Below are 56,049 nucleotides of genomic sequence, written 5' to 3'. Positions count from 1 at the left end.
ATCGCATCCAGAAACACCAGGGCAAATGCCGCCCCCAACGCCGGAAAGATAATCGGCAGCGTCACCCGGCAAAAGGCCGAGAACGAGGTCGCGCCCAGGGTGCGTGCCGCTTCTTCCAGTTGCGGAGCAGCCTTGTTCAGTGCGGTGCGGATGGGCGCCTGCGCCAGTGGCAAAAACAGCAGCGCATAAGCAATCAGCAATAGCGCGGACGTCTGGTACAGCGCCGGTACAAAGTGCAGGGCGAAATACACCAGCGCCAGGGCAATTACCAGTCCCGGCAGGGCGTGCAGCAGGTACGGCAAGCGTTCCGCCCAGATGGCCAGCGGGCCTTTGTAGCGCACCACCAGCAATCCGACCGGCACCGCCAGCACCAGGCACAGCGCTGCACCGCCCAGCGCCAGTGACAGCGAGGAGAACAGAGCTTCGCCAATCTCGGCCAGCGGGAAGGCTGCCGAGCTGCCCTTGACCAGCCAGTACACCAGCATGCCCAGCGGGATGCCGCTGCCAATCACGGCCAGCGCCAGGCAATACAACTGCCCTGCCACCGACCACTTGCCCAGTCGCACTTGTTCGGCGTGGCGCGCAGCACCCTGGCCAATACGAATATGCCGGCCTTTGCCGCGTACCTTGAGTTCCAGCCACAACAGGCTCAGGCACATCACCAGCAGCACCGCAGACAGCATTGCCGCATTGGCATTGCTGAACTCCAGCTCGAACTGTTGGTAAATGGCCGTGGTGAAGGTTTGCAGGCCGATGATCGACAGCGCCCCGAACTCCACCAGCATATGCAGGGCGATCAGCAGCGAACCGGCCAGCAGCGAAGGCCAGAGCAGTGGCAGGGTGATGTTGAAAAACACCCCCCAGCGGTTCTGCCCCAGCGTGCGGGCGGACTCTTCTAGGGCCGGGTCGAGGTTGCGCAGGGTGGCGGCAACCGGCAAAAAAATCAGCGGGTATTTGGACAGGCTCATCACCAGGATCGCCCCGCCCAGGCCTTCAAAGCTGGCGCTGAGCGAGACCCAGGTAAAGCTGCTGACAAACGCCGGCACGGCAAATGGCAGGCACAGGATCACCCCCCACAGGCGCCGTCCTGGCAGGTTGCTGCGTTCCAGCAGCCAGGCCAGGCTCAGCCCCACCAGCGCACAGGTCACGGTAACACCGACCATCAGCAACAGGGTGTTGCGCATCAGGCCAAAGACATAGGGCCGCCACAACAGGTGCAGCGCTTCAGACCACCCGGCCTGCCAGGCCTTGGTGCCGACATACAGCAGCGGCAGCAGGCTCAGGCCCACCAGTAGCAGAACGGGCAGCAGCAGCCAGATCGACGGCTTTTTGCGGGTGGGGGTAAAGCGTGCAGGTTGAGCGGCTGACAGCATCAGAGCAGGCCTACATCACGTTCAAGGTCCAGCGCTTCTTCGGCGTTGCCCAGGTCAGCCGGGGTCACTTTAGGCGGTTGCAGTTCTTCAAATGGCTTCAGGCCACGTTCCGACACCATGCCTTTGCGCATCGGGTATTCAGCCGTGGTGTTGGTAATCACGCGCTGGCCTTCTTCGCTGGCCATGTAGGCCAGCAACTGCTGGGCTTCCTTGGGGTGCTTGCTGGCCTTGATCACGCCGGCGCTGGATACGGTGATCAAACCGCCCGCATCGCCATCGGTGAAGTAATGCAGTTTGGAGTCCAGCTGACCTTTTTCACGCTGCAGGGCAAACCAGTAGTAGTTGTTGACCAGTACGGCGGCCACTTCACCGTTTTCTACCGCCTTGAGCGCCACCATGTTGTTGGTGTAGGTCTTGCCGAAGGCGCGCAGGCCGGTCAGCCACTCTTCAGCGGCATCACGCCCGTGCAGCTTGATGATGGCCACGGCCTGTTCCTGGAATGCACCGCTGGTGGGCACAAAACCGATCTTGCCTTGCCATTGCGGGTCGGCGAAATCCAGTACCGACTTGGGCAACTGGTCTTCGCTGATCTTTTTCGGGTTGAAGGCAACAACGCGGGTACGCGCCGTCACACCGATCCAGGTGCCATTGGCGGCCACGTACTCTTTGGGCAGCGCTTGCAGGGTGCTGTCGTCGGCCTTGGCCAGAAAGCCCTGTTCGCCCAGGCTGTTGAGGGGCGGCGACTCTTCGGCGTAGAACACGTCGGCAGGCGAACGCTCGCCTTCTTCCATGATCTGGCTGGCCAGCTGGTTGCTGCTGCCCTTGCGCACGTTGACGTGGATGCCGGTCTTGGCCTCAAAGGCCTTGGCGAGGTTGTCGCCGACTTCCTTGTGCTGGCCGTTGTACAGGGTCAGCGTTACCGGATCGGCAGCGTAGGCGGTGGGAGCAAGCAGGGTCAGGCCAAGAGTTGCGATGGACAAACTGCGCAGTAGAAATGTCGCAAGCTGGGTATTTCGGAGCATCATTCGCTGGTTTCCTCGCTTGGGTACTACAAAACTTGTAACAATAATAAACGATATCGTTTCTCAAGTGCGCTTGACCCAGCGTCCAATTGCGCAAGTGCGACGAACTGTGATGTTGGCGGCCTGTTCTGCTTTTGTGGGAGCGGGCTTACCCGCGATGGGTATGCTGCCGTTTTACCGGTACACCGTGTCGCCTGCATCGCGAGCAAGCCCGCTCCCACAAAGTCAGGCGCTGCCTACAGTGTGTCGAGAAAGCTGCGCAAGGCACGCAGTTCGTCCTTGTCCATGTTCAGCGCCTTGAGCCGGTCGCTGGTGCGCGGGAACAGCGGATCGTCGGCCTGCTGCGCGTTGGGGCGCGGGCGCGGCATGCCCATGTTGTAGAACGCCAGCGTGCCTTCCATGTTGACGAACAGGCCGTTGTGCATCCACGGCGCGGTTTTCATCACCAGGCGCAATGACGGCGTGCGAAATGCCCCCACGTCTTCTGGTTTGCGCGTTACTTCGTAGCGCCCGAGGTCTTCGTATTTACGCCCGTAGTAACTCAGGCCGACGTTATGAAACTGCTCGTCGCTCAGCGCCGGGCCGAAGTGGCAGTTCATGCAGCGCGCCTTGGTGCGAAACAGATGCAGGCCGTAGAGCTGCTCATCGCTCATGCGTTGCGGGCGCCCGCGCAGCAGTTGCTCGAAGGCGGTATTGCGCGTGGCGCTGACCAGCGTGCGCTGGAAGGTAGCGAGGGCCTGGGCGGTATGTTCGGTGGTGATCGGGCCGGGGCCGAACACCTGCCCGAACTGCTCGCGGTAGACCGCGTCGGCATTGAGCCGCTCAAGCAGTTGCGGGATATCGAAGGCCATTTCCACCGGGTCAATGATGGGGTGCATCGCCTGCTGTTCCAGAGTGCCGCCGCGGCCATCCCAGAACAGCGCCGGGCTGTAGCCGCTCATCACCAGGCTGGGGGCATTGCGCCTGCCGCTTTGGCGGTCATGGCCGAAGGAGACGCGGCGGCCATCGGCAAAGGCCATGTCGGATTCATGGCACGAGGCGCAGGCAATCTGCCCGGAGCGCGACAGTTTCGGGTCGTTGAACAGTTGTTTGCCCAGCGCCGCCTTGGCCTCGCTGAACGGGTTTTCCGGTGGTGCGGGGGCGTGGGCGGGCAGGGCGGCCATTTCCTGCCATTGCACATCGGCGTCCACCTGGGGGGCAGGCCATTGGGCGACGGGCTGGCGGTATTGTTGGGCGATGCACGTTTTGTAGTCGGCGGCCTGTTCGTCGCAGGCGGCTGCGTTCAGAGCCTGGCTGCCCAGGGTCAGGCCGAGGAGGAGGGCGGCGGGCTTCAAAACTTGTACCCCACTTCCAGCATGAACTGGCGGCCGACTTCATACGTCGGAAGGCCACTCGACTCCGTGGTGCCGACGGTTCTCTTGTCCAGCAGGTTGCTCACGTCGAGGTTGACGAACACGGCCTGGTCTTTGGCGGTGGGCATTTCCCAGGCAACGCGGGTATCCCAGGTCAGGGAGCCGGAAAAGGGTGTTTCTTCCCAGATGTAAGCGTCCTTGCCCTCGTGCTGGACTTTTTTGCCGGTGGTGGCAATACGGCGATAGCCATCGCGATAACGCAGAAAGTTACTCCAGGTCATGTGCAGTGGCTCAATTTCGGTGATGGTTGTCAGGCGCGCAGTCCAGGGGCGATTGTAGTTGGCCGCAGGCATGTCGGAATAGCGCATGAATTTGCCGTCATACTGGATCAGCGGATCATCCACATAAGTGGCGCCGATGTTGGCGGTGTAGCTCGACAGGCCGGTGTTATTGATTTTGCTCCAGTCCATGGCGAACTGGCCTGTGGTGCGCGTGCTGCCCAAAGTAAAGGCTTGCAGCGGGGTGATGGTCAGGGTGTAGATGTCGGCATCACTTTTGCCACCGTTGTAATAGGTGTAGTAGTTGGCTGCCAATGTGCTGGTGTCTGCAGAGGGTTCACCGATTTGCGAGCCCCAGGCGCGGCTCACTTGTTCGCGGCCCATGCGCTTGACGTATTTTACGGCGAATTCGGTGTCCCATTGCACATGGCTCAGGCCCAGAGTCAACTCGTCGTCATAGGGTACTTTGAGTTGATTGAACTGACTGTCGTTGGCTGCCCGTTTGTTCAGCACCCAATCAGAGGCTGAATTGGCCCGGGTGTATTCGGTACCCATGGCTGCGACACCGTCGCGCAGGCGGTAGGCGTACAAATTGCGACCGTAGTACTGGTTGGCGCCAGCAGTGAGGCGGGTCTTGCTGTCGCCGAACACATCCAGCTCAATCGCCAGGCGCGGTGCAATGGTAGTCTGATGCATGTAGTCATCGCCGTCGATCCGCACGCCGGGCCTTACAGTCAGACGCTTGTAGCGCATTTCATCCTGCAAGTACAAAGCCCAGGAGCGCGTGTCGAAGGCCACTTTGCCTTGGGTCACGGTCATTTTGTTGGCGTACTGTCCCTCCCAGCCATTGCTGGTTTGACCCATGGAGCACAAAGGGTCACTCGCCGCGCATGATTTGGCTTCGGCCACGCTGTAGCTGTAGTGCGGTTTAGAGCGCTCGTACTTGACGGCATTTTGCGACAGCTCCAGACCCGTTTGCAGGGAATGGTCCATGCCCAGCCAGTTAAAACTGTTCCAGTCGGCCTTGAGTTTGTAGGCCAGGGTTTTTTGTGCTTCGTCGATATCGCCAAAACCGCCTTCGGTGGCGGCTGTAGAGGTACTCCAGTCCTTGGTCGGAGACGTGCGCCATATCACCATGTAGTCGCTATCCGATGTGCGCGCAGTATTCATCTGACTCCAACTTAAATTTTGCTCAACTCTCGCCCAGGGCGCATTCCACACAAGGCGGGCGCTCAGGCTGTCGCCGCCGGACTCAACATCGCGGCCAGACAGGATCGAGTTCGGGCCAAAGGTGCGCGATGTCTCCGGGGCGTGCGTAATGCTGGTATCCAGACTCCAGTCATCGTTGATTTTCCAGGCAGCCTTGAGGAAGTAGTTGTCGATGCGTCGCGTTTGCTCCGTCTCGGAGTCATTGGCTGTGGTGGTCTGATTGGATGGCGCAAAGACTCGGGTCGGGATCGTCGAATCTTTGCGCGAGAAGCTGGCGAGCAGGCCGAAGTTGTCTGTCAGATGTCCTTCGAGGGTTGCTCGGGTAATGATTTTCTCAAACTCAGGCTGGTTGTCGTTGCCGAAGCCGGCTTCCACATCTTCAAGATTTGGATCGTCTTTGTTCAGGTGGTAATGGGTCCATTCAGAGCGTGACATCTGTACGGACAGCTTGCCGTGCAGCTCCTTACTGGGATCGCGAGTATTGGCCTCCACCACGCCGCCGTTAAAACCACCAAATTCCACGGGAACGTTACTGTCATAGACCTTGATGTCTTCCAGCAGGTCGGTGTCGAGTGCCAGGCCTTGGCTGCGGCCCGAGATTTCGGCGAAGTTGTCATTAGTGTTACCCGGGTCCAGGTCGTTGTTCATGCTCATGCCGTCAACGATAAACAGGTTCTGCCAAGGTCGTGCGCCGTTGATGCTGATATCGGCGGGGGCTATTTCACCCGGGTTTTTGCTGCTCAACTGGCTGTTGTCGAACTGCACATTGGGGTTGGTGCGCAGCAGGCTGGTGATGTCCCCGTTGCCCGAGGGCAGGTTTTCGATCATCTGGCGGTCGATCACCTGTTCGCCCTGAAATACCGGTTCCATGGCGGTGATGGGTGTGCTTTTGATTTGCAGCACATCGCTTTGGGCAGGCGGCAGGATCGAGGCACTGTCAGTGGAGGTCACTTCCCATTGCATGCCCGTGCCGCGCAACAGGTGGGCCAAGGCTTTTTCGGGGCTGGTGCGGGCATCGACCGGCGAGCTGTTCAGGCCGTTGAGCAAGGTGCTTTCCGCACTGACCTGCCAGCCCGACTGTTGGGAAAACGCAATCAGGGCGCTGGCCAAAGGCTGGGCCGGGATCTGGAAGTGCAGTTGTTGCTGCTGGATTTGCGCGCCAGCCACCTGGCTGGTGCCGATAGCCAGAGTGGGCAGGCCGAGCAGCAGGGCCAGGGACAACGATCGATAGCGAGCAACACTGACACAACGCAAACGCGAAGAAGGCATGAGGTGACCTACGAAATGAAACGTCATAGTCACTAATGCGAATCTTTATCAGTGACGTTCGTAGGTAAAGACTCCCGGGCCTTCAGGATTTCCAGAAATAAATGAAAATAGTTTCGCTGGCGCAAGCCCTGTGCTGTGGGAGCAGGCTTGCTCGCGATGCTGGCACCGCGGTTTCTCTGGCTGAGCGGGTTGATGCTATCGCGAGCAAGCCCGCTCCCACAGGGAGGCTCAGGGCTTGGTCGAGACGATCAGGGTGTAGGGCACGCCGTCCTGCAGGCGCCCGCCCAATGGGGCAATGGCAGTTTGCAGTGCGCGCTTGGGGTCGCGCAGGTTCAGGGCGGCGGTGATGCGGCGCTGGCCCAGCGCTTTGTCGGTCAACACGATCAGGCCGGGCTGGTAGCGGCGCAATTGCATGATCACATCATCGATAGACTGATCGATCGCCACCAGTTGCCAGCGCCGCCACGGCGCAATTTGTTCCAGAGGCAGTTGCACGATACGGGTCTGCCGGTCGTTTGCGGCGAAATGCAGTTGGTCGCCGTGGCCCAGCAGGTGCGTGGCCGAGGCCGATGCTTGCGGTGTTTGCACGGCAACCGTGCCGCTTTCGACACTGACATCGACACCGTTGTCATCCAGATTGACCGCAAACGCGGTACCGGTCACCCGAACACGTACGTCGCCGGCGTTCACATAGAAGGCGCGGTTGGTATCGTGTTTCACCGAGAAAAATGCCTGGCCGCGCAATAGCGTGACTTCCCGCTGTTCGGGGTTGAACTGCACATCGGCAAGGGTGTTGCTGTCCAGAAGCATCTGGCTGCCATCGCTCAGTGTGACAGTGCGGTGTTCGGCGGTGGGGCTGCGGTAGTCGGCTTGCATCGCTTGCCAGTCGGGGCCCCACATCAGCAGGGCGCTGGCGGCCACGGCGGCACCAACCAGTGCGCGCTTGCGCCGGCTCAGGCGCGCGGGAGGACGTAAGGCCGTCGGCACTGGCACTGGCACTGGCACTGGCACTGTAGCAACCGGCAGGCTCAAGGCTTCGCCGCTCAAGCTCCAGACTTTCAGGGCCTTGCGATAAGCCGCGTCATGCTCGGGGGCGCTGGCCCGCCAGTGGTTCAGGCGCGCGGCCAGCTCGGGGTCGTGGGGGTTCTCCTGGATCAGCAGCAGCCAGTCCAGTGCAGTTTCCCAGATCGGGTTCGGGGGCGGTTTTTCAGTCATCACTCAGTTGTTCCGCGCAGTAGGTCAGGGCGTCGCGGACCAATTGGTGGGCCAGGCTCACGGATATGCCAAGTTGCGTGCCGATTTGCTGGAACGTCAGGCCTTGCAGGCGATGCAACACAAATGCCTGGCGCGTGCGTTCCGGCAAGCGCGACAAAGCATGTTGCAATTTGCGCAGTTCGTCCACATGCAAGGCTTGCTGTTCGGGCGAAGGGGCGTTGGAAATGTGTTCGTCCAATGATTCGCTGTGGGTGGTGTGGCGGTTTTCCAGGGTGGCCCGGCGATTGAGGTCAAAGGCCAGGTTGCGCACGATGCGATAAAGGTAGCCCACCGGCTGCGTCAACGGGATGAGACTGTCCGCGCCCTGGCTGAAACGCAGCCAGGCGTCTTGCACCACATCTTCTGCCTTGGCCCGGCAACCCACGATGGGGGCGGCATAGTCGACCAAAGCGATGCGATGCGTCAGGTAAAGCTGGAGCCTGTCATTGGTGTCGGGCACGGGTATCCAGGAGGATGAGCCAGGGAGCTGAAGTTGACCGGATATTAATGCGGATGAGATGGATTATCAAATACGACCTTTGGGCCGCAGATAAAAGGTATCGGGGAGGGTGGGAAGGAATCCCGGAAACTAAAAAGCCCGCTTTCGCGGGCTTTTTGAGTGGTTATACAGGGTGAACCTGTAAACCTGAATTGGTGCCCAGAAGAAGACTCGAACTTCCACGACCTTGCGGTCACCAGCACCTGAAGCTGGCGTGTCTACCAATTTCACCATCTGGGCAGTATCAGCAACGTTGCCGCTGTTGATGTGGCGCATAATACGGATAGCTTTTCGATCTGTAAACCCCTGTTTTAATTTTATTAAATCAGAGGCTTATAAGATCCTGAAATGCAAAAACCCGCTTTCGCGGGTTTTTGTGTGAGGCTGAAGAGTGTACTACTCTGCAATCTCGAATTGGTGCCCAGAAGAAGACTCGAACTTCCACGACCTTGCGATCACCAGCACCTGAAGCTGGCGTGTCTACCAATTTCACCATCTGGGCAGTATCTTCAACGCTGTTGCCGTTGTTGATGGCGCGCATCTTACGGACGAACCTTTGACCTGTAAAGCGTTGTGTTTAAAAATAGTGAAAATATTTCGCGAACGGTTGGTCGACAGCAGCAAAGCGCGTCAGAAAGGACTATTAAGGCCCGGTGAGTGCCTGAAATTTCCCGTTTCAATACGCGTATGCCAAACTAACCCGCATATAGACAAGGTGAAAACTATCTAATGGCCGATTGGCAGACCCTCGATCCCGAGGCCGCACGTGAAGCGGAAAAATACGAAAACCCTATCCCTAGCCGCGAACTGATCCTTCAGCACCTGGCCGAGCGTGGCTCGCCTGCTGCTCGTGAACAGTTGGTGGAAGAGTTCGGTCTGACTACAGAAGACCAAATCGAGGCCTTGCGCCGTCGCCTGCGTGCGATGGAGCGTGATGCCCAACTGATTTACACCCGCCGTGGCACTTACGCGCCGGTGGACAAGCTTGACCTGATTCTCGGTCGCATCAGTGGCCACCGCGATGGCTTCGGCTTCCTGGTGCCGGATGACGGCAGCGACGACCTGTTTATGAGCCCGGCGCAAATGCGCCTGGTGTTCGATGGTGATCGCGCGCTGGCCCGTGTTTCGGGGCTGGACCGCCGTGGTCGTCGTGAAGGCGTGATCGTTGAAGTGGTCTCTCGTGCTCACGAAACCATCGTCGGTCGCTACTTTGAAGAAGGCGGCATTGGTTTTGTCGTGGCCGACAACCCGAAGATCCAGCAGGAAGTGCTGGTGACCCCGGGTCGCAACGCTGGCGCCAAGATCGGTCAGTTCGTCGAAGTGAAGATCACTCACTGGCCGACCCCGCGTTTCCAGCCGCAAGGCGATGTGCTTGAGGTTGTAGGTAACTACATGGCTCCGGGCATGGAAATCGATATTGCCCTGCGCTCCTACGACATTCCTCACGTCTGGCCTGAAGCTGTCCTTAAGGAAGCGGGCCGGTTGAAACCGGAAGTTGAAGAAAAGGACAAAGAGAAGCGCATCGACCTGCGTCATCTGCCGTTCGTCACCATCGACGGTGAAGATGCCCGCGACTTCGATGACGCCGTATTCTGCGAAGCCAAGCCTGGCAAGCTGCGCCTGTTCTCCGGCGGCTGGAAGTTGTACGTGGCGATTGCCGACGTTTCCAGCTACGTGAAAATCGGTTCGGCCCTGGATGCCGAAGCCCAGGTTCGCGGCAACTCGGTGTACTTCCCTGAGCGCGTGATCCCGATGCTGCCTGAGCAGCTGTCCAACGGCCTGTGCTCCCTGAACCCGAAAGTCGACCGTTTGGCCATGGTGTGCGAGATGACCATCTCCAAAACCGGCGAAATGACCGACTACCAGTTCTACGAGGCGGTGATTCACTCCCAGGCCCGTCTGACCTACAACAAGGTCAGCACTATCCTGGAGCAGCCGAAAACCAGCGAAGCCAAGCAACTGCGCAGCGAATACGCTGATGTAGTGCCGCACCTCAAGCAGCTTTACTCGCTGTACAAGGTGCTGCTGGCGGCTCGTCATACCCGTGGCGCGATTGATTTTGAGACCCAGGAAACCCGAATCATCTTCGGTTCCGATCGCAAGATCGCCGACATTCGCCCGACCACCCGCAACGATGCGCACAAGCTGATCGAAGAGTGCATGCTGGCGGCCAACGTGGCCACCGCCGAGTTCCTCAAGAAGCACGAGATTCCTGCGCTGTATCGTGTTCACGATGGTCCGCCGCCGGAGCGCCTGGAAAAACTGCGCGCGTTCCTCGGTGAGCTGGGTCTGAGCCTGCACAAGGGTAAAGACGGTCCGTCGCCGAAGGATTACCAGGCATTGCTGGCCAGCATCAAGGATCGTCCGGACTTCCACCTGATCCAGACCGTGATGCTGCGTTCGTTGAGCCAGGCGGTGTACAGCTCTGATAACCAGGGCCACTTCGGTCTGAACTACGAAGCCTATACCCACTTCACCTCGCCGATTCGTCGCTACCCTGACTTGCTGACGCACCGTGCGATCCGCAGCGTGATCCATTCCAAGATGGACACCCCGCACGTTCGCCGTGCTGGCGCGATGACCATCCCGAAAGCGCGGATTTATCCGTACGACGAAGCGATCCTCGAGCAGCTCGGCGAGCAGTGCTCGATGAGCGAGCGCCGTGCCGACGAAGCCACCCGCGACGTGACCAACTGGCTCAAGTGCGAGTTCATGAAGGATCGCGTAGGCGAGTCGTTCCCGGGTGTGGTGACGGCAGTGACCGGTTTTGGCCTGTTTGTGGAGCTGACCGACATTTATGTCGAAGGTCTGGTTCACGTAACCGCCTTGCCGGGTGACTACTACCACTTCGATCCTGTGCATCACCGCCTGGCGGGCGAGCGCACCGGTCGCAGCTTCCGCTTGGGCGATACCGTTGAAGTTCGGGTCATGCGAGTCGATCTCGACGAGCGCAAGATCGACTTCGAAATGGCGGAAAAAACCCTCAGCGCGCCGATTGGTCGTAAAAATCGCACTGCTGATGCGCCTAAAGCGAAAAACGCTGGCAAGTCGGGCACCAAGGCGACTGAAAAGCCGGTTGAGCCTGCCCCGGCAGCGCGCCGCAGTGCGCCAGCCAAGGCGGTGAAGAAATCGTCCGATGATGCTTACCGTCCTGGCGACGCGGCGGCCAAAAACGCCGAACTGCGTAAAAGCCGTGAACTGAAACAGGCGCTGCTGGCCGAATCGAAAAGCGGCGGTCGGACATCGGAGCCGGGAAAGTCGAGTAGGGGGGCGCCTGCAAAAGATGCAGGCAAGCCTTCCAAGCCGAGCAAACATCGTAAAGGCCCGCCGAAATCGGGCACCGCTCCAGCCGCCAAAAGCGGCGGGGCGCGCAAACCTAAGGCCAAGTCATGAGTCTGGAAAAAATCTACGGCGTGCATGCCGTAGAAGCATTGCTGCGTCACCATCCCAAGCGCGTCAAGCAGGTATGGCTGGCAGAGGGTCGCAGTGACCCGCGGGTACAAGCCCTGATCGAACTGGCCAACGAAAACCGTGTGGCTGTCGGCCAGGCCGAGCGTCGTGAAATGGACGTCTGGGTAGAAGGCGTGCACCAGGGTGTGGTGGCGGACGTTAGCCCGAGCCAGGTCTGGGGCGAAGCCATGCTCGACGAGCTGCTCGATCGCACCGAAGGTGCCCCGTTGTTGCTGGTGCTGGACGGCGTGACCGACCCCCACAACCTGGGTGCCTGCCTGCGCTCGGCAGATGCTGCCGGCGCACTGGCTGTGATCGTGCCGAAGGACAAGTCTGCAACATTGACTCCGACTGTACGAAAAGTAGCCTGCGGTGCAGCGGAAGTTATTCCGTTGGTGGCCGTAACCAACCTGGCGCGCACCCTGGAAAAACTCCAGCAGCGCGGCCTGTGGGTTGTCGGTACGGCCGGTGAGGCTGAGGTCAGCATCTATGACCAGGATCTGACCGGTCCGACCATCCTGATCATGGGGGCCGAAGGCAAGGGCATGCGTCGCCTGACCCGTGAGCATTGCGACTACCTGGTCAAGCTGCCGATGGCGGGTAGCGTCAGCAGCCTGAACGTTTCGGTAGCGACAGGCGTTTGCCTGTTCGAAGCCCAGCGTCAGCGCGGCGCCAAGGCCAAGGCTTCTTCGAAGAAGAAGTAAGCTGGCTGGCTGTTAAATGTGGGAGCGGGCTTGCTCGCGATGCGTATCACGCGGTGTCTCTGGATGAGCGCAGCGATGCCATCGCGAGCAAGCCCGCTCCCACATTGGTTTGTGGTGTTTGCAGGCAAAGATTGTTCAAATAATCACCAATTGCCTTGCGCCTCCGTTGTCCCTTCTCTACAATTGCGCCCCTTGCCGTCATGGCGGGCGCATATGTGCCTCTCTAGGCAAGACACACAAGTGTCATTCACTCCTTGTCTGACCGCTTTTTAGTTAGCGGCAGGCTACAACCCGTAAGGAGCATTCATGCGTCATTACGAAATCATCTTTTTGGTCCACCCGGATCAAAGCGAACAAGTCGGCGGCATGGTAGAGCGTTACACCAAGCTGATCGAAGAAGACGGCGGCAAAATCCACCGTCTGGAAGATTGGGGCCGTCGTCAACTGGCCTACGCAATCAACAATGTTCACAAGGCTCACTACGTGATGCTGAACGTTGAGTGCACTGGCAAAGCCCTGGCTGAGCTGGAAGACAACTTCCGTTACAACGATGCTGTGATCCGTAACCTGGTCATCCGTCGCGACGAAGCCGTAACTGGCCAGTCCGAGATGCTCAAGGCTGAAGAGAACCGCAGTGAGCGCCGTGAGCGTCGTGACCGTCCTGAGCATTCTGACAGCGCCGATGGCGATGACAGCGATAACAGCGACGCCAGCGATAACGCTGACGAGTAATCCACGGACCTTTTGAGGAGCCAATTACATGGCACGTTTCTTCCGTCGTCGTAAATTCTGCCGCTTCACCGCAGAAGAAGTGAAAGAGATCGATTACAAGGATCTCAACACTCTGAAAGCTTACGTATCCGAGACCGGCAAAATTGTTCCAAGCCGCATCACCGGTACCAAAGCTCGTTATCAGCGTCAGCTGGCCACCGCTATCAAGCGCGCCCGCTTCCTGGCCCTGCTGGCCTACACCGACAGCCACGGCCGCTGAGACCGGGCAGTCGACAAGTAGTAAAGGATTGAAAGCATGCGCGCCTTAGCTGAGTTCATCATGCGAGGCCGTGTGCAGGCCACGTTAATCGTGGCCGGATGTGCGGCATTGCCGTTCTTGTTCTGGTTGAGTGCTGCTGCAGGTAGCCTTGTGCTTCTGCGGCGCGGTCCGAGAGATGCGTTGAGCATTCTCTCATGGGCGTTACTGCCGGCCTTGGCCTGGTGGTTTATCGGAGAACCTCGCACCCTTATGGTGCTGCTGGGAACTCTGGGGTTGGCGTTGATGTTGCGCGCCGGCCAGTCCTGGAATCGCGTGCTGCTGGTCAGCGTAGCGTTGGGTGTGGTGTATGGCGTGGTTCTGGGTACGGTTTTCCGCGAACCCATTGGTGCGATGGCGCAGGAGTTGGAAAAACTTCTGCCGCAGGTCCTCAATGGTCTCTACGACAAGTTATCTGACGTAGAGCGAGCGCGCCTTGGAGCACTGATTGCACCCGTCCTCACCGGTTTGATTGCAGCTTTGATGCAGGTCGTCAGCGTGCTTAGCCTGATGCTTGGGCGTTACTGGCAGGCGTTGTTGTATAACCCGGGTGGTTTTGCCAGCGAATTTCGCAGCATCCGCCTACCGCTGGGACCAGCGCTCGTATTGCTGGCGTGCATGCTTGTAGGGCCGAACTTCGGTCCCGAAATGGCCATGCTTACGCCGTTGTGCAGCGTAGCGTTGTTCTTCGCCGGGCTGGCCCTGATTCATGGGCTGGTGGCGCAAAAGCGACTGGCCAAGTTTTGGCTGGTGGGGTTGTACGTCACGCTGTTGCTGTTTATGCAGCTGATCTATCCGTTGCTCGTGGTTTTGGCCATTGTCGACAGCCTGATTGATTTTCGCGGACGTCTGGTGCCCAAAGGCCCCGATAAAGACTCTGCGGACGGTGAAGGTTAAAAGTTAAGAGGATTTTCACATGCAACTGATCCTTCTGGAAAAAGTCGCGAACCTGGGCAACCTGGGCGACAAAGTAAATGTTAAGGCCGGTTACGGTCGTAACTACCTGCTGCCGTACGGCAAAGCAACCGCTGCAACCGCTGCCAACCTGGCTGCGTTTGAAGAGCGTCGTGCTGAGCTGGAACAAGCTGCTGCAGACAAAAAAGCTTCGGCTGAAACACGCGCTGCCCAACTGGCTGAGCTGGAAGTGACTATCACTGCCACCGCTGGCGACGAAGGCAAGCTGTTCGGCTCGATCGGCACTCACGACATCGCTGATGCACTGACCGCCTCGGGCGTTGAAGTTGCTAAAAGCGAAGTTCGTCTGCCGAACGGCACTATCCGCAACGTTGGCGAATTCGACGTGGCTGTGCACCTGCACGCCGAAGTTGAAGCAACCGTACGCGTTGTTGTGGTAGCTGCTTAAGCAGTCTTAACTGACTGGCACCTTGTGTGCCGGACGGTTAACATCGGGCACGATCCTGTTTACAGGTCGTGCCCTTTGTCTTTCTGCTGTTTCTGATTTTCATACCTATTCCAAGTGGCCATGAACGATATCTCCGCTCCTGAGCAATACGATCTACAAACCGCAGCCCTGAAGGTGCCTCCGCATTCCATCGAGGCCGAACAGGCTGTGCTCGGTGGTTTGATGCTGGACAACAACGCCTGGGAACGCGTGCTGGATCAGGTTTCGGACGGTGATTTCTATCGACATGACCACCGCCTGATCTTCCGCGCCATCGCCAAGCTGGCAGACCAGAACTCCCCGATCGATGTCGTGACCCTTGCCGAGCAACTGGACAAGGAAGGTCAGACCTCGCAAGTGGGTGGTCTGGGCTACCTCGGTGAGCTGGCGAAAAACACGCCGTCGGTCGCCAACATCAAGGCCTACGCCCAGATCGTGCGCCAGCGCGCGACCTTGCGTCAGTTGATCGGCATCAGTACCGAGATCGCCGACAGTGCCTTCAACCCGGAAGGGCGCAGCGCCGAAGAGATCCTCGATGAAGCCGAGCGCCAGATCTTTGCGATTGCCGAGGCCCGGCCAAAAACCGGCGGCCCGGTCAGCGTCAACGACCTGCTGACCAAGGCCATCGACCGCATCGACACGCTGTTCAACACCGACAACGCCATCACTGGCCTGTCCACCGGCTACACCGACCTGGACGGCATGACCAGCGGCTTGCAGCCTGCGGATTTGATCATCGTCGCCGGCCGTCCATCGATGGGTAAAACCACCTTTGCGATGAACCTGGTTGAAAACGCCGTTTTGCGCAGTGAAAAAGCGGTACTGGTTTACTCCCTCGAGATGCCAGGCGAATCGCTGATCATGCGTATGCTGTCGTCCCTGGGCCGTATCGACCAGACCAAGGTCCGGGCCGGTCGCCTCGAAGACGACGATTGGCCGCGCCTGACGTCGGCGGTTAACCTGCTCAACGACCGCAAGCTGTTTATTGACGATACGGCCGGTATCAGCCCGTCGGAAATGCGCGCCCGTACCCGACGACTGGTACGTGAGCACGGTGATATCGGCCTGATCATGATCGACTACCTGCAATTGATGCAGATCCCGGGTTCGGGCGGTGACAACCGTACCAACGAAATTTCCGAGATTTCGCGATCCCTCAAGGCTCTGGCCAAAGAGTTCAACTGCCCGGTAGTGGCGCTGTCGCAGCTCAACCGTTCCCTTGAGCAGCGGCCCAACAAGCGCCCGATCAACTCCGACTTGCGTGAATCCGGAGCCATCGAGCAGGATGCCGACGTCATCATGTTTGTGTACCGGGACGAGGTGTACCACCCCGAGACCGAGCACAAGGGCATTGCCGAGATCATCATCGGCAAGCAGCGTAACGGCCCTATCGGGACGACGCGCCTGGCGTTTATCGGCAAATACACCCGCTTTGAAAACCTGGCGCCGGGCAGCTACAACTTCGACGACGATTAATCGCCCCGCGCTTTTCTGTGGGAGCGGGCTTGCCCGCGATTCAGGCGACTCGGTATATCTGCCGAACCGCAGCGATACCTTCGCGAGCAAGCCCGCTCCCACAGGCAATCAATTCCGACCATTGCCGTCGGAATTGATCAATTTTTGTGCTATATTCCGCGCCCGCGAATTTCTTAGTAAATGCCGCGCCCCCTTTTTTGCACTCAACACCGGTCATCGACATGCAATCAGCCAAGCCTCTATTTGACTATCCGAAGTACTGGGCCGAATGTTTCGGCCCAGCACCATTCCTGCCCATGAGCAGGGAGGAGATGGATCAGCTTGGCTGGGATTCATGCGACATCATCATCGTGACCGGTGATGCCTATGTCGATCACCCGTCATTTGGCATGGCCATTATTGGCCGCTTGCTGGAGTCCCAGGGCTTTCGCGTGGGTATCATTGCCCAGCCGAACTGGCAGTCCAAAGACGACTTCATGAAGCTCGGTGAGCCGAACCTGTTTTTCGGCGTTGCCGCCGGCAACATGGACTCGATGATCAACCGCTACACTGCGGACAAGAAAATCCGTTCCGATGACGCCTACACCCCAGGTGGCATGGCAGGCAAACGTCCGGATCGCGCCAGCCTGGTGTACAGCCAGCGTTGTAAAGAAGCCTACAAGAATGTGCCGATTGTCCTCGGCGGCATTGAAGCGTCCCTGCGTCGTATCGCGCACTACGACTACTGGCAGGACCGCGTGCGCAACTCGATCCTGATCGACGCCTGCGCTGACATCCTGTTGTACGGCAACGCCGAGCGCGCCATTGTCGAAGTGGCCCAGCGTTTGTCCTACGGCCACAAGATTGAAGACATCACTGACGTGCGCGGTACCGCGTTCATCCGTCGCGATACGCCTAAAGACTGGTACGAAGTCGACTCTACGCGTATCGACCGTCCGGGCAAGATCGACAAGATCATCAACCCGTACGTCAACACCCAGGACACCCAGGCCTGCGCCATCGAGCAGGAAAAGGGCCCGGTTGAAGACCCGAACGAAGCCAAGGTCGTGCAGATCCTGGCCAGCCCGCGCATGACCCGTGACAAGACGGTTATCCGCTTGCCGTCGGTCGAGAAAGTGCGTGGCGATGCGGTGCTCTATGCTCACGCCAACCGCGTGCTGCACCTTGAAACCAACCCGGGCAACGCCCGTGCGCTGGTGCAAAAGCACGGCGAAGTGGATGTGTGGTTCAACCCGCCACCGATCCCGATGACCACCGAAGAGATGGACTACGTGTTTGGCATGCCATACGCACGTATTCCACACCCTGCGTACGGCAAGGAAAAAATCCCGGCCTACGACATGATCCGTTTCTCGGTGAATATCATGCGTGGCTGCTTCGGTGGCTGCACCTTCTGCTCGATCACCGAGCACGAAGGTCGGATCATCCAGAACCGTTCCGAAGAGTCGATCATTCGCGAAATCGAAGAGATCCGCGACAAGGTTCCAGGTTTCACCGGCGTTATTTCCGACCTCGGCGGCCCGACCGCGAACATGTATCGCATTGCCTGCAAAACTCCGGAAATCGAATCTGCATGCCGCAAGCCGTCCTGCGTATTCCCGGGGATCTGCCCGAACCTGAACACCGACCATTCGTCGCTGATTCAGTTGTACCGCAGTGCGCGTGCCTTGCCGGGCGTGAAAAAGATCCTGATCGCTTCTGGCCTGCGCTACGACCTTGCGGTCGAATCGCCGGAATACGTGAAGGAGCTGGTTACCCACCACGTTGGTGGTTACCTGAAGATCGCCCCGGAACACACCGAGGAAGGTCCGCTCAACCAGATGATGAAGCCGGGCATTGGCAGCTATGACAAGTTCAAGCGCATGTTCGAGAAGTACACCAAGGAAGCGGGCAAAGAGCAGTACCTGATCCCGTACTTCATTGCGGCCCACCCGGGCACCAAAGATGAAGACATGATGAACCTGGCGATCTGGCTCAAGACCAACGGTTTCCGTGCCGACCAGGTGCAGGCGTTCTACCCGTCGCCGATGGCCACCGCCACCGCGATGTACCACTCGGGCAAGAACCCGCTGCGCAAGGTCACGTACAAGAGCGACTCGGTGACCATCGTCAAGAGCGAAGAGCAGCGCCGCCTGCACAAGGCGTTCCTGCGCTACCACGACCCGAAGGGCTGGCCAATGCTGCGTGAGGCGCTGACCCGTATGGGCCGTGCCGACCTGATCGGTTCGGGCAAGGATCAGCTGATTCCGTTGCATCAGCCGGCGACCGACAGCTATCAGAGTGCCCGTCGTAAAAACTCGACTCCGGCTGGCAGCCACAAGGTAGCAGGGGAGAAGACCACCAAGATCCTTACCCAGCACACCGGCCTGCCGCCGCGTGCCAGTGATGGTGGCAACCCGTGGGACAAGCGTGAACAGGCCAAGGCTGCGGCGTTTGCCCGCAACAAGCAGGCTGCCAAGGAACGCCAGGAAGCGGCCAAGGGCGGCAAGAGCCAGCGCCCGGCCCGCAAGCCGGTAGTGCCGCGCTAAATAAATCACGGCATTGTGGGAGCGGGCTTGCTCGCGATGGGATCACCGCGGTCAATCTGATACACCGCGCTGTTTGCATCGCGAGCAAGCCCGCTCCCACAAGATACCAACGCCAGCCTTAGGGCTGGCGTTGTGCTTTCCGGGCGCTGAGAAGCCTGCCACGGGCTTGTAGGCTGTTTGCTGTCGCACGGTAAGGGAATGAGGTTTGCAGCGTCTGAGGGCGTTCAGGCTAACTGCGAGGATCAGCAGGCGCGCTGCTGATCCTGATCACAGATCCTGTGGGCCGGGTTGTGGATAACCGGGCCAAGGGGGTCAAGCGGTGGGCGCTTTGTCTTCTGGCGCGCCGGTATCTTCTGCGGCGTCTGCACTTTCGCTGTCGACTTCGTGGTCCAGCTCGGTCTCTACAGTACCGCCTTCAGCAGCCGCTTTCTTGCGGGCAGCTTTTTCCTCTTTCTTCTGCTCTTTAGCCAAGTCTCTTTGACGCTTAGCGAAGTTATAGTTTGGTTTGGCCATGGGCGATCCTCTTGGGGTCGAAGGTGAGGTTAAGCGGCGCGTATTCTGCCCTGTATTAGTGCTTAGCCGTTAGCTGGGTTTTTGCAAGGTTGCACTTTGCGTTAAAAACACGACTCTACACCCACGCAAAAGCCGGTTGTGGATTAAATCGGGTTACTTATTCCGCCAAAATTCAAAATGATGGCCTATGGTTATAAGCCTTAAGCCCCTTTTGTGGCTGGTTTGTGTCGATCGTGGCGATAGACCATGACGCAGATCATATGAATCGATACAATTTTCAGGCAATCTGTATACAGATTTTTGCTTCCCCATACCCTGCCTTGGAGATACACCATGTTTGCCAAAGTTGTTGCGGTATCCCTTTTGACCCTGGCCAGCGGCCATTTGCTGGCGGCTGAGTGCGCTGTCACTGTCGATTCGACTGACCAAATGTCTTACAACACCAAAGAGATCGTCATCGACAAATCCTGCAAGACCTTCACCGTTAACCTGACTCACTCCGGCAACCTGCCGAAAAACGTCATGGGCCATAACTGGGTGTTGAGCAAAAAGGCAGACATGCAGGCAGTTTCCACCGACGGTATTGCTGCCGGCCTGGATAAAAACTACCTGAAGGACGGTGACGAGCGCGTTATCGCCCACACCAAAGTGATCGGCGCCGGCGAGAAAGACTCGGTGACCTTCGACGTGGCCAAACTGAAAGCGGGCGAAGAATATGAATTCTTCTGCACCTTCCCGGGCCACAACTCGATGATGAAAGGCGCTGTGGTTCTTAAATAAGACCGCGCTAGCCCCTAAAACAGCCCTGACGTGCCTTGCGCCGTCAGGGCTGTTTGCGTTCAGGCCCTGGAGTCGGTCATCTTGAAAATGCCTTGGGCGTTGCTGCTGTCGAAGTTCAGATCGATGCGTCCGGTGTCGGGGTCGACCTTGCGCTGGATAAACTCCACAAATGAACCCGGCACCGCGTGCTCACGGTATACCCCGGCGCTATCGACCAGGCCGCGGCTGACCGTGCAGGCGCGATAGGCGGTCTGCATCACCCGGCCCGAGGCTGAAACCTCGATGCTGTCTTTCATTGGCCGTTGCAAGTCGCGTTGTTGCGCCACGCAGGCTTCGAGGTCCGGCACGCGGTCGGTCAGATGGTTGAAGCTGTTGCCCTCTGTGGCGATCCAGGCCATTTCGGCACTCTCCGCGAGCAGGCAGTGGTAGTCCGTTTCCTGTACCACTCCGTGCTGACGGCCAAATGCCTGATAGAGCGCGGGTAACAGGCTGTGCGCTTCACTCAGGCTGCAATGGCGGGTCAGGCTCAGGCGCTGGAGGATGCTGTGGTGTTGGGCCGGCAGCGGGTCAAGGCTGGAGCCGACCACGCGGCTAACAGCCTGTTGAAAGGCTTCGCTGAAACGACCGGGATGCAGTTCCGAGACAAAGAACTGGGCGATGTCTTCGGGCAAGTCCATTTGCCGGTAGCCCCAGCCGGTCATGTTCAGTTTGGTCAGGGGGTAGGTTCGTACATCGGTAAAGCCCAGGGGTTCCAGCAATCGGGCAAATGCCTGACGGCCACGGGGCAGTTCGCCGTTATCGGGCCAGTCAACCGTGCGGAGGGCGCCGTGGTCAAACACCACCTTGCGCCCATGTTGTGCCTGTTCTTCGACATAGCGTCGACCTTCAGGTACGGCTTCTACCAGCTTGTGCAGCAGGCACAGGTTCAGGGCTTCGGCGAGCCACGCCCGGTGCACCGCCTGCTCATGCCAGCTGAAGCGCAGCAGCCCTTCGGGCACCTCGACATGTTCGCGCAACCAGGTGGTTGCCGGTTGGCCGAGCAAGGAATCGACTAGAGAAAACAAACCATCGAAAGCAGACATGGGGCAGGGCTCTGGCGACGAAACAGGTGTCTATCAAAGCCTTTGGCCGTTGCGGCCACAAGCGAAAAAAAATGCGGGGTTCATTCCGTTTTTTCGTACTGAAACCCTGATGGCAGGTGGGAGCACCGCATGACCTGTGGGAGCAGGCTTGCCTGCGATGCATCCCACGCGGTCTGTCAGGCATTTCGCGGTGATGCCATCGCGAGCAAGCCCGCTCCCACAAGAAGTGCAGCCGCGCGGCTCAAGGCGCGAACGGCATCTCACGCTTGTGATGGGTCTTTTCGTAGGTGCTGCGGATGATATTGAACGCTTCTTCGCTCACCGGCTCGCCATGCAAGAAGGCATCGATCTCGGCATAGGTCACGCCGTGGGACGCTTCGTCTGGCTTGCCCGGTTCCAGGTCTTCAAGGTCGGCAGTCGGGACTTTCTCCACCAGCGATTCCGGCGCACCAAAATACCGCGCAATGGCCCGTACCTGATTTTTCACCAGCCCGCTGAGCGGCGCCAGGTCGCAGGAGCCGTCGCCGAACTTGGTGAAGAAGCCCATCACCGCCTCGGCGGCATGGTCAGTGCCGATCACCAGCCCGCCAGTAGCCCCGGCGATGGTGTATTGCGCCACCATGCGCATCCGCGCCTTGGTGTTGCCCAATACAAAGTCCACGGTGGCGGCAGGCTTGCCTTCAAACGCGCTCACTTCGGCTGCCAGGGCCTTGACCGCCGGGCCGATGTTTACGGTCTGGCGCTCGTCCGGGTTGATAAAGTCGACCGCAGCCGTGGCGTCCGCTTCGTCATGCTGCACGCCATAAGGCAGGCGCACGGCAATAAAACGATAGGCCTGGTCACCGGTCTGTTCGCGCAATTGCTGCACCGCACGTTGTGCCATCAGGCCCGCGGTCAGGGAGTCGACCCCGCCGCTGATGCCCAGTACCAGGGTCTTGAGCCTGGCGTTGTGCAGGCAGCACTGAATGAACGTGATACGCCGGGCAACTTCGGCCTCAAGGGCGGTGGTGTCTTTGAAGGGCGGCTGGACCTTGAGGTCTGCAGCAATCTGACGCTGTACGGCCTGCATGATTCACTCCTTGGGAGAATGTTCAGGAACTTGGAAAACGTGGCGCAAATAGGCGGCGAAGTTGGGGTCGGAGCAATGGGTCTTGCCCGGTTCATCGGAAATCTTGGCCACTGGCGAGCCATTGCAGGCGTTCATTTTAAGCACGATGCTCATCGGCTCAACCCCCGGAATGTCGCAGGTCAGGTTAGTCCCGATACCGAAGCTGACGTTGATCCGGCCGCGCAGCGCCCGGAAAATCTCCAGCGCCCGCGGTAACGTCAGGCTGTCGGAGAACACCAGGGTCTTGCTCATCGGGTCGATGCCCAGCTTGTGGTAATGGGCTATGCATTTTTCGGCCCACACTACCGGGTCGCCGGAGTCATGGCGCAGGCCGTCGAAGAGCTTGGCAAAGTACAGATCGAAGTCTTTCAGGAAGGCATCGGTGGTGATGCAGTCCGTCAGCGCGATGCCCAGCAGGCCACGGTATTCCCGTACCCAGCAGTCTAGCGCCGCGCTCTGGCTGTCGATCAGCCGCGGGCCCAGTTGCTGGTGCGCCATGATCCATTCGTGGGCCATGGTGCCCAGCGGCTTCATGTCCAGCTCACGGGACAGATGCACGTTACTGGTGCCGACAAAACGCCCGGGGAAGTCATGCTTGAGCACGGTCACGACTTCTTCTTGCACTCGGTACGAAAACCGTCGACGGGTGCCGAAATCGGCGACTTGCAGTTCAGACAACTCCTCGGCGCTGGCATTGGCCTGCAGCCAGTCGAACTTGCGATACAGCTGTTCGCGGGCCTGGGACAGCACGGTATCGGCATAGCGCGAACGGTTGCGCACTTCGCTGACAATCGCCAGCAATGGCACTTCAAACAGGATCACATGCAGCCACGGCCCGCGCAGGCGGATAACCAGCTCGCCATTTTCGATACCGGTGTGTACATAGCGCATATTGAAGCGAAACAGCCCCAAAAAGCGTATGAAATCGGGCTTCATAAAGGTAATGCGTTCCAGAAACCCCAACTGGTCCTGAGTCATGCTCAGTTCGCACAGGCGTTCGATCTGGTGACGAATTTCGTTGAGATACGGGCGTAAATCCTCACTGTTGCGGCAGCGGAATTCCCACTCGACTTCGACGTTGGGGTAGTTGTGCAGCACCGCCTGCATCATGGTCAATTTGTAGAAGTCGGTGTCGAGCAGGTTCTGCACGATGCGATCGGCAAACACACTCTCGCTCATAGCGGCAATCTCCATGCTGCCCGTGCCTGATAGCCACGGCGTTCAGCTTTTTCAATGAATGGCGCTAGTGGCGCATATCCGCAGGCGGTTTTGCCAGCGGTTTTTGTGGTTGTAGCCTGTTTCTGCCCTGTGGGAGCGGGCTTGCCCGCGATGGCATCTACGCGATTTAACGCAAAGACCGCGCCGTCCGCATCGCGAGCAAGCCCGTTCCCACAAAGGTTATCGCCCATCCAGCTGCTCCATTATCCAGCTCACGAATGCCTTTACCTTGGGCACGCCTGCCGTGTGTTCAGGATAGGCCAGGTAATAGGCATCGCGACTTGGCATCAAGTGCTGCCAGGCGATGACCAGCTTGCCGTCGGCCAACTCTTCTTCCACCAGAAATCTCGGCAGCAAGGCAACACCGCAGCCCACCTGCGCCGCGCGGATGCACATGTAAAAGGTGTCGAAGCGCGGCCCGTGGTAGCTGTGGTCGGTGCGAAAGCCCTGATGCTCAAACCACTCGTGCCAGGCCTGTGGTCGCGAGGCGTTCTGCAGCAACACCAGGCCTGTGAGTTGGGTCGGGTCGGTCAGTGGCGCGTCAGGCAGGCTCGACGGCGCGCATACGGCAACCAGCTCCTCGCCAAACAGCTTCAGGCTTTCGCTGCCAGGCCGTGAGCCCTGGCCGAAGTAAAACGCCAGGTCGCTGCGCCCTTGCAACAAATCGTCACCTTGCTGCTCATTGCACAGGTCCAGATGAATATGCGGATGGCGTATGCCCCAACCCTTGAGTCGCGGCACCAGCCAGCGAGCGCCAAAGGTGGAAGGGGTGGAGACCCGCAGCACCTCGGTTTCGCCACCGTAGGAGCGCAGGGTGTGGGTCGACATCTCGACTTGGGTCAGGATTTTTCGGACTTCCAGCAGGTATAAATCACCGGCAGGCGTGAGCTGCAACCGACGGCGCACCCGGCGAAACAGCAAGTGCTGCAACAGCTCCTCGAGCTGCGCGACCTGTTTGCTGACTGCGCTCTGGGTCAGGTTCAGCTCTTCGGCGGCGCGGGTGAAGCTCAGATGACGGGTCACCGCCTCAAAACACTGCAGCGCCGTGATGGAGGGGAGATGGCGCTTGTTGAGCATAAAGGCCTCTGATTTTTGTTGTCAGGCAACGTTACCAGTGCAGCATGAATTTTCGGAATGATATCTCGCTTAAAGGTCGTTTGTTGCCGCGATGCCAGCCAGCTACAACTAAAGGTCTGTGAATCATTTTTTAAAGCTCAAGGAGTGCCTTCAATGGTGGCTGCATTACTGGATCGTCTAGGTGTGAACCCCGCTCTGTACCAGCAGGGCAATCAGCCGGTGTACACGCCGATTGACGGCAGCCAGATTGGCGCCGTGCACTGGGAAGGCGCCGCCGAGACCGAGCAGCATGTGACCCGCGCCGAGCACGCCTTTGAAGCCTGGCGCAAGGTGCCGGCCCCGCGCCGTGGCGAGCTGGTGCGCCAGTTCGGCGATTTGCTGCGCGAGTACAAGGCGGACCTGGGCGAACTGGTGTCCTGGGAGGCGGGCAAGATCACCCAGGAAGGGCTGGGCGAAGTGCAGGAAATGATCGACATTTGCGACTTTGCTGTCGGTCTGTCGCGTCAGCTTTACGGCTTGACCATCGCCTCGGAGCGTCCGGGCCATCATATGCGGGAAACCTGGCACCCGCTGGGGGTGGTGGGCGTGATCAGTGCCTTTAACTTCCCGGTAGCGGTCTGGGCATGGAACACCGCCCTGGCGCTGGTGTGCGGCAACGCAGTGATCTGGAAGCCGTCCGAAAAAACCCCGCTGACCGCCCTGGCATGCCAGGCCTTGTTTGATCGGGTGCTGAAATCATTTGCCGACGCGCCCCAGTACCTGGCCCAAGTGGTGATTGGTGGTCGTGAAGCGGGCGAAGCGCTGGTGGATGACCCGCGTGTCGCGCTGGTCAGCGCCACCGGCAGCACGCGCATGGGCCGCGAAGTGGCGCCCAAAATCGCCGCGCGTTTTGCCCGCAGCATTCTGGAGCTGGGCGGCAACAATGCAATGATCCTCGCCCCGAGCGCCGATCTGGACATGGCCGTGCGCGCCATCCTGTTCAGTGCCGTGGGTACTGCGGGCCAGCGCTGCACCAGCCTGCGCCGCCTGATTGCCCATGAATCGGTGAAAGAAGAAATCGTCACCCGGCTCAAGGCGGCTTATTCCAAAGTGCGCATTGGCCATCCGCTGGAAGGCAATCTGGTGGGGCCGCTGATCGACAGGAACAGCTTTGAAAATATGCGCGATGCACTGGAACAGGCCCTGAGCGAAGGCGGGCGGGTGTTTGGTGGCGAGCGCCAATTGGCCGGCCAGTACCCCGGCGCTTACTATGTGGCCCCGGCCATTGTTGAGATGCCCGAGCAGAGCGACGTGGTGTGCAGCGAGACCTTCGCGCCGATTTTATATGTGGTTGGCTACAGCGACTTTGCCGAGGCCTTGCGCCTGAACAACGCCGTGCCCCAGGGCCTGTCGTCGTGCATCTTCACCACCGACGTGCGCGAGGCCGAGCAATTTATGTCTGCCACCGGCAGTGACTGTGGCATTGCCAACGTCAATATCGGCCCCAGCGGTGCGGAAATCGGCGGTGCATTTGGTGGTGAGAAGGAAACGGGCGGTGGCCGCGAGTCGGGCTCGGATGCGTGGCGCGGCTATATGCGCCGTCAGACCAATACCGTCAATTACTCGCTGGAATTGCCGCTGGCGCAGGGGATTACGTTCGATTGAGGCAATGCCCCCCTCACCCCAACCCTCTCCCGGGGGGAGAGGGAGCTAAAGGCAAAAGCAGTTCTGTGTAACGCCACAAATCAGTCCCCTCTCCCTCCGGGAGAGGGCTAGGGTGAGGGGCTTTTGATTCTGGTTGGGTTTCATTTCTGGAGCTTGGCAATGCCTTTACAAGAACAATGTCTGTGGGAAACCCTTACCCCTCAACGCCCCCAAGCGCCAACCTTCAAAGGCGAATTGAGCGTTGACGTGTGTGTGATCGGTGCCGGCATCACCGGTTTGTCTGCGGCTATCCATTTGCTCGAACAGGGCAAAAGCGTCTGCGTGCTCGAAGCCCACCGCACCGGGCATGGTGGCTCCGGGCGTAACGTAGGATTGGTCAATGCCGGGATGTGGATACCGCCCGACGACATTGAAGCCGGTTTCGGCGAGGCGGTCGGCAGCCAGCTCAATCGCATGCTCGGCGCCGCCCCGGCCCTGGTATTCAGCCTGATCGACAAATACCGCATCGACTGCCAGTTGCGTCGCGAAGGCACCCTGCACATGGCCCACAACGCGCGTGGCGAAGCCGATCTGCGCAGTCGTGAAGCCCAATGGAGGCGCCGTGGAGCACCTGTGGAGCTGCTCACCGGCGCTGCTTGCGAAGCCGCCACCGGCACTACAAAAATCGCCGCGGCCTTGCTCGACCGTCGCGCCGGCACCCTCAACCCGATGGCCTATACCTCGGGGCTGGCCAGGGCTGCCAGTGATCTGGGCGGGCAGTTATTTGACCATTCCCCGGTGACCGGGCTTGAGCGCCAGGGCCCACGCTGGTCAGTGCAAACCGCCCACGGCGCGGTCAGTGCCGAGCAGGTGGTGCTGGCGTCCAATGCCTACACCGAAGGCGAATGGACTGACTTGCGACGTAACTTTTTCCCCGGTTACTACTATCAGGTCGCGTCCAAACCGCTGACCGATGCCAGCGCTGCGCGGATCCTGCCCGGCGGCCAGGGCTCGTGGGATACCCGCCAGGTATTGAGCAGTATCCGTCGCGATGCCGACGGCCGTTTATTGCTTGGCAGCCTGGGCAACGGCAATCAAAAGCCTGCGTGGTTTCTCAAGGCCTGGGCCGACCGCGTGCAACAGCACTACTTTCCCTACCTCAAGGGCGTGGAGTGGGAATGCACCTGGACCGGTTGCATCGCGTTTACCCCCGACCACCTGATGCGTTTATTCGAACCAGCGCCCGGTTTGGTGGCAGTCACCGGTTATAACGGCCGTGGCGTGACCACGGGCAGCGTAGTGGGCAAGGCCTTTGCCGATTATCTGTGCAGTGGCGATGCCAAAGCCCTGCCCATCCCCTTTGCACCGATGCGGCCGCTGTCTGGCACAGGGTTGCGCAGCTGTTTATACGAAGCGGGGTTTTCGCTGTATCACGCCGGTCAATGTTTAAGAATTGTGATCTGACGCGGTTTTTTCTCAAGCAGCGCTGCGTTTGGCCACGCAGCGGCTAGCCTTTAGTGGTGCGGCCTGTAGCAGTCACGCACCGAGAGTGTGCAGTTCGGTGACGCAGCCGGTTACAGGATGGTTGCACGGTGCAGGGCAACCCGGTTGCAACCCTTGTTGCAGTCGGTGGCGCCAGCAAAAAATAAACGGTTTTACCTTCCTCGGTTTAGACGGTTGCACGCCCAATGAAAATGGGCTCGAAACAGTCGATATAACAACAATAGAACGACTTTTTTAAGAATAAAAAGCCAATGGCACGCGGCTTGCTCAGCGCTTTAGGTGAAGTCGAAGTGCCATCTAACAAAACCTCAGGAGCACCACCTCATGTCGCAGACGTTCTACAAGAAAGGTTTTCTGGCCCTCGCCGTGGCAACTGCGTTGGGCGTTTCTACGTTTGTTCAGGCTGATCTGAAAATCGGTGTAGCGGGCCCGATGACGGGTGCCAACGCGGCATTTGGCGAGCAGTACATGAAGGGGGCGCAGGCGGCTGCGGATGCAATCAACAAGGCGGGCGGGATCAACGGCGAGAAGATCAAGCTGGTTGCTGGCGACGATGCCTGCGAACCCAAGCAGGCCGTAGCCGTGGCCAACCGCTTGGTCGATCAGGACAAAGTAATCGGTGTGGTCGGTCACTTCTGCTCCTCGAATACGATTCCTGCCTCCGAGGTGTATGCCGATGCGGGTGTGATCATGATTACGCCGGGCTCGACCAACCCGCAGGTCACTGAGCGCGGGCTGGATGCGGTGTTCCGTATGTGCGGACGAGATGACCAGCAAGGCATCGTTGCAGGCGACTACATTGTCGACGTGCTCAAGGGCAAGAAAGTAGCGGTCATCAACGATAAGGACACCTACGGTAAAGGTCTGGCCGATGCCACCAGTGCACAACTGACCAAGCGCGGCGTGAAACCCATCCTGGAAGAAGGCCTGACCCGGGGTGAAAAAGACTTCAGCGCGCTGGTTACAAAAATCCGCGGCGCCGGTGCCGATGTCGTGTACTTCGGCGGTCTGCACCCAGAGGCCGGTCCTCTGGTCCGCCAACTGCGTGAAGCGGGTCTCAAGGATGTGAAATTCATGTCGGACGATGGCATCGTAACCGACGAACTGGTGGCCACTGCCGGTGGCCCGCAGTATGTCGATGGCGTGTACATGACCTTTGGCGCCGACCCGCGCCTGCTACCGGACAGCAAGGCGGTAGTTGAAGAGTTCCGCAAAGCGGGCACCGAGCCTGAAGGCTACACCCTGTATGCCTACGCTTCGATCCAGGCCCTGGCTGACGCTTTCAATGGCGCCAAATCCAACAAAGGCGAAGACGCCGCCAAGTGGCTCAAGGCCAACCCGGTTAAAACCGTGATGGGTGAAAAAAACTGGGACGGTAAAGGCGACCTGAAAGTCTCTGACTACGTGGTTTATCAGTGGGACAAAGACGGCAAATATCACCAGCTGGAAAAACAGAAGTGAGATGAATTACTCACCTGATGTCAGCTTCGGCGGGCATCAGGTGGGAATGTATCTGCATCACCTGTCTTCTTTTCCAGGAGCCGCACACACCCTGCCATCCAAGCTGTCCTCTGACGGCGTGGATGGCTTGCGTCTGCGCAAAGGCTCCAGTGCGTGAGATTGCGTTATGGATGGTATTTTCCTACAGCAACTGCTGAACGGCCTGACCCTTGGGTCTGTGTACGGCCTGATCGCCATCGGCTACACAATGGTCTACGGCATCATCGGCATGATCAACTTCGCCCACGGCGAGGTGTACATGATCTCTGCTTACCTCGCGGCGATCAGTCTGGCTCTGTTGGCATACTTCGGTATTGAATCCTTCCCGCTACTGATGTTGGGTACCTTGATTTTCACCGTTGTGGTGACTGGCGTGTATGGCTGGGTCATCGAGCGCGTGGCTTACAAACCTCTGCGAAACTCCACACGGCTGGCGCCGCTGATCAGCGCCATCGGTATTTCCCTGATCCTGCAAAACTACGTGCAAATTGCCCAGGGCTCACGCCAACAAGGGGTTCCAACCCTGCTGAGCGGTTCCTGGCGCGTGGATTTTGGCACCGGTTTTGTGCAACTCACCTACACCAAAGTCTTCATTCTGATCGCGGCCTTTGTGGGGATGGGCCTGCTGACCTACATCATCAAGTACACCAAGCTGGGCCGTATGTGCCGCGCCACCCAGCAAGACCGCAAGATGGCCTCGATCCTGGGGATTAACACCGACCGGGTGATTTCCTACGTGTTTGTGATAGGTGCTGCCATGGCCGCGCTGGCCGGTGTGCTGATCACCATGAATTACGGCACGTTCGACTTTTATGCCGGCTTCATTATCGGCATCAAGGCGTTCACCGCTGCCGTGCTCGGCGGGATTGGATCATTGCCTGGCGCCATGCTCGGCGGGATCATCCTGGGTATTTCCGAGTCACTTTTTGCCGGGTTGGTTAACTCGGATTACAAGGACGTGTTCAGTTTCTCACTGCTGGTGCTGATTCTGATTTTCCGTCCCCAAGGCCTGCTGGGTCGTCCTCTCGTGGCGAAGGTGTAAGTATGTCTGCAGCCATTAATAAACCGATTGATATCAAAAAAAGCGTGGTCGATTCGATCCTGGCCGGGTTGATTTCATTGATTGTGTTCGGGCCGATCGTGGGAGTTGTGCTCGACGGCTATAGCTTTAACCTGCAGCCAGCGCGTGTTGGCTGGCTGGTGGCGATTGTGATGGTGGGGCGGTTTGTCTTGAGCCTGTTTCTGCAAACGTCCAAAGGCTTGAGGATCCTTCAGAGCTTTGAGTCCAGCGGTTCTGGTGTGCACGTGCTGCCACCCGATTACAAATCGCGGCTGCGCTGGATTGTGCCACTGCTGATCGTGATTGCCATTGTGTTCCCGTTTTTTGCCAACAAGTACATCCTGACCGTGGTCATCCTCGGCCTGATCTACGTGCTGCTCGGCCTTGGGCTGAACATCGTGGTCGGGTTGGCGGGCTTGCTTGATCTGGGGTACGTGGCCTTCTACGCCATTGGTGCTTATGGCCTGGCGCTGGGTTATCAGTACCTGGGGCTGGGCTTCTGGTCGGTGCTGCCGCTGGCAGCCATTGCGGCGGCGATGGCGGGGTGCATTCTCGGGTTTCCGGTATTGCGAATGCATGGGGATTACCTGGCCATCGTGACCCTGGGCTTTGGTGAAATCATTCGTCTGATCCTCAATAACTGGCTGTCGTTTACCGGTGGGCCCAACGGCATGCCGGTGCCTTCACCGACGTTTTTCGGGCTGGAATTTGGCCGCGTTGCCAAAGAGGGCGGGGTGCCGTTCCACCAGTTCTTCGGGCTGGACTACAACCCCAATATCAAATTCCTGTTTATCTACATCGTGCTGTTCCTGGTGGTGCTGCTGGTGCTGTACATCAAGCACCGCCTGACCCGCATGCCGATCGGGCGTGCCTGGGAAGCGCTGCGCGAAGATGAAATCGCCTGTCGCTCAATGGGGCTCAATCACGTTCTGGTCAAGCTATCTGCGTTCACCATCGGTGCTTCCACTGCAGGTCTGGCCGGGGTGTTCTTTGCCAGTTATCAGGGCTTTGTGAACCCGTCTTCGTTTACCTTCTTCGAGTCGGCCTTGATCCTTGCCATTGTGGTGCTCGGCGGTATGGGCTCGACAGTGGGCGTGGTGATTGCCGCGTTCGTGCTGACCGTGGCCCCGGAACTGCTGCGCAGCTTTGCCGAGTACCGGGTGCTGCTGTTTGGTGTGTTGATGGTGTTGATGATGATCTGGCGACCGCGAGGCCTGATCCGTATCAGTCGTGTCGGGGTTACACCACGCAAGGGGGTTGCGCCATGAACGATTTGTCAAAAGACGACGTGGTGCTCTCGGTCGACAAGCTGATGATGCACTTTGGCGGGATCAAGGCCCTGAGCGATGTCAGCCTCAAGGTCAAACGTAACTCGATCTTTGCCTTGATCGGCCCCAACGGCGCTGGCAAAACCACCGTGTTCAACTGCCTGACCGGCTTTTACAAGGCCAGTGGCGGCAGGATCGAACTCAATGCCCGGGGCACGCGCACCAACGTGATCAAGCTGCTGGGCGAGCCGTTCAAGCTGACCGATTTCGTATCGCCCAAGGCATTCGCCAGCCGGCTGTATTACAAGATGTTCGGCGGCACCCACCTGGTCAACCGCTCGGGGCTGGCGCGCACGTTCCAGAACATCCGCCTGTTCAAGGAAATGTCGGTACTGGAAAACCTGCTGGTGGCTCAGCATATGTGGGTCAATCGCAACATGCTCGCTGGCATCCTCAATACCAAGGGCTATCGCAAGGCTGAAAGCGATGCGCTGGACCATGCCTTCTACTGGCTGGAGGTGGTTGACCTGGTGGACTGTGCCAATCGTCTGGCTGGTGAATTGTCCTACGGCCAACAGCGTCGCCTGGAGATTGCGCGGGCCATGTGTACGCGCCCGCAAATCATCTGTCTCGACGAGCCGGCGGCGGGCCTCAACCCGCAGGAAACCGAAGCATTGAGCGGGATGATCCGCCTGCTGCGCGACGAGCATGACCTGACCGTGGTGCTGATCGAGCATGACATGGGCATGGTCATGAGTATTTCCGATCACATCGTGGTGCTTGACCACGGCAACGTGATCGCCGAAGGCGGGCCAGAGGCCATCCGCAACGACCCCAAAGTGATCGCGGCCTACCTTGGCGCCGACGAAGAGGAGCTGATATGACGGGCACGATCCTCGAACTCAAGGAACTGGATGTTCACTACGGGCCGATTCAGGCCCTGAAAAAAGTCTCGATGCATATCGAAGAGGGTGAAACCGTGAGCCTGATTGGCTCCAACGGTGCGGGCAAATCTACGTTGCTGATGTCGATTTTTGGCCAGCCCCGTGCCAGTGGCGGGCAAATCATCTACCAGGGCGTGGACATTACTCACAAGTCCTCCCACTACATCGCCTCTAACGGCATAGCACAGTCGCCTGAAGGCCGCCGCGTGTTTCCGGACATGTCAGTGGAAGAAAACCTGCTGATGGGCACCATTCCCATTGGCGACAAGCATGCCGATGAAGACATGCAGCGCATGTTCGAGTTGTTCCCCAGGCTTCTGGAGCGGCGCAATCAGCGGGCCATGACCATGTCAGGCGGTGAGCAGCAGATGCTCGCCATTGCCCGTGCGCTGATGAGCCGGCCCAAGCTGCTGTTGCTGGATGAGCCCAGCCTGGGGCTGGCACCGATTGTGGTGAAGCAGATTTTTGCCACCCTGCGCGAACTGGCTGGCACGGGTATGACCATCTTTCTGGTGGAGCAGAACGCCAACCACGCCCTGCGCTTGTCAGACCGGGCCTATGTGATGGTCAACGGTGAAATTCGCCTGACCGGCACCGGCAAGGAGCTGCTGAGCAACGAAGAAGTGCGCAATGCGTATCTGGGAGGGCACTGACCGACCCCTTCCACGGCTCTTTTGTGGGAGCGGGCTTGCTCGCGATGGTATTAACGCGGTGCTAATGGATGACCGTGGCGCCAGTATCGCGAGCAAGCCCGCTCCCACATGGAGTCATCACCGTCCTTTTGTTCGACAATCCATCCCCCGCACACCCCCGCCTGCAAATTGTGGAAAACAATATTCCAACCCTGCCAAAGCGCGACATAAAGCCGCTGTAATTCCCTGTTTTGTCATCATTTTGACTTGTCCCCGTTTGCTGTGGAGGTGGCTGTGGGTAACGTGGGAGTAGTTGGCTGTAGCCCTTTATTTACAGGGTGTCCAGCCATGTGGTTATTTTTCGACCAGCGGCTTTTGCCGAGCTGCCGCGCTGATTTGTCAACAGGTTTGTGCGCCTATAAAGAGCGCCTGGAAACAATGACCAACCTGTGGATAAGTCTGTGGTTAAACTCTGGAAAGAATGCCCCAGGCGGCGTAATTACTGGCCTCTGGCTATCTGCCGGGTTTCCCAAAGTTGCACCTTTTTGGGGCGCCTGCATGGGGGGTGTGTCCGGGTCAAGTAAAAAACTCTTACAGATGTGCTCTATCCCTTGTGGCCCGGGGCTTTGCGCTTTTTAGAGTTGCCCCCAAAGACTGTGGACGGGCCTGTGGATAAGGTGAGCGCATATGGCTCCAGCCCTTATACTGCATGGCTTGCAGCTGGTTGGTTGTTTTTTGTACAGGTTGGTTTTTAAAATACCGCAGGTTGCCGCTGAAGTTAAGCCCGGGCATTCTGCTCAATGTCCAATTCAACGGCGGCCGATGCCCGCCAGCCAAGGAGAACATGATGACTTCCACCCTGTTTATTACGGGCGCGACTTCCGGATTTGGTGAGGCGTGTGCGCGCAAGTTTGCACAGGCAGGCTGGAAGCTGGTGCTGACGGGCCGACGCGAAGAGCGCTTGAAAGCATTGTGCGAAGAGTTGTCCAAGCAGACCGAAGTACACGGCCTGGTGGTGGACGTGCGTGACCGTGCCGCGATGGAAGCGGCGATTGCCGGTTTGCCGCCTTCGTTCAGCAAGCTGCGTGGCCTGATTAACAATGCTGGCCTGGCGCTTGGCACTGATCCAGCGCCCAAGTGCGACCTCGACGACTGGGAAACCATGGTCGACACCAATATCAAAGGCCTGCTCTATACCACCCGTCTGCTGTTGCCACGGCTGATTGCCTACGGCCGAGGGGCAGGGATCGTCAACCTGGGTTCCATCGCCGGCAGCTATCCGTACCCGGGCAGTCATGTGTATGGCGGCACCAAGGCGTTTGTAAAACAGTTCTCCCTGAACCTGCGCTGCGACTTGCAGGGCACTGGTGTGCGCGTCAGCAACATTGAGCCGGGCCTGTGCGAGAGCGAGTTCTCGATGGTGCGCTTCGGCGGCGACAAGGCGCGTTACGACGCGACCTATCAGGGCGCTGAACCGATCCAGCCGCAAGACATCGCCGAGACCATTTTCTGGGTGCTCAACACCCCGGCTCACGTCAACATCAACCGTCTTGAACTGATGCCCGTCACGCAGTCCTGGAGCGGTTTTGCCATCGAACGTCACGCCAAAGAGTAAACTTGCGCCTGGCAGCCCACCTGCGACCTCCTGAGGGGGTCGCTTCAATGGGGCTGAAAAGGAGTTTTTGTGAGTAACCGTGGTGAGCAGCAACTGCTCAAACAATCGACTGTTCTAATGTTCGCGGTGGCCATTGCCGGCATCGTGACGGGTTTTATTTCGGGTTCCGAATCCATCATGTTCGATGGGTTTTTCTCTTTGATCGCCACTTTTATCAAAGTTCTGATGCTGATCACGGCCCAGTTGATCGCCAAGGAAAGCAACCAGCGCTTTCAGTTTGGTTTCTGGCACCTTGAGCCGATGGTGTTGCTGATTGAAGGCAGCTTCCTGTTGTTGATTGCGATCTATGCCTTTCTCAATGGCGTGTTCGGCATTATCAATGGTGGGCGCGATATCGAGCTGGGGCTGGTGATCGTCTACGCAGCGGTATTTACCGTTGTCGAATTTGCCTATTACTTCTGGGTGAAACGCAAAAATCGCAAGCTCAAATCAACCCTGATCCAGTTCGACAACGTCAGTTGGCTGGTTGACGCGATGCTGTCGGTGGGGCTGTTGATAAGTTTCGTTACGGCCCTGGTGCTGAAACATCAGGGTTATGCACAGTGGGCAGCGTATGTGGACCCGGCGATCCTGATTTTGCTGGCGCTAAGCATGCTGGCCCCGGCGTTCAAGATCCTCAAGCCGGCCCTGCGTGATGTGCTCGGGATTGTCCCGGATGCGCTGGATGACAAGGTGCGTGATGTGCTGGAAGAAATGTCGGCGCGGCATGGTTTTGAAGGGTACAAAACCTATGTGCAAAAGCACGGGCGGGCACGTTTTATCGAGATTCACATTGTGTTGCCGGCGGGTTATCCACTGACCAGCGTGAAGACGCTTGATGCACTGCGCGAAGAAATCTCCGGGCTGTTGGGCGCAGCAGACAGCGCGCGCTGGCTGACCATCAGTTTCACCGGGGATCGCAAGTGGATCTCCTGAGCCAGCCTTGAGATGTGGGAGCGGGCTTGCTCGCGATTCAGGCACCGCGGCTCTACAGGTGAACCGCGCTGATACCATCGCGAGCAAGCCCGCTCCCACAACAAGCGTGCTGCCGCAGGGGCTGGTGTCAGCTGAAATACTGCGCCAACCCGCTATAGCACGTCGCCAGATGATAAGGCGTGGTCGACGGCATATCTTCGCGGCTAACCTTGCCCGCGCCATCGCGGCATTCATACCAGCCACCGGCATGCAAAAAACGCTGCTGCAGCGCCAGTAATTGGCGCAGCAGACGCGGCTGGCTGTCAGGGCGCAAGGTCAGGGCGCGCAGGTACTCGGCTTGCGCCCAGATGCGCTGGGTGCCATCACGCAGGCTGCCGTCCGGGGCCAGCATGCCGCACACCGCGCCGCTCTGCGGGTCTACGCCCACCTGCTCGGCAAACCCGAACGCCCGCTCCAGCGACCCGTGCAACGGGGTCTGGCGCAACAATGGCGAAGACGCCAGCAAAAAGAACCACTCAAACTGATGGCCCGGCTCAAACCAGTTATCCACAGCCCCGCGTGGCTTTTCCAGCATGACGTTATGCACAGGCTCGATAAAACGCTGTTGCATGCCCTCGGCCAATGCCAGCAAGGCCGCCTGCACCGGCGCATCGTCACGCACTGACAGAGTGGCCAAAAAGGCCTCGGCAAGGTGCATCAACGGGTTCTGCAGCGGGCCGCTGCCCAGGGACGACCAGTCCCGCTCCAGGCTGGCTTCATACAAACCGTTGCCATCACTGAAACGCTCAGCCACCACTTCCAGCGCGCCATTGAGCGCCGAGGCCACCAGTGGCTCGCGCACTTTGGCCCAGTAATGGGCGCAGGCAAAGATGATGAAGGCGTGGGTGTAGAGGTCTTTACGTTGATCCAGCGGCGCGCCATCGGGGCCGATGCTGTAGAACCAGCCCCCATGTTCGGCGTCATGAAAGTGCTGGTGCAGCGAGCGGAACAGTTCAGCGGCGCGCTCGGCGGCGCCGGGGAACGCCGGGTCGTCGATCAGGCTGGCAAACAGGTAAAGCTGACGCGCGCAGGCCATTGCCCGGTAGCGCTGGGGTGGCAGCGGCTGATGCGCGGGGCTCAAGGCCTCATAGGGCAGCGCCAGTTCGGCATTCCAGCCGGGGCCTAGCCAGAGCGGCACAATGACCTGGCGAAAATGCTGCTGTACTGCCGCAAAGGTGGCGGTCAGTTCAAGCGGGAAGTCGGAGCTGGCTACATCAGGCATCGGTGGGCGTCGTCACGGCTGGGGCGTTTGCGCCACATGATACACCGTCAATCCCGGGATGATCTCAACTCTGAATGTGGGAGCGGGCTTGCTCGCGAAAGGGGCGACGGGTTTTGCCTGACAAACCGAGTCGCTCCTTTCGCGAGCAAGCCCGCTCCCACAGGTCAAATCAATAAGCCCTGACGCTCGATAAACGCCACGATGGTGTCCAGGCCATGCCCGGTCTTCTGGTTGCTGAACACAAATGGCTTGTCGCCGCGCATGCGTTTGGTGTCGCTGTCCATTAGTTCCAGCGATGCACCCACCAGTGGCGCAAGGTCGATTTTGTTGATCACCAGCAAGTCGGATTTGCAAATCCCCGGGCCGCCCTTGCGCGGCAGCTTGTCCCCGGCGGAGACGTCGATCACATAGATCGTCAGGTCGGACAATTCCGGGCTGAAGGTAGCCGACAAGTTATCCCCACCCGATTCCACCAGAATCAGATCAAGCCCGGGAAAACGCCGGTTCAGTTGGTCCACGGCCTCCAGGTTGATCGAGGCATCTTCGCGAATCGCCGTGTGCGGGCAGCCGCCGGTTTCGACGCCGATGATCCGCTCGGGTGCCAACGCCTCGTTACGCACCAAAAAATCGGCATCTTCACGGGTGTAGATATCGTTGGTGACGACGGCCAGGTTGTACTTTTCCCGCAGGGCCAGGCACAGGGCCAGGGTCAGCGCCGTTTTGCCGGAGCCCACCGGGCCACCGATGCCGACACGCAGAGGCTGTGTGTTCATTGCTTTCTCCTAGGAACGAAACAGGCGGCTGTACTGGCGCTCGTGGGCCATGCTCGCCAAAGACAGGCCGAAAGCGGCACTGCCCAAGTGGGATAAGTCGAGAGTGCTGGCGTGTTGCTGGGCCTGCTGCAATGCAGGCGACAACTCGCTGGTCATGCGCTGGGCCGCTTGCTGGCCCAACGGCAGGGTTTTCATCAGCACTGCCAATTGGTTTTCCAGCCAGCTCCACAGCCAGGCGGCCAGTGCGTCCTGTGGGTCGATGGCCCATGCGCGGGCAGCCAATGCCCAGCCCAGCGCCAGATGCGGCTCGCTTTGTTGGGCGAGAAACAGCCGGGCGGGCTCGTCCAGTTCCGGCAAGCCGGTGAGCAACTGCTGCAGGGAATAGCCCATTTGCCGGCTTTCCTGATGCAGCTCGCGGGTTTCACGGCTGGCGCGATGTTCGTCACACAAACGTTGCAAGGCGCCCCAGTCCTGACCCGCCGCAGCCTGGCAGTGGGCGAGCAACAGGGGCGCTTCAAATCGCGCCAGGTTGAGCAGCAATTGATCGCGAATCCAGCGCGCTGCAGTGGCCGGGTCAGCCACGCGGCCATTGTCGACGGCCATTTCCAGCCCTTGGGAATAGCTGTAGCCGCCGATAGGCAACTGCGGGCTGGCCAGGCGCAACAGCGCCCAGGCCGGATTCACAGGCGCACACCAAATTGATGCAGCTTCGGCGCGTAGTTGAAGTCTTCTTCGCCAGCACGGGAGTGATGGTGACCGCCGCCATAGGCGCCGTGCTCGGGCTGAAACGGCGCTTCAATGGCTTCGGTGCAGGCGCCCAGTTGCTCCAGCATGGCCTTGAGCACGTAGTCATCGAGCAGGCGCAGCCAGCCATCGCCCACTTGCAGGGCAACGTGGCGGTTGCCCAGGTGATAGGCGGCGCGGGTCAATTCAAAGGCATTGCTGCAGGTGACGTGCAGCAATTGTTCGGGGCTGGCGCAGACACGCACGATGCGTCCGTCCTGGGCCTGCAGAAACTCGCCATCGACCAGCGGCGGCTGGCCGCGTTCAAGGAACAGGCCGACGTCTTCGCCGCTGCTGCTGAAACAGCGCAGGCGGCTTTTGCTCCGTGCTTCGAAGTTCAGGTGTAACTCGGCGCTCCACACGGGGTGGGGCTGGACTCTGCGATGAATCACCAACATCGGAAGGCTTCCTGCAATTGACGTTACCCCAGCCAGAGCAAGGGGCTTGCCAACCCGGGCCGGGGCCGCAAATGTAGGCCCAAAAAGGGTGCAGAAAGATGAAGATGTTCTAAATAAGTGCGCAGTGCTTGCTGTGACGCACCAATCAAGTGCGTCAGCGCTTATTCGGTGCTGCCCAGGCCTTTCCAGTGCTTGAGCCCGATAAAGATAAAGCGCAGTTGCTGGCTGATCTTGGCCTGGGGCTGCAGATGGTCGGGCAGGGATTCTGCCGGTGGGTCGATAACATCGGGCAGGGCGGCAAACACGCTTTTGACCACCAGATCGGCAATCACGGTCAGGCCGGCGTGGTCCAGGTGCTGCAACTTGGGCTTGGAACCCAGGTCGGCCGCCAGATCCGAGGTGATGTCTTCGCGCAGCGCGCCAATGGCCTGGCGCACCGGCTGCGAGCCGCCGTATTGCTCGCGGGCCAGAAACAGAAACTGCGAGCGGTTGGCCTCGACCACATCGAGAAAGATCCGCACCGAAGCGTTGATCACACCGCCCATAAACAGTTCGTTGTGACGCACCAGGCGAATGGTTTCGCGAAAGGTTTGACCGACCTCACTGACCAGGGCCAGGCCCAGTTGGTCCATGTCGCTGAAGTGGCGATAAAACCCGGTTGGCACGATGCCAGCGGTCTTTGCGACTTCGCGCAGGCTCAGGCTGCCAAAGCCGCGACCCGATTCCATCAAGTGGCGGGCAGCATCCATCAGCGCAAGGCGGGTTTGTTGTTTCTGTTCGGCGCGAGGCAGCATCGGGGCTGGTATTCCAGACAAGTACAGCGGCGCACTCTAGCAAATCGGCTTTGATGACGTCGAACGGTGTACTGCACAAATGTGGGAGCGGGCTTGCTCGCGATACAGGCGACGCGGTCTAGCGGGTTGTCGGCGGGGATGCTTTCGCGAGCAAGCCCGCTCCCACACAAACGAATGGCTTAGCTCGCATGCTTGTTGCGCTCGGCCAGGCGATCAGCGCCACCTTCAGCGACAAACTGGCTGCTTGGGGTGCGATCGTAGCCATCTTCGGCATAGCGGTTTTGTTGGTCCAGGGTGCGTTGTGCGCCGTCTTCGGCAACCGGGTCGAGGGGTTGGCTCAGGGTGCTCGATGCCGGTTGCACCATTGGGGTCGGCTCTTCATCGGCCGGCATGGCGAAGGCGTTGAAGGCCATCAGTGAAAGGGAAAGACCGAAAAGTACTGGGCGTTTCATGGTTGTGCTCCGTAGCAATGCAACTAAGTAGGGGTGAGGGCAATGCTACGCTTGGCTGCCGGATATCAAAGTTCATACGGCCAATGGTGATAATCGACAGAATTGATTGTTCAGTTCGGGAGGCTCTAGGCTGAGGCTCTTGAGATTTTTTATACGAAAGCCGTACCGGGGTTAAACCTTCCGGCGTCTTTGCCAGTCGTACATTTATGGCGTCGTAACTGGGACGTTCAGTCGAATTCAAGGAGCCGTGACATGACGCGCACCCGTAAGACCCTTGCCTGGGCAGGCGGTATTTTCGTTCTGCTGGTGGCCGTGCTGGTGGTGATCCTCGCTACCTTCGACTGGAACCGCATCAAGCCGACCATCAACAGCAAGGTCTCCGAGATCCTCCATCGGCCGTTTGCCATTAATGGCGACCTGGCTGTGCGCTGGCAGCGTGAAGAGGACGAGGGTGGCTGGCGCGCCTGGGTGCCGTGGCCCCATGTGATCGCCCAGGACCTGACCCTGGGTAATCCCGAGTGGTCCAAGACCCCGCAAATGGCCAGCCTGAAAAAGGTCGAGCTGCGCCTGTCGCCGCTGGCCTTGCTGAGCCAAACCGTGGATATCCCGCGCATCAACCTGACCGAACCCAGCGCCAGCCTTGAGCGCCTGGCCGATGGCCGGGCGAACTGGACCTTTACCTTCGACCCCAAGGACCCGAACGCCGAGCCTTCGGCCTGGACGGTGGACATCGGTGCCATCGGTTTCGACAAGGGCCATGTAACCCTCAATGACCAGACCCTGAAAACCCAACTGGACGTGCTGATCGATTCATTGGGCAAGCCCATCCCATTCAGCGAGATCGTCGGCGAAACAGGCGCGAAAAAGGCTCAGGAGAAGGGCAGCAAGCCACAGGACTATGCCTTCGCCCTCAAGGTCAAAGGCCAGTACCACGGCCAGAAGCTCAACGGCAGCGGCAAAATTGGCGGCCTGCTGGCATTGCAGGACGCTACCCAGCCTTTCCCGTTGCAAGCGCAGGTCAGCATTGCCGACAGCCATGTCGAGCTGGCTGGTACCTTGACCGACCCGCTCAACCTGGGCGCGCTGGACCTGCGCCTGAAACTGGCTGGCACCAGCCTGAGCAACCTGTATCCGTTGACCGGGGTAACACTGCCGGATTCGCCGCCGTACTCCACTGATGGCCATCTGACCGCCAAACTGCGTGAAGCCAGTGGCGCGACCTTCAGCTATGAAAACTTCAACGGCAAGATCGGCAGCAGTGATATCCACGGCGACCTCAAATACGTGGCCAGCCAGCCACGGCCCAAGCTGAGCGGCAAGCTGGTGTCCAACCAGTTGCTGATGGCTGACCTGGGGCCGTTGATCGGTGCCGACTCCAATGCCAAGCAAAAGGCTCGCGGCGGCGAGAGCAAGCAGCCTGCGGGCAAGGTGTTGCCGGTCGAAGAATTCCGCACCGAGCGCTGGCGCGACATGGACGCCGACGTCGAACTCACCGGCAAACGCATCGTGCAAAGCGCCGAACTGCCCTTTACCGACCTCTACACCCATGTGGTGCTCAATGATGGCGAGCTGAGCCTGGAGCCGCTGCGCTTTGGCGTGGCGGGCGGCAAGCTGGATGCGCAAATCCGCCTCAACGGTCGTGCCACGCCCTTGAAAGGCAGCGCCAGGCTGACCGCGCGCAACTTCAAGCTCAAGCAACTGTTCCCGACCTTTGAACCGATGAAAACCAGTTTCGGCGAACTCAATGGCGATGCCACGCTTGCCGGTACTGGTAATTCGGTGGCCAAGTTGCTGGGCACCGCCAACGGTGATCTGAAGATGATCATCAACGACGGCGCTATCAGCCGCAGCTTGATGGAAATTGCCGGTCTTAACGTAGGCAACTACATTGTGGGCAAAATCTTTGGCGACGAAGACGTCAAGATCAACTGTGCGGCGGCAGATCTGGGGATCAAGAGCGGGCTGGCCAGTACCCGCTTGTTTGTGTTCGATACCGAGAACGCGATTATCTACATTGACGGTACGGTCAACCTGGCCACCGAGCAGCTGGACTTGAAAATCACCCCGGAATCCAAAGGGCTGCGCCTGTTTTCGCTGCGTTCGCCGCTGTATGTGCGCGGTACCTTTGCCAACCCGTCAGCGGGGGTGCAGGCCGTGCCGTTGCTGTTGCGCGGTGCCGGCATGGTGGCATTGGGTGTGATTGCAGGGCCGGCGGCGGGGCTTTTGGCGTTGGTCGCCCCGAGCGGTGGCGAACCTAACCAGTGCGCACCGCTGCTGCAACAAATGCAGCAGGGCAAGGTGCCGAAGACGGTGAAGTAGATCAAAAGCCCCTGACCTTATAGGTGGCAGCTGCTTTTGTGGGGCGGGCAACTGGGGCTGCTTTTGTGGGAGCAGGCTTGCCTGCGATGCAGGCGCTGCGGTGTGGCAGGTGCGCCGCGCTGACTCCATCGCGAGCAAGCCCGCTCCCACGGGGTTATGTCGTGCAGGTTTTGCGCAACGGCGTAGTCCAGCGCTCCGACAGAATCACCCCGCCCAGGGTCAGCGCCCCGCCAATCAGGTGATAGGCATGTAACTGCTCCTTGAGCACCACAGCCGCGATCAGCGCAGTAATCAGCGGCAGCAGGTTGAAAAACAGCGTGGTACGGCTCGGGCCAAGCGTGGCCACGGCTTTCATCCAGGCCAGCGGTGCGATCATCGACGCCAGCACGCAGGCGTAAAGCACCAGCCCGATGTTATGCACCGTTGGCCCGACCTTCGGTGAGGCCAGATACAGCGGAAACAACACCACAATCGCCACCAGCACTTGCAGATACAGCATCTGCAGCGGTGGCAGGCGCAGCTGCCATTTTTTCAGCAAGGTGCTGTAAATCGCATAGGCCAGGGTCGCGACCAGCATCATCGCGTCGCCCAGGTTCAGGCCGTGATCGAGCAAGGCCGCCAGGCTACCGCTGGAGACCACCACCAGCACCCCGACAAATGACACGATGGCGCCCACCAGGGCCCCGGCTGTCAGGCGTTGGCCCAGGCTGATGATCGACATGCTCAGCACCATCAGTGGCATCAATGACAGGATAATGCCCATATTGGTCGCCGATGTACGCGCTGCGGCGTAGTAGGCCAGGCTCTGGTACACCGCCATGCCCAGCACCCCAAGGATGAAAATCTTGCCCAGGTTGGGGCGGATAACTGACCAGTTGGCTATCACCGGTTTGAGCATAAAGGGCGTAAACAGCAGGCCTGCCAGCAGCCAGCGATAAAAGCCGATCTCGGACGGGAAGATCGCTCCTACCGCCAGTTTGTTGATAACGGTATTGCCGGCCCAGATAAAAATGGCCAGTAGCGGGTAAGCGTATTGCATCGGTGACAACCACAGGGTTAATGAGCGGCAATTATCCGCCTGTCTGTCTGCAAGCCTATACTGCGATCCAGCCAACCTCACCCCGAATCCAGACAGCATGCGCAAGAATCTGATCAACGTCCCCGAGTTCGACGGCCTGCCGGCGCCAGTTTACTTTCGCTATGCCGAGATCGAAGCCCACAGCCATGCCGTGCCCCACGCCCATGCCTGGGGCTCGCTGGACTATGTGGCCCACGGGGTGATGCGCTTTGAAGTCGATGGCCAGCGCTTTATGTCGCCACCGCAATACGCCGTCTGGGTGCCGCCCAACACCGAGCACAGTGCCTACAACGCCCAGGCGATTGTTTACCGTTCGGTGTATCTGGATGCCGTGCACTGCCAGCATTTGCCGAGCACTCCGGTCACCTTGGCCATCAGCGATATTTTGAAGGCCATCCTCAGCGACTTTGCCCGCCGCGATATCAATATCCCGCGCAGCGATGCCGATATCAGGCTGGCCCAGGTGCTGGTCGATCAGTTGCGCCAGGCGCCGGTGCATCAGTGCTTCTTGCCTTATGCCAGCCATCCGGGCCTGCTGCTGGTGCTGGAAGCGCTGCAACAGGCGCCGGGTGATAACCGCCCGCTGGGCCAGTGGGCGCAACAGGTACATGTCAGTGAGCGCACGCTGGCGCGGCTATTTGTGCGGGAGCTGGGCATGAGCTTTGGTGAGTGGCGCCAGCGCCTGCGGTTTCTGGCCGCGATTGAGGCGCTGGAGTCGGCGCGCAGCGTGCAGGAAGTGGGCTTCGACCTGGGGTACAGCACCTCATCGGCGTTTATTGCGATGTTTGCACGTCAGGCGGGTTGCACCCCGGAGCAGTACCGGCGTCAGGCACGGGTGTTGTAACAAAGTTTGTCTACACTTCACTGGATCGCGCTGCATATGGCGCGCCAACAAGGAGAAAACTCCATGAAGATGCTGCGTGTTCCTCTGCTGATGATCGGCCTGCTCCTGTGTTCCCAGGGTTTTGCCGCCACGGCCCAACAAAACAAAATGACCACCTGCAACGCCGACGCCAGTGCCAAGACCCTCAAGGGCGATGAGCGCAAAGCCTTTATGAGTACCTGCCTCAAGGCCAAACCGGCTACCCAGCAAGACAAAATGAAAACCTGCAATGCCACCGCTGGCACCCAGGCCCTCAAGGGCGATGCACGCAAAGCCTTTATGAGTGATTGCCTGAAGAAAAAATGATCCTGTAGCAGCTGACTCGCGGAGCGAGGCTGCGTTCGGCGGCGAAGCCGTCGTAAATCGAGAAAGCCGGGTATAACTGACACTGCTCAGAGACTGGTTTAACGGCGGCTTTGCCGCCGAACGCAGCCTCGCTCCGCTCGTCAGCTGCTACGAAGGTATAGGTCTACCTTCCGCAAGTCACAAATTCTAGTGCTCGCAGCTGAAGGCTGGCAGACTGCCTGTCCTTCTACGCTGTCAGTTTTGAGGCTGTATGCCATCGTTTTCTCAGCGTCACATCGTCCTGGCCAGCTACATCATCATGGCTGGCGGCCTGTTATTGGTCTTTCCGTTGCGTTTGTTGCCCAGCCTGCTGGCCGGGTTGTTGGTGTTCGAGCTGGTCAATATGCTGACCCCGCAGTTGCAGCGCCTGATCGCCGGGCGTCGTGCGCGCTGGCTGGCGGTGGCGCTGCTGGGCACCTTGATCGTCAGCGTGCTGGCGCTGATCTTTGCCGGAGCCATCAGCTTTTTGCTGCATGAAGCCGAAAACCCCGGCGCATCCCTGAACAAGTTCATGGTGGTCGTAGACCGGGCGCGTGGGCAGTTACCGCCGTTTCTGGACAGCTACCTGCCAGCCAGTGCCGCCGAGTTTCGGATCGCCATCGGCGAATGGATGAACAAGCACCTCAGCGATCTGCAACTGGTGGGCAAAGACGCCGCGCACATGTTCGTCACCCTGCTGATCGGCATGGTGTTGGGCGCGATCATCGCCCTGCAGCGCATCCCCGATATCAGCCGGCGCAAGCCGTTGTCGGCCGCGCTGTTCGAACGTCTGCACCTGCTGGTGCAGGCTTTTCGCAATATCGTGTTTGCGCAAATCAAGATCGCCCTGCTCAACACCGCGTTTACCGCGGTATTCCTGGCCGTGGTCCTGCCGCTGCTGGGGGTGCATCTGCCGCTGACCAAGACCCTGATCGTGCTGACCTTCTTGTTGGGCTTGCTGCCCGTGATCGGCAACCTGATTTCCAACACCCTGATCACCATCGTCGGTTTGTCGCTGTCGATCTGGGTGGCGATAGGGGCGCTGGGTTACCTGATTGTTATCCACAAGCTGGAATACTTTCTCAACGCCAAGATCGTCGGCGGGCAAATCAGTGCCAAGTCGTGGGAGTTGCTGCTGGCGATGCTGGTCTTCGAGGCAGCCTTCGGCCTGCCGGGCGTGGTGGCGGGGCCGATCTACTATGCGTATTTGAAGAGTGAGCTGAAGCAGGTGGGGTTGGTTTAGCTTTAACGCATGACCTTGTAGCCGCTGCCGAAGGCTGCGATAAGGGCCGCAGGCCCTTTTGACAGCGGGGCTGCTACGCAGCCCATCGCAGCCTGCGGCAGCGGCTACAGGGGTTAGGTGTCAGCCGTAACGCTTTTTAGCCTCAATCGCCAAACCGCTGCCGATGCTACCGAAGATATTGCCTTCGACATGCTGGGCATTGGGCAGCATGGCCGCGACGCTCTGGCGCAAGGCCGGAATCCCGCTCGAACCACCGGTGAAGAACACCGTGTCCACCTGCTCGACACCCACGCCGGCATTGCCCAGCAATTGCGTCACGCTGTTGCGGATGCGTTCCAGCTGGTTGTCGATGGACTCTTCAAACATTGCCCGGCTCAGGTCTACGCTCAGGCCCGCTTCCACCCGGTCCAGCGGCACATGGCGGCTGTCGTTGTGGGTCAGTTCGATTTTGGTCTGCTCGATTTCCATCGCCAGCCAATGCCCTGCGCGCTGTTCGATCAACTTGAACAGACGGTCGATACCGCCGGTGTCTTCGATGTCGTAGCGCATGCTGCCCAGCGACAGCTGGGATTTTTGCGAGTACACCGAGTTGATGGTGTGCCAGGTCGCCAGGTTCATGTGATGGCTGGTGGGCATGTAGGCACCGCTTTTCATGCGGCTGCCGTAGCCGAACAATGGCATTACGCCTTGCAGGCTCAGCTGTTTGTCGAAATCGGTACCGCCCACGTGCACGCCACCGGTGGCGAGGATGTCGTCCTGGCGGTTGTCCAGGCCACGGCGCTCGGGCGACAGGCGTACCAGCGAGAAGTCGGAAGTACCACCGCCGATATCGACAATCAGCACCAGTTCTTCGCGCTCGATGGTGGACTCGTAGTCGAATGCCGCCGCGATCGGTTCGTACTGGAAGGACACTTCCTTGAAACCGATGGCGCGTGCCACGTCGGTCAGGGTGTTTTCGGCTTCCTGGTCGGCCAGGGGATCGTCGTCGACGAAAAACACCGGGCGGCCCAGTACCACTTCTTCGAATTCACGACCGGCGGTCGCTTCGGCGCGCTTTTTCAGCTGGGCGATAAACAGCCCCAGCAGGTCCTTGAACGGCATCGCCGTGCCCAGAACGCTGGTGTCGTGTTTGATCAGCTTGGAGCCCAGCAGGCTCTTGAGCGAGCGCATCAGGCGGCCTTCGTAGCCTTCCAGGTACTCATGTAGCGCCAGACGGCCGTACACCGGGCGGCGTTCTTCCATATTGAAGAACACCACCGAGGGCAGGGTGATCTTGTCGTCCTCCAGCGCAATGAGGGTTTCCACGCCTGGACGCAGCCAGCCGACGGTGGAGTTGGACGTGCCGAAGTCGATACCGCAGGCACGTGCTGGAGAGGCGCTTTTCATGTCTTTCGTGTTCCGGTTAAAAAACGGCCGCGCAGTGTATGCCAGACCGCCACAGAATCGAAGCACGACTAATCGTTAAATCGCAGGTTTTAATCCACTTGAAAGACTATCCTTGATCCCCAAACTTCCAGTCATTGGCTTGGTAGTTGGCAGGCGATTGTGTGAAGCCCGTAGGCTGCCGATAAACTTTTGCAGCGCTGTTCTTGAGATCGGTCAAACGACAGGCTGGCCAACCGGAGCATTCTGGCTGGTCGCAGCAGCGCCATATTGATAACGGATGGTGATCCTTACATGGACTTCAAAGACTATTACAAGATCCTGGGTGTCGAGCCCACGGCTGACGACAAGGCGATCAAGACCGCCTATCGCAAGCTGGCGCGCAAATATCACCCGGATGTAAGCAAGGAAAAGGACGCCGAGGCTAAGTTCAAGGACGTCAACGAAGCGTATGAAGCACTGAAAAGTGCCGATAAACGCGCCGAATACGATGAAATTCGTAAATATGGCCAGCATGGCCAGCCGTTCCAGGGCCCGCCGGGGTGGCAGGGTCATTCCAGTGGTGGCTTCGAGGATTCGGGCGATTTCTCGGACTTCTTCAGCTCGATCTTCGGTTCGCGCGGTGGTGGCTTTGGTGGGCAATCAGGCCGCAGTGCGGGCCGTCGCGGGCAGGATGTAGAAATGGAATTGCCGATTTTTCTTGAAGAAACCCTGTCGGGCGAGTCGAAGCCGATCAGCTTCCAGATCGGTGGCGTCAGCAAGACCTTGAACGTGAAGATCCCGGCCGGTGTGACCGACGGCGAGCGTATCCGCCTCAAGGGCCAGGGTGGTCCGGGCGTGGGTGGCGGGGCCAATGGTGATCTGTACCTGATCATCCGCTTTGCGCCGCATCCGAAGTTCGACGTGGAAGGTCACGACCTGGTCATCACCGTGCCGCTGGCACCGTGGGAAGCTGCGTTGGGTACCAAGGTGGCGATCCCGACCCTGACCAGCAAGGTGATGATGACCATTCGCCCTGACAGCCAGAGCGGTCAGCGCATGCGTATCAAGGGCCACGGCCTGGTCGACAAGAAAGGCCAGCGTGGTGATTTGTATGCCCAATTGAAAGTGGTCATGCCGACCCATGGCGACGAAGCCACCAAAGCCCTGTGGCAAGAACTCGCCGACAAAGCGGCATTTGACCCGAGAGCCCAATGGAGTAACTGATCATGAGCAGCACCCTGATCGTTCAGCTGGACATGGAAAGGTTCTGCGAAGAGGCCAATATCCCGGCCACTTACGTGATAGAGATTGTCGAACACGGAATTATCGAACCTCAGGGCCGCACGCCTGACGTGTGGCGTTTTGAAGACTACGAACTGGTTATCGCCAGGCGTGCGGCCAAGCTGCGTGACGATCTGCAGATGGAATGGGAAGGCGTGGCGCTGGCGCTGGATCTGCTCGAAGAAGTGCAGCAATTGCGCGCCGAGAACCAGCGATTGAAGCAGCAACTGGGGCGGTTTGTGGCGCAATAGCTGAAGCCTGCCCACAGGCTTTGTGGGAGCTGGCTTGCCTGCGATGGTATCGGCGCGGTGTTCCTGTTGAACCGCGGCGACTGAATCGCGAGCAAGCCCGCTCCCACAGAGAACGTTTGCAGATGGCTCAGGCGTTTTTGGGCAACACCACCGTAAACGTCGTGCCCTCGGCTTCGGTCGAGGTCACGTCGATGCGGCCCCCGTGCGCGTCCACCACTTCCTTGATGATAAACAGCCCCAGGCCCAGGCTGGTCGACGTACCCGGCTGGCTCAGGTCTTCGCTGGGGCTGCGCACCAGCGGGTCGAACAGGGTGCCGATGGCATCCTCGGCGATGGGCATGCCGACGTTGTGCACGCGCAAGGTCACGGCTTCGCTGTCCCCGCTCAGGTGCAAGGTCACCTTGCCCCGGCGCGCCCCGTGCTGCAGGGCGTTGCCGATCAGGTTTTGCAGCAGTTGCCCCAGCCGGCGCGGGTCCCAGTGCCCTTGCACATCACCCTCGACCTGCAGCGTCGGGGCGCAATCCGGTTGCCCGGCGCAGGCTTCGTCCAGCGCCGCCTGGCAGGCCTGGCCCAGGTCCATCGCCCGCGGCTCGATCGGCAGGCTGGTGCCCAGGCGGCTGCGCACGAACTCCAGCAAATCATTGACCATCGCGCCCATGTGCCGCGCGCCATTCTTGATCGCCAGCAGATAAGGCTGCGCCACAGGATCGAGGCGGGTTTTGCGTTCAAGCATTTCGCTGGACATGCTCACCGCCTGCAACGGTGCACGCAGGTCGTGGCCGAGGATGGCAAGGAAGATGTCCCGCGAGCGGTTGACCTGTTCGGCATAGGCCGCCGTGGATTCGGCCAGTGCCTGATCGATGGCTTCGTTGAAGCGGATCATGTCCTGCATATGCGACAGGGCGGGCGCGTCGATGCTGGCGACCCACAAGCGGATCACGCAGGCGCGCAGATGGCGGAATTCCGAAGTCATCTGCACCAGGTCAAAGCCCACCGTGTGCCGCAACTCGCCGTGGCTGGCGGCGGCTTCGTCCAGGGCCGGGCTGGTTTCGGGGCCTTCGCCCTCAGCCTTGGCCTGCTGCTCGCTGGCGGTTTGGGCGGTGTTCATGTCCCGCGAGGCAGCCAGCAGGATTTCCCTGGCATGGTCGCGCAGCGCCACGCTGTTCATGGTCTCGGCAGCCGGGGTGATGGTCTCGGCAAACTGCTCCCATTCATCGACGATACGGTCAATATTGAGCACGATGAATTCAGATAGGCCCATGGCCCCACATACCTTGCTGCAAGAGCGGTTGTAATGAAAAGTGACGCATCTTAACGTCAATTCCGTATTTTCAATACAACCGCCAATCCCCTGCAAATACGGGCTGTCAGAACAGAAAGTAGCGCTGTGCCATCGGCAGCACGTCGGCCGGTTCACACCACAGCAACACGCCGTCGGCCTTGACCTGATAGGTCTGCGGGTCGACCTCGATTTCAGGCAGGTAGCCGTTGTGGATCAGGTCCTTTTTCTGTACATCCCGGCAGCCCTTGACCACCGCAATTTGCTTTTGCAAACCCAGCGCTGCGGGCACGCCTGCGTCAAAGGCGGCCTGGCTGATAAAGGTCAGGCAGGTGGCATGGCGCGAGCCGCCGTAGCTGGCGAACATCGGGCGATAGTGAACCGGTTGCGGGGTGGGGATCGAGGCGTTGGCATCGCCCATCAGGCTCGACGCAATAGCCCCGCCCTTGATGATCAGCGTCGGTTTGACGCCGAAGAACGCCGGGCGCCACAGCACCAGGTCAGCCCACTTGCCCACTTCCACCGACCCTACTTCATGGCTTACGCCGTGGGTGATCGCGGGGTTGATGGTGTATTTGGCGATATAGCGCTTGGCGCGGAAGTTGTCGTTGCCAGGTGCATCTTCGAGCAGCGGGCCGCGCTGTTTTTTCATTTTGTCGGCAGTTTGCCAGGTGCGTGTGATCACTTCGCCGACGCGGCCCATGGCCTGGCTGTCGGAGCTGATCATGGAGAACGCACCGAGGTCATGGAGGATGTCTTCGGCAGCGATAGTCTCGCGGCGGATGCGGCTTTCGGCGAAGGCCACGTCCTCGGCGATGCTCGGGTCGAGGTGATGGCAGACCATCAGCATGTCGAGGTGTTCGTCGATGGTGTTGCGGGTAAAGGGACGGGTCGGGTTGGTGGAGCTGGGCAGCACGTTGGTCAGGCCGCAGGCCTTGATGATGTCCGGCGCATGCCCGCCACCGGCACCTTCGGTGTGATAGGTGTGGATGGTGCGGCCCTTGAAGGCGGCGAGGGTGGTTTCGACAAAGCCCGACTCGTTCAGGGTGTCGCTGTGGATCGCCACTTGTACGTCATAGCGGTCAGCGACCGTCAGGCAGTTGTCGATGGATGCCGGGGTGGTGCCCCAGTCCTCGTGCAGCTTGAGGCCGATGGCCCCGGCTTCAACCTGCTCGATCAGCGGCTGCGGCAGGCTGGCGTTACCCTTGCCGGTAAAGCCCATGTTCATCGGGAACGAATCGGCGGCCTGGAGCATGCGCGCCATGTGCCACGGCCCGGAGGTGCAGGTGGTGGCATTGGTGCCGGTGGCCGGCCCGGTGCCGCCGCCGATCATGGTGGTTACGCCGCTGTTGAGCGCTTCTTCGATCTGCTGCGGGCAGATAAAGTGGATATGGGTGTCGATGCCGCCGGCGGTAAGGATCATGCCTTCACCGGCGATCACTTCGGTGCTGGCGCCGATGGCGATGGTGACGTTGGGTTGGATATCCGGGTTGCCGGCCTTGCCGATGGCATGGATGCGCCCGTTCTTGAGGCCCACATCGGCTTTGACGATGCCCCAGTGATCGATGATCAGCGCATTGGTGATCAGCGTGTCGACCACTTCGCTGGCGAGCAGCTGGCTTTGGCCCATGCCGTCACGGATCACCTTGCCACCGCCGAACTTCACTTCTTCGCCGTAGGTGGTGAAGTCTTTTTCAACCTCAATCCACAGATCGGTGTCGGCCAGGCGAACCTTGTCACCGACGGTAGGGCCGAACATGTCGGCGTAAGCCTGACGGGAGATTTTCATCGTGCGTTCCTGAACATTAATTCGGATTTTGTGGGAGCGGGCTTGCTCGCGATGCGGGCGGCGCGGTTTGCCTGCATGACCGCGTAGATGCCATCGCGAGCAAGCCCGCTCCCACAGGGGGATGGTGTGTTTCAGGTCAATCCAGCTCGCCCATCACTCGCCCGGCAAAGCCGAACACCCGGCGCAATCCGGCCAGCTCCACCAGTTCCACTTCGCGGGTTTGGCCCGGCTCGAAGCGCACGGCGGTGCCGGCCGGGATGTTCAGGCGCATGCCGCGGCTGTCGCCCCGGTCAAACATCAGGGCATCGTTGGTTTCGAAAAAGTGATAGTGCGAGCCGACCTGAATCGGCCGGTCACCTCGGTTCGATACGCTCAGGCTGAGGGTGCGGCGACCCACATTCAGCTCGATTTCGCCTGCTTCGATACGGTATTCACCCGGAATCATTGCGGCTCACTCAAGGTTTTGAAGTAGATGGCAGTCGGGCTGTAATGGCCGTCGGGGCTTTGGCAGTAGTTGGGCAGCTCGCCCACGCGGGTATAGCCCAGGGCGCTGTAGAAGTTCTCGGCGGGGGAGCCGGCTTCAGTGTCCAGGTGCAGCAAGCCGCGCTTGAGTTCGCGAGCGCCCTGTTCCAGGGCATGGATCAGCACCTGGCCCAGCCCGCGGCGGCGTACCTCATTGAGTACCAGCAGCTTTTGCACTTCGGCACGGTTCAGGCCGTTGGCCTTCTGGCACAGCGCAAGTTGCACGCTGGCCAGGACGCGCTGGTCTTCCACCAGTACCCAGAGCAGTAGGTTGCCTTGCTCCAGTTGCGCGTGAACTTCGTTGAAGTAACGGCTGGCCTGGGGCTGGTCCAGATCGTTCATGAACCCCACCGACGCGCCGTGCCCGACTGCGTCGAGCAGCAACACGATCAAGTCATCGCGGTATTGGGCAAAGCTCTGCGCCGTGACGCGTACTACCTGCTCGGCGTTCATTGTGCGGGCTCCTTGGGCGGCAGGGCGCCGGGGTTGAGCATCAGTTGCATAAAGGTCAGGTCGAGCCAGCGGCCGAACTTGATCCCCACCTGCGGCATGCGCCCGCTGGTGACGAAACCCAGTTGTTTATGCACATGGATCGACGCCGCGTTGCCGCCTTCGATGGCGGCCACCATCACGTGTTTGCCGCAGGCCCGGGCGCGTTTGATCAACTCGGCCAGCAACTGTGGCCCAAGCTTTTTGCCGCGCTGGTCGGGGTGGATATACACCGAGTGCTCGACGGTATGGCGAAAGCCCTCGAACGGACGCCAGTCGCCGAACGAGGCATAGCCCAGGGCGATATTGGCTTCGTCGACGATCACCAGGATCGGGTAGCCCTGGGCCTGGCGGGCGTCGAACCACTGTTGGCGGTTGGCCAGGTCGACGGTTTGTTCGTTCCAGATGGCCAGGGTGTTGAGCACCGCATCGTTGTAGATATCGCGAATCGCCGGCAGGTCCGCCGCGACTGCATCACGAATGACATAAGACATGCTCGGCCTCAGGCGATGGGTTGGTGGACGGTGACCAGCTTGGTGCCATCCGGGAAGGTGGCTTCGACCTGGATGTCGGGGATCATTTCCGGGATGCCCTCCATCACCTGGTCGCGGGTTAGCAGCGTGGTGCCGTAGTGCATTAGCTCGGCGACTGTGCGGCCATCGCGGGCCCCTTCCAGCAGCGCGGCAGAGATGTAGGCGATAGTTTCCGGGTAGTTGAGCGTCACGCCGCGGGCCAACCGACGCTCGGCCAGCAGGCCGGCGGTGAAGATCAGCATCTTGTCTTTTTCGCGTGGGGTCAGGTCCATGGTCGGGTCCGTGTTCGGCAGTTAAAAATTGTGTTTGTGCTCAAAATCAAAAGCCCCTCACCCCAACCCTCTCCCAGAGGGAGAGGGAGCTGATCTGTGGTGCTACGCAAATCTGCTTTTGCCTTTAGTCCCCTCTCCCTCCGGGAGAGGGCTAGGGTGAGGGGCTCTTCAAGTACTCCAAATTCTCGGCGCCAATGCCTCGCGCCCCAGCAATGCCGGGCGCAGCAAGCGCCATAAATCAATCAGCCAGCTGCGCGCCTGCAAGGCTTCACCGGCCAGGCAGCGTGCAACCAGTAAACCCGGTAATTGAGTCAAATCCCCGCGCACCGGGTTGGCCAGCGAGCGGCAGCGCTCCAGCAGCTCGGCACTGATCTCACCTGTCACCAGCAGTGTGGCGAACACCGGGTTGCCGTCCAGGCCAATGGGCGAATCCAGCAGCCCGTCGCCGCCAGCAATGCGCTGGCGTTCATGCCAGAGCAACTGGCCGTCGCGGCGGATATCCAGGTGCGACTGAAAGTGCCCGTGCTCAAACCGTTCGCCACTGGCCAGCCGCCCCAGCGCCACCATGTCCCAGTAAAACAGCCGGGCATCGCCTTCAAGTTCAATCCGGGTGGTGAGTTCGGCCTGGGCCGCGCTGAACACGATGGTCTCCTGCGGCAGCCATTCCAGGGTCGCGCCGGCGGCCACGTTCAATTCGACTGTCTGGTAGGCCGGGCCTGCCGCGCGATACCACTTGGCCGCGCCAGGACTGGTCAGTTGCGCCCAGGCACCGGGGCCGACGCTGGCGCTGATGTTCAGCTGGTCGCCCCCGGCAATCCCCCCCGGCGGGTGGACAATGATGTGCTGGCACACCTCGGGGCCTTCGGCATACAGGTGCTTTTGCACCCGCAGCGGTCCGAGGTGGCGGCGCAGGGTCGGCCGCGTGCTGTCGCCGAAACGGCCATAGCCCAGCTCCAGCTCGGCGAGCCAGCTGGGGGTGAACAATGCGGTGTTGGCCGGCAGGTTCATATGTAGGACTTTTCACCAAGTAGAGACGCAGATTAAATCGTTACCAGCCCGCGTACACCTTCTGTTTGCATATTTTCACCACGGCCCTGCTGCACGATTTCGCCACGGGACATCACCAGATACTGGTCGGCCAGTTCTTCGGCAAAGTCATAAAACTGCTCCACCAGCAAAATCGCCATATCGCCGCGGGCGGCGAGCATTTTGATCACCGCGCCGATCTCCTTGATCACCGAGGGCTGGATGCCTTCGGTGGGTTCGTCGAGGATCAGCAGGCGCGGGCGACTGGCCAGGGCGCGACCGATGGCCAACTGTTGCTGCTGGCCGCCGGACAAGTCGCCGCCGCGCCGATGCTTCATTTGCAGCAGCACCGGGAACAGCTCGTAGATAAATGCCGGCACCTCTTTGGCCTCGGCGCCGGGAAAGCGCGACAGCCCCATCAGCAGGTTTTCTTCCACCGTCAGGCGCCCGAAAATCTCCCGGCCCTGGGGCACATAGGCGATCCCGGCATGTACCCGCTGGTGGGGTTTGAGCGTGGTAATGGGCTGGCCTTCCCACTGCACGCTGCCTTCCTTGATTGGCAGCAAACCCATCAGGCATTTGAGCAGCGTGGTCTTGCCCACGCCATTGCGGCCCAGCAGGCAGGTGACTTCGCCGACTTTGACCTCGAATGACAGGCCGCGCAGGATATGGCTGCCGCCGTAGTACTGATGCAGTTTTTCGACGTTAAGCATGTTTGAATTCCTTGTGTACAGCCCGGGCTCCCGTAGCAGCTGCCGAAGGCTGCGTTCGGCGGCGAAGCCGTCGTGAAATCAGAGACGGCGGTGGGTCAGTCAAACCGTGTGTTCAGGTTTTACGATCGCTTCGCAATCGGACGCAGCCTTCGGCAGCTGCTACGAATGGGAGGCCGTCACTTCAGCGACCCAGGTAAACCTCGATCACCCGCTCGTCCGCCTGCACCTGTTCCAGCGAGCCTTCGGCCAATACGCTGCCCTGGTGCAGCACGGTGACGTGGTCGGCAATCGAGCCGACAAAGCCCATGTCATGCTCCACCACCATCAACGAGTGCTTGCCCGCCAGGCTCTTGAACAGCTCGGCGGTGAATTCGGTTTCGGCATCGGTCATGCCCGCCACCGGCTCGTCGAGCAACAGCAGTTGCGGGTCTTGCATCAGCAACATGCCAATTTCCAGAAACTGCTTCTGGCCGTGGGACA

53 protein-coding genes and 2 tRNA genes (2 of these 55 running past the window's edge) are annotated in these 56,049 nt (G+C 59.6%); 25 read left to right on the top strand and 30 right to left on the bottom strand.

Going from position 1 to position 56,049, the window contains the following annotated elements; genetic code table 11:
- The 8 genes from AB3G35_RS00760 to AB3G35_RS00725 all read right to left on the bottom strand — a co-directional run.
- Positions 1–1,373 carry the 5' portion of an iron ABC transporter permease gene (locus tag AB3G35_RS00760; protein ID WP_169845051.1) on the bottom strand. It extends 181 nt beyond the left edge of the window, so only the first 1,373 of its 1,554 coding nucleotides appear in the window; it begins with the start codon at positions 1,371–1,373; the stop codon falls past the left edge of the window.
- Positions 1,373–2,398 (bottom strand): iron ABC transporter substrate-binding protein, encoded by a 1,026-nt coding sequence (locus AB3G35_RS00755; protein WP_016783311.1) that lies wholly within the window; start codon positions 2,396–2,398, stop codon positions 1,373–1,375. Before AB3G35_RS00755 ends, AB3G35_RS00760 begins: the two co-directional genes overlap by 1 nt.
- Before the next feature lie 233 nt (positions 2,399–2,631).
- Entirely contained in the window at positions 2,632–3,729 is a 1,098-nt protein-coding gene (locus AB3G35_RS00750) for a cytochrome-c peroxidase (protein ID WP_369782227.1), read from the bottom strand.
- Complete coding sequence (locus tag AB3G35_RS00745; RefSeq protein ID WP_369782226.1) at positions 3,726–6,503, bottom strand: TonB-dependent receptor plug domain-containing protein; 2,778 nt, start codon at positions 6,501–6,503, stop codon at positions 3,726–3,728. Before AB3G35_RS00745 ends, AB3G35_RS00750 begins: the two co-directional genes overlap by 4 nt.
- A 228-nt stretch (positions 6,504–6,731) precedes the next feature.
- Complete coding sequence (locus tag AB3G35_RS00740; RefSeq protein ID WP_369782225.1) at positions 6,732–7,718, bottom strand: FecR domain-containing protein; 987 nt, start codon at positions 7,716–7,718, stop codon at positions 6,732–6,734.
- Complete coding sequence (locus AB3G35_RS00735) at positions 7,711–8,217, bottom strand: sigma-70 family RNA polymerase sigma factor (protein ID WP_016783315.1); 507 nt, start codon at positions 8,215–8,217, stop codon at positions 7,711–7,713. The genes AB3G35_RS00740 and AB3G35_RS00735 overlap by 8 nt, the downstream gene beginning before the upstream one ends.
- A gap of 192 nt (positions 8,218–8,409) precedes the next feature.
- A tRNA-Leu gene (locus AB3G35_RS00730) sits at positions 8,410–8,496 on the bottom strand.
- 175 nt (positions 8,497–8,671) lie between these two features.
- Positions 8,672–8,758 (bottom strand) — tRNA-Leu (locus AB3G35_RS00725).
- A 227-nt stretch (positions 8,759–8,985) separates the two neighbouring features.
- Between AB3G35_RS00725 and rnr the strand changes: the two genes are divergently transcribed.
- From rnr to AB3G35_RS00685, 8 genes are all read left to right on the top strand, one after another.
- A complete protein-coding gene (gene rnr / locus AB3G35_RS00720; protein ID WP_083369656.1) occupies positions 8,986–11,649 on the top strand; it encodes a ribonuclease R in 2,664 nt (887 codons plus the stop codon).
- On the top strand, positions 11,646–12,410 hold the full coding sequence (gene rlmB, locus AB3G35_RS00715; protein WP_369782224.1) for a 23S rRNA (guanosine(2251)-2'-O)-methyltransferase RlmB: 765 nt from the start codon (positions 11,646–11,648) through the stop codon (positions 12,408–12,410). The genes rnr and rlmB overlap by 4 nt, the downstream gene beginning before the upstream one ends.
- A gap of 306 nt (positions 12,411–12,716) precedes the next feature.
- Complete coding sequence (rpsF, locus tag AB3G35_RS00710; protein WP_003439045.1) at positions 12,717–13,142, top strand: 30S ribosomal protein S6; 426 nt, start codon at positions 12,717–12,719, stop codon at positions 13,140–13,142.
- 28 nt (positions 13,143–13,170) lie between these two features.
- Complete coding sequence (gene rpsR / locus AB3G35_RS00705; RefSeq protein ID WP_003171373.1) at positions 13,171–13,401, top strand: 30S ribosomal protein S18; 231 nt, start codon at positions 13,171–13,173, stop codon at positions 13,399–13,401.
- Between the two features lie 36 nt (positions 13,402–13,437).
- Complete coding sequence (locus AB3G35_RS00700; RefSeq protein ID WP_169869389.1) at positions 13,438–14,334, top strand: hypothetical protein; 897 nt, start codon at positions 13,438–13,440, stop codon at positions 14,332–14,334.
- Between the two features lie 19 nt (positions 14,335–14,353).
- Positions 14,354–14,800 carry a 50S ribosomal protein L9 gene (rplI, locus tag AB3G35_RS00695; protein ID WP_003439047.1) on the top strand — a complete coding sequence of 149 codons (447 nt, stop codon included), beginning with the start codon at positions 14,354–14,356 and terminating at the stop codon, positions 14,798–14,800.
- 120 nt (positions 14,801–14,920) lie between these two features.
- Positions 14,921–16,315 carry a replicative DNA helicase gene (dnaB, locus tag AB3G35_RS00690; RefSeq protein WP_016783319.1) on the top strand — a complete coding sequence of 465 codons (1,395 nt, stop codon included), beginning with the start codon at positions 14,921–14,923 and terminating at the stop codon, positions 16,313–16,315.
- A 221-nt stretch (positions 16,316–16,536) separates the two neighbouring features.
- Positions 16,537–18,843, top strand: a complete 2,307-nt coding sequence (locus tag AB3G35_RS00685; RefSeq protein ID WP_029611709.1) for a YgiQ family radical SAM protein — start codon at positions 16,537–16,539, stop codon at positions 18,841–18,843.
- 312 nt (positions 18,844–19,155) lie between these two features.
- Here AB3G35_RS00685 and AB3G35_RS00680 read toward each other — a convergent pair whose 3' ends face one another.
- Complete coding sequence (locus AB3G35_RS00680) at positions 19,156–19,356, bottom strand: hypothetical protein (RefSeq protein ID WP_086799031.1); 201 nt, start codon at positions 19,354–19,356, stop codon at positions 19,156–19,158.
- A gap of 333 nt (positions 19,357–19,689) precedes the next feature.
- On the opposite strand from AB3G35_RS00680, the gene azu reads away from it, so the two are divergent.
- Positions 19,690–20,136, top strand: coding sequence for an azurin (gene azu / locus AB3G35_RS00675; RefSeq protein WP_016783322.1), 447 nt, complete (start codon positions 19,690–19,692; stop codon positions 20,134–20,136).
- A gap of 59 nt (positions 20,137–20,195) precedes the next feature.
- Here azu and AB3G35_RS00670 read toward each other — a convergent pair whose 3' ends face one another.
- The 4 genes from AB3G35_RS00670 to AB3G35_RS00655 form a co-directional block, all read right to left on the bottom strand.
- Positions 20,196–21,218 (bottom strand): DUF1338 domain-containing protein, encoded by a 1,023-nt coding sequence (locus tag AB3G35_RS00670; RefSeq protein WP_369782223.1) that lies wholly within the window; start codon positions 21,216–21,218, stop codon positions 20,196–20,198.
- 241 nt (positions 21,219–21,459) lie between these two features.
- On the bottom strand, positions 21,460–22,287 hold the full coding sequence (gene nadE, locus AB3G35_RS00665) for an ammonia-dependent NAD(+) synthetase (protein ID WP_095040726.1): 828 nt from the start codon (positions 22,285–22,287) through the stop codon (positions 21,460–21,462).
- A gap of 3 nt (positions 22,288–22,290) precedes the next feature.
- Positions 22,291–23,505 carry a nicotinate phosphoribosyltransferase gene (gene pncB / locus AB3G35_RS00660; RefSeq protein ID WP_016783325.1) on the bottom strand — a complete coding sequence of 405 codons (1,215 nt, stop codon included), beginning with the start codon at positions 23,503–23,505 and terminating at the stop codon, positions 22,291–22,293.
- Between the two features lie 219 nt (positions 23,506–23,724).
- On the bottom strand, positions 23,725–24,621 hold the full coding sequence (locus AB3G35_RS00655) for a LysR family transcriptional regulator (RefSeq protein WP_169910432.1): 897 nt from the start codon (positions 24,619–24,621) through the stop codon (positions 23,725–23,727).
- 153 nt (positions 24,622–24,774) lie between these two features.
- Here AB3G35_RS00655 and AB3G35_RS00650 point away from each other — a divergent pair, with 153 nt between their 5' ends.
- The 10 genes from AB3G35_RS00650 (at position 24,775) to AB3G35_RS00605 (ending at position 35,741) form a co-directional block, all read left to right on the top strand.
- Positions 24,775–26,265, top strand: a complete 1,491-nt coding sequence (locus AB3G35_RS00650; protein WP_095040723.1) for an aldehyde dehydrogenase family protein — start codon at positions 24,775–24,777, stop codon at positions 26,263–26,265.
- Between the two features lie 159 nt (positions 26,266–26,424).
- The gene (locus tag AB3G35_RS00645; RefSeq protein ID WP_106115433.1) at positions 26,425–27,708 is read left to right on the top strand and encodes an FAD-binding oxidoreductase; all 1,284 of its coding nucleotides are present in this window, start codon (positions 26,425–26,427) and stop codon (positions 27,706–27,708) included.
- A 363-nt stretch (positions 27,709–28,071) separates the two neighbouring features.
- Entirely contained in the window at positions 28,072–29,208 is a 1,137-nt protein-coding gene (locus tag AB3G35_RS00640) for a branched-chain amino acid ABC transporter substrate-binding protein (protein WP_016783329.1), read from the top strand.
- A 1-nt stretch (position 29,209) separates the two neighbouring features.
- On the top strand, positions 29,210–29,365 hold the full coding sequence (locus tag AB3G35_RS00635) for a hypothetical protein (protein WP_169910429.1): 156 nt from the start codon (positions 29,210–29,212) through the stop codon (positions 29,363–29,365).
- A gap of 9 nt (positions 29,366–29,374) precedes the next feature.
- Positions 29,375–30,289, top strand: a complete 915-nt coding sequence (locus tag AB3G35_RS00630) for a branched-chain amino acid ABC transporter permease (protein WP_016783330.1) — start codon at positions 29,375–29,377, stop codon at positions 30,287–30,289.
- Between the two features lie 2 nt (positions 30,290–30,291).
- Positions 30,292–31,575, top strand: a complete 1,284-nt coding sequence (livM, locus tag AB3G35_RS00625; protein ID WP_016783331.1) for a high-affinity branched-chain amino acid ABC transporter permease LivM — start codon at positions 30,292–30,294, stop codon at positions 31,573–31,575.
- Positions 31,572–32,459 (top strand): ABC transporter ATP-binding protein, encoded by an 888-nt coding sequence (locus tag AB3G35_RS00620; RefSeq protein WP_088378333.1) that lies wholly within the window; start codon positions 31,572–31,574, stop codon positions 32,457–32,459. Before livM ends, AB3G35_RS00620 begins: the two co-directional genes overlap by 4 nt.
- Complete coding sequence (locus AB3G35_RS00615; protein WP_016783333.1) at positions 32,456–33,172, top strand: ABC transporter ATP-binding protein; 717 nt, start codon at positions 32,456–32,458, stop codon at positions 33,170–33,172. The genes AB3G35_RS00620 and AB3G35_RS00615 overlap by 4 nt, the downstream gene beginning before the upstream one ends.
- A gap of 826 nt (positions 33,173–33,998) precedes the next feature.
- Complete coding sequence (locus tag AB3G35_RS00610) at positions 33,999–34,766, top strand: SDR family oxidoreductase (RefSeq protein WP_016783334.1); 768 nt, start codon at positions 33,999–34,001, stop codon at positions 34,764–34,766.
- A 69-nt stretch (positions 34,767–34,835) separates the two neighbouring features.
- The gene (locus AB3G35_RS00605; protein ID WP_016783335.1) at positions 34,836–35,741 is read left to right on the top strand and encodes a cation diffusion facilitator family transporter; all 906 of its coding nucleotides are present in this window, start codon (positions 34,836–34,838) and stop codon (positions 35,739–35,741) included.
- A 127-nt stretch (positions 35,742–35,868) separates the two neighbouring features.
- Here AB3G35_RS00605 and AB3G35_RS00600 read toward each other — a convergent pair whose 3' ends face one another.
- From AB3G35_RS00600 to AB3G35_RS00575, 6 genes are all read right to left on the bottom strand, one after another.
- Positions 35,869–37,002, bottom strand: coding sequence for an AGE family epimerase/isomerase (locus tag AB3G35_RS00600; RefSeq protein WP_169910427.1), 1,134 nt, complete (start codon positions 37,000–37,002; stop codon positions 35,869–35,871).
- Between the two features lie 164 nt (positions 37,003–37,166).
- Positions 37,167–37,775 (bottom strand): urease accessory protein UreG, encoded by a 609-nt coding sequence (ureG, locus tag AB3G35_RS00595; protein ID WP_016783337.1) that lies wholly within the window; start codon positions 37,773–37,775, stop codon positions 37,167–37,169.
- A 9-nt stretch (positions 37,776–37,784) separates the two neighbouring features.
- On the bottom strand, positions 37,785–38,459 hold the full coding sequence (locus AB3G35_RS00590) for an urease accessory protein UreF (RefSeq protein ID WP_369782222.1): 675 nt from the start codon (positions 38,457–38,459) through the stop codon (positions 37,785–37,787).
- Complete coding sequence (ureE, locus tag AB3G35_RS00585; RefSeq protein ID WP_016783339.1) at positions 38,456–38,956, bottom strand: urease accessory protein UreE; 501 nt, start codon at positions 38,954–38,956, stop codon at positions 38,456–38,458. Before ureE ends, AB3G35_RS00590 begins: the two co-directional genes overlap by 4 nt.
- 161 nt (positions 38,957–39,117) lie before the next feature.
- Positions 39,118–39,750: a TetR family transcriptional regulator gene (locus AB3G35_RS00580; RefSeq protein ID WP_016783340.1), complete on the bottom strand. Its 633-nt coding sequence runs from the start codon at positions 39,748–39,750 to the stop codon at positions 39,118–39,120.
- A gap of 179 nt (positions 39,751–39,929) precedes the next feature.
- On the bottom strand, positions 39,930–40,202 hold the full coding sequence (locus tag AB3G35_RS00575; protein WP_016783341.1) for a hypothetical protein: 273 nt from the start codon (positions 40,200–40,202) through the stop codon (positions 39,930–39,932).
- Positions 40,203–40,454: 252 nt separating this feature from the next.
- Between AB3G35_RS00575 and AB3G35_RS00570 the strand changes: the two genes are divergently transcribed.
- Positions 40,455–42,521 carry an AsmA family protein gene (locus AB3G35_RS00570; RefSeq protein ID WP_369782221.1) on the top strand — a complete coding sequence of 689 codons (2,067 nt, stop codon included), beginning with the start codon at positions 40,455–40,457 and terminating at the stop codon, positions 42,519–42,521.
- Between the two features lie 154 nt (positions 42,522–42,675).
- Here the strand turns inward: AB3G35_RS00570 and AB3G35_RS00565 are convergent, their stop codons facing one another.
- Positions 42,676–43,560: a DMT family transporter gene (locus tag AB3G35_RS00565; protein WP_106115429.1), complete on the bottom strand. Its 885-nt coding sequence runs from the start codon at positions 43,558–43,560 to the stop codon at positions 42,676–42,678.
- A 97-nt stretch (positions 43,561–43,657) separates the two neighbouring features.
- Here AB3G35_RS00565 and AB3G35_RS00560 point away from each other — a divergent pair, with 97 nt between their 5' ends.
- From AB3G35_RS00560 to AB3G35_RS00550, 3 genes are all read left to right on the top strand, one after another.
- Entirely contained in the window at positions 43,658–44,443 is a 786-nt protein-coding gene (locus tag AB3G35_RS00560) for a helix-turn-helix transcriptional regulator (RefSeq protein ID WP_095040716.1), read from the top strand.
- A 63-nt stretch (positions 44,444–44,506) separates the two neighbouring features.
- Positions 44,507–44,788 carry a PsiF family protein gene (locus AB3G35_RS00555; RefSeq protein ID WP_016783345.1) on the top strand — a complete coding sequence of 94 codons (282 nt, stop codon included), beginning with the start codon at positions 44,507–44,509 and terminating at the stop codon, positions 44,786–44,788.
- Between the two features lie 250 nt (positions 44,789–45,038).
- Positions 45,039–46,049: an AI-2E family transporter gene (locus AB3G35_RS00550; protein WP_016783346.1), complete on the top strand. Its 1,011-nt coding sequence runs from the start codon at positions 45,039–45,041 to the stop codon at positions 46,047–46,049.
- 120 nt (positions 46,050–46,169) lie between these two features.
- Here AB3G35_RS00550 and AB3G35_RS00545 read toward each other — a convergent pair whose 3' ends face one another.
- Positions 46,170–47,435: an Hsp70 family protein gene (locus AB3G35_RS00545; RefSeq protein ID WP_016783347.1), complete on the bottom strand. Its 1,266-nt coding sequence runs from the start codon at positions 47,433–47,435 to the stop codon at positions 46,170–46,172.
- A 291-nt stretch (positions 47,436–47,726) separates the two neighbouring features.
- Between AB3G35_RS00545 and cbpA the strand changes: the two genes are divergently transcribed.
- Together cbpA and AB3G35_RS00535 are read left to right on the top strand one after the other, a co-directional pair.
- Positions 47,727–48,638, top strand: coding sequence for a curved DNA-binding protein (gene cbpA / locus AB3G35_RS00540; protein ID WP_016783348.1), 912 nt, complete (start codon positions 47,727–47,729; stop codon positions 48,636–48,638).
- Positions 48,639–48,640: 2 nt separating this feature from the next.
- Positions 48,641–48,946: a chaperone modulator CbpM gene (locus AB3G35_RS00535; protein ID WP_016783349.1), complete on the top strand. Its 306-nt coding sequence runs from the start codon at positions 48,641–48,643 to the stop codon at positions 48,944–48,946.
- 127 nt (positions 48,947–49,073) lie between these two features.
- Here the strand turns inward: AB3G35_RS00535 and AB3G35_RS00530 are convergent, their stop codons facing one another.
- From AB3G35_RS00530 to urtD, 9 genes are all read right to left on the bottom strand, one after another.
- A complete protein-coding gene (locus AB3G35_RS00530; RefSeq protein ID WP_169869383.1) occupies positions 49,074–50,207 on the bottom strand; it encodes a sensor histidine kinase KdpD in 1,134 nt (377 codons plus the stop codon).
- A 106-nt stretch (positions 50,208–50,313) separates the two neighbouring features.
- Positions 50,314–52,014 (bottom strand): urease subunit alpha, encoded by a 1,701-nt coding sequence (gene ureC / locus AB3G35_RS00525; RefSeq protein ID WP_369782220.1) that lies wholly within the window; start codon positions 52,012–52,014, stop codon positions 50,314–50,316.
- Positions 52,015–52,150: 136 nt separating this feature from the next.
- On the bottom strand, positions 52,151–52,459 hold the full coding sequence (locus tag AB3G35_RS00520; protein WP_369782219.1) for an urease subunit beta: 309 nt from the start codon (positions 52,457–52,459) through the stop codon (positions 52,151–52,153).
- Positions 52,456–52,989, bottom strand: a complete 534-nt coding sequence (locus tag AB3G35_RS00515) for a GNAT family N-acetyltransferase (RefSeq protein ID WP_016783353.1) — start codon at positions 52,987–52,989, stop codon at positions 52,456–52,458. The genes AB3G35_RS00520 and AB3G35_RS00515 overlap by 4 nt, the downstream gene beginning before the upstream one ends.
- Positions 52,986–53,519: an N-acetyltransferase family protein gene (locus AB3G35_RS00510; RefSeq protein WP_369782218.1), complete on the bottom strand. Its 534-nt coding sequence runs from the start codon at positions 53,517–53,519 to the stop codon at positions 52,986–52,988. Before AB3G35_RS00510 ends, AB3G35_RS00515 begins: the two co-directional genes overlap by 4 nt.
- An 8-nt stretch (positions 53,520–53,527) precedes the next feature.
- A complete protein-coding gene (gene ureA, locus AB3G35_RS00505) occupies positions 53,528–53,830 on the bottom strand; it encodes an urease subunit gamma (protein ID WP_086799007.1) in 303 nt (100 codons plus the stop codon).
- 168 nt (positions 53,831–53,998) lie between these two features.
- Positions 53,999–54,838 carry an urease accessory protein UreD gene (locus tag AB3G35_RS00500; protein ID WP_324708466.1) on the bottom strand — a complete coding sequence of 280 codons (840 nt, stop codon included), beginning with the start codon at positions 54,836–54,838 and terminating at the stop codon, positions 53,999–54,001.
- 32 nt (positions 54,839–54,870) lie between these two features.
- A complete protein-coding gene (gene urtE, locus AB3G35_RS00495; RefSeq protein ID WP_016783357.1) occupies positions 54,871–55,569 on the bottom strand; it encodes an urea ABC transporter ATP-binding subunit UrtE in 699 nt (232 codons plus the stop codon).
- Positions 55,570–55,750: 181 nt separating this feature from the next.
- Positions 55,751–56,049: the 3' portion of an urea ABC transporter ATP-binding protein UrtD gene (gene urtD, locus AB3G35_RS00490; protein WP_086799003.1), read on the bottom strand. 550 nt of this gene lie beyond the right edge of the window; only the last 299 of its 849 coding nucleotides appear in the window; its start codon lies off the right edge, out of view — the gene reads right to left on this strand; the stop codon is at positions 55,751–55,753.

Origin of the sequence: Pseudomonas sp. WC2401 (assembly GCF_041200115.1) — a bacterium.
In the GTDB taxonomy this organism is placed as follows: Bacteria; Pseudomonadota; Gammaproteobacteria; order Pseudomonadales; family Pseudomonadaceae; genus Aquipseudomonas; species Aquipseudomonas fragi.
Note: the sequence above shows the minus strand (reverse complement) of the source record. Positions and strands in the feature narration are given on the sequence as shown.

Excerpts from the sequence above, each read along its gene's own strand:
- AB3G35_RS00520 (WP_369782219.1), bottom strand. The coding sequence starts at position 52,459 with ATGATTCCGGGTGAATACCGTATCGAAGCAGGCGAAATCGAGCTGAAT.
- AB3G35_RS00620 (WP_088378333.1), top strand. The coding sequence starts at position 31,572 with ATGAACGATTTGTCAAAAGACGACGTGGTGCTCTCGGTCGACAAGCTG.
- ureG (WP_016783337.1), bottom strand. The coding sequence starts at position 37,775 with ATGAACACACAGCCTCTGCGTGTCGGCATCGGTGGCCCGGTGGGCTCC.
- AB3G35_RS00530 (WP_169869383.1), bottom strand. The coding sequence starts at position 50,207 with ATGGGCCTATCTGAATTCATCGTGCTCAATATTGACCGTATCGTCGAT.
- AB3G35_RS00560 (WP_095040716.1), top strand. The coding sequence starts at position 43,658 with ATGCGCAAGAATCTGATCAACGTCCCCGAGTTCGACGGCCTGCCGGCG.
- dnaB (WP_016783319.1), top strand. The coding sequence starts at position 14,921 with ATGAACGATATCTCCGCTCCTGAGCAATACGATCTACAAACCGCAGCC.
- rpsF (WP_003439045.1), top strand. The coding sequence starts at position 12,717 with ATGCGTCATTACGAAATCATCTTTTTGGTCCACCCGGATCAAAGCGAA.
- rnr (WP_083369656.1), top strand. The coding sequence starts at position 8,986 with ATGGCCGATTGGCAGACCCTCGATCCCGAGGCCGCACGTGAAGCGGAA.
- AB3G35_RS00570 (WP_369782221.1), top strand. The coding sequence starts at position 40,455 with ATGACGCGCACCCGTAAGACCCTTGCCTGGGCAGGCGGTATTTTCGTT.
- AB3G35_RS00680 (WP_086799031.1), bottom strand. The coding sequence starts at position 19,356 with ATGGCCAAACCAAACTATAACTTCGCTAAGCGTCAAAGAGACTTGGCT.
- AB3G35_RS00740 (WP_369782225.1), bottom strand. The coding sequence starts at position 7,718 with ATGACTGAAAAACCGCCCCCGAACCCGATCTGGGAAACTGCACTGGAC.
- AB3G35_RS00650 (WP_095040723.1), top strand. The coding sequence starts at position 24,775 with ATGGTGGCTGCATTACTGGATCGTCTAGGTGTGAACCCCGCTCTGTAC.
- rlmB (WP_369782224.1), top strand. The coding sequence starts at position 11,646 with ATGAGTCTGGAAAAAATCTACGGCGTGCATGCCGTAGAAGCATTGCTG.
- AB3G35_RS00510 (WP_369782218.1), bottom strand. The coding sequence starts at position 53,519 with ATGTCTTATGTCATTCGTGATGCAGTCGCGGCGGACCTGCCGGCGATT.
- ureA (WP_086799007.1), bottom strand. The coding sequence starts at position 53,830 with ATGGACCTGACCCCACGCGAAAAAGACAAGATGCTGATCTTCACCGCC.
- urtE (WP_016783357.1), bottom strand. The coding sequence starts at position 55,569 with ATGCTTAACGTCGAAAAACTGCATCAGTACTACGGCGGCAGCCATATC.
- AB3G35_RS00600 (WP_169910427.1), bottom strand. The coding sequence starts at position 37,002 with ATGCCTGATGTAGCCAGCTCCGACTTCCCGCTTGAACTGACCGCCACC.
- AB3G35_RS00500 (WP_324708466.1), bottom strand. The coding sequence starts at position 54,838 with ATGAACCTGCCGGCCAACACCGCATTGTTCACCCCCAGCTGGCTCGCC.
- AB3G35_RS00565 (WP_106115429.1), bottom strand. The coding sequence starts at position 43,560 with ATGCAATACGCTTACCCGCTACTGGCCATTTTTATCTGGGCCGGCAAT.
- AB3G35_RS00515 (WP_016783353.1), bottom strand. The coding sequence starts at position 52,989 with ATGAACGCCGAGCAGGTAGTACGCGTCACGGCGCAGAGCTTTGCCCAA.
- livM (WP_016783331.1), top strand. The coding sequence starts at position 30,292 with ATGTCTGCAGCCATTAATAAACCGATTGATATCAAAAAAAGCGTGGTC.
- AB3G35_RS00755 (WP_016783311.1), bottom strand. The coding sequence starts at position 2,398 with ATGATGCTCCGAAATACCCAGCTTGCGACATTTCTACTGCGCAGTTTG.
- AB3G35_RS00615 (WP_016783333.1), top strand. The coding sequence starts at position 32,456 with ATGACGGGCACGATCCTCGAACTCAAGGAACTGGATGTTCACTACGGG.
- pncB (WP_016783325.1), bottom strand. The coding sequence starts at position 23,505 with ATGAGCGAGAGTGTGTTTGCCGATCGCATCGTGCAGAACCTGCTCGAC.
- AB3G35_RS00555 (WP_016783345.1), top strand. The coding sequence starts at position 44,507 with ATGAAGATGCTGCGTGTTCCTCTGCTGATGATCGGCCTGCTCCTGTGT.
- AB3G35_RS00550 (WP_016783346.1), top strand. The coding sequence starts at position 45,039 with ATGCCATCGTTTTCTCAGCGTCACATCGTCCTGGCCAGCTACATCATC.
- AB3G35_RS00610 (WP_016783334.1), top strand. The coding sequence starts at position 33,999 with ATGACTTCCACCCTGTTTATTACGGGCGCGACTTCCGGATTTGGTGAG.
- AB3G35_RS00745 (WP_369782226.1), bottom strand. The coding sequence starts at position 6,503 with ATGCCTTCTTCGCGTTTGCGTTGTGTCAGTGTTGCTCGCTATCGATCG.
- AB3G35_RS00635 (WP_169910429.1), top strand. The coding sequence starts at position 29,210 with ATGAATTACTCACCTGATGTCAGCTTCGGCGGGCATCAGGTGGGAATG.
- AB3G35_RS00645 (WP_106115433.1), top strand. The coding sequence starts at position 26,425 with ATGCCTTTACAAGAACAATGTCTGTGGGAAACCCTTACCCCTCAACGC.
- cbpA (WP_016783348.1), top strand. The coding sequence starts at position 47,727 with ATGGACTTCAAAGACTATTACAAGATCCTGGGTGTCGAGCCCACGGCT.
- AB3G35_RS00545 (WP_016783347.1), bottom strand. The coding sequence starts at position 47,435 with ATGAAAAGCGCCTCTCCAGCACGTGCCTGCGGTATCGACTTCGGCACG.
- nadE (WP_095040726.1), bottom strand. The coding sequence starts at position 22,287 with ATGCAGGCCGTACAGCGTCAGATTGCTGCAGACCTCAAGGTCCAGCCG.
- AB3G35_RS00630 (WP_016783330.1), top strand. The coding sequence starts at position 29,375 with ATGGATGGTATTTTCCTACAGCAACTGCTGAACGGCCTGACCCTTGGG.
- ureE (WP_016783339.1), bottom strand. The coding sequence starts at position 38,956 with ATGTTGGTGATTCATCGCAGAGTCCAGCCCCACCCCGTGTGGAGCGCC.
- AB3G35_RS00670 (WP_369782223.1), bottom strand. The coding sequence starts at position 21,218 with ATGTCTGCTTTCGATGGTTTGTTTTCTCTAGTCGATTCCTTGCTCGGC.
- rpsR (WP_003171373.1), top strand. The coding sequence starts at position 13,171 with ATGGCACGTTTCTTCCGTCGTCGTAAATTCTGCCGCTTCACCGCAGAA.
- AB3G35_RS00685 (WP_029611709.1), top strand. The coding sequence starts at position 16,537 with ATGCAATCAGCCAAGCCTCTATTTGACTATCCGAAGTACTGGGCCGAA.
- AB3G35_RS00535 (WP_016783349.1), top strand. The coding sequence starts at position 48,641 with ATGAGCAGCACCCTGATCGTTCAGCTGGACATGGAAAGGTTCTGCGAA.
- ureC (WP_369782220.1), bottom strand. The coding sequence starts at position 52,014 with ATGAAAATCTCCCGTCAGGCTTACGCCGACATGTTCGGCCCTACCGTC.
- rplI (WP_003439047.1), top strand. The coding sequence starts at position 14,354 with ATGCAACTGATCCTTCTGGAAAAAGTCGCGAACCTGGGCAACCTGGGC.
- azu (WP_016783322.1), top strand. The coding sequence starts at position 19,690 with ATGTTTGCCAAAGTTGTTGCGGTATCCCTTTTGACCCTGGCCAGCGGC.
- AB3G35_RS00700 (WP_169869389.1), top strand. The coding sequence starts at position 13,438 with ATGCGCGCCTTAGCTGAGTTCATCATGCGAGGCCGTGTGCAGGCCACG.
- AB3G35_RS00655 (WP_169910432.1), bottom strand. The coding sequence starts at position 24,621 with ATGCTCAACAAGCGCCATCTCCCCTCCATCACGGCGCTGCAGTGTTTT.
- AB3G35_RS00640 (WP_016783329.1), top strand. The coding sequence starts at position 28,072 with ATGTCGCAGACGTTCTACAAGAAAGGTTTTCTGGCCCTCGCCGTGGCA.
- AB3G35_RS00580 (WP_016783340.1), bottom strand. The coding sequence starts at position 39,750 with ATGCTGCCTCGCGCCGAACAGAAACAACAAACCCGCCTTGCGCTGATG.
- AB3G35_RS00575 (WP_016783341.1), bottom strand. The coding sequence starts at position 40,202 with ATGAAACGCCCAGTACTTTTCGGTCTTTCCCTTTCACTGATGGCCTTC.